This window comes from Pseudarthrobacter niigatensis (assembly GCF_030812615.1).
Lineage (GTDB): Bacteria > Actinomycetota > Actinomycetes > Actinomycetales > Micrococcaceae > Arthrobacter > Arthrobacter niigatensis.
In genome coordinates this window covers 114,002-169,321 of the sequence record NZ_JAUSTB010000001.1, presented here as the reverse complement: position 1 = coordinate 169,321, position 55,320 = coordinate 114,002, and the positions used below count along the sequence as shown (strand labels likewise).

Below are 55,320 nucleotides of genomic sequence, written 5' to 3'. Positions count from 1 at the left end.
ATCGCCTGGCACGGATACACGCCCGAACTGCTCGAGTACAACGTGGGCGACCCCTTCCCCGATGACGTGGACATCATCGTCGGCGGCGGCGGGCAGGACAGCGGGCAGCTGGTCATCCAGGACGACCTGCAGGCCCGGGCCGGCCGGCTGAAGGAACTGGCCGAGGACGGCACACCCATGCTGGTCATCTGCGGCCTGTACCAGCTTTTTGGCAGGTTCTTCAAGACACGCACCGGCGCCGTCATTCCGGGCATCAGCGTCCTGGACGTGGAAACGCGCGGCACGGAGGAGCGCCTGATCGGGAACGTCAAGGTCTCAACCACCGAATTCGGCGAGGTGCTCGGCTACGAAAACCACAGCGGGCAGACCACGCTGGGCAGCGGCGTGCGCCCGCTGGGAACCGTGGCCAAGGGGACGGGGAACAACAGCAACGACGGCCAGGAAGGGGCGCGGTACCGCAACATCGTCGCCAGCTACCTGCACGGTTCGCTGCTTCCCAAGAACCCGGCCATCGCCGACTTCCTCATCCGCACCGCCGCGGAGCGCAAATTCGGCAGCTTCTCCCCCGGCAGCCCTGACGACACCTATGCGGCCCTGGCGCGGGAGCACGCCGGCCGCCGGCCCCGCTAGGCTGCGACCACCGGGATCACCGCCACTGGAAGTACTCCCGGTGGATATTGGCCCGGCGGACACCCGCTGCCCGGAATGCCCTGCGGAACTGCCGCAGCATGGCATCGGGTCCTCCCATGAAGACGGACAGCATCCGTGGTTCCGTGTCCACCGCCGCAATGACCGCTTGCGGCGTCAGCCGCCCGTCCGTTTCGGTGTCAACCACATGGATGTGGAGCCTCGGGTGGTTCCTGGCGATGGCGAGGATCTCTTCGGCAAACGGCGAAGGGCCGGCCGACGTGACGAAGAAGTGCACCTCCTCAGGCAGGTCCCCGCCCGCAGCTTCCAGCGACCGGACCCAGCTGAGGAAGGGCGTGATCCCCACGCCGCCGGCGATCCAGACCTGGTGGGCAGTGCCCTTGTGCCGGTCAAAGCGGCCGTAGGGCCCGCCCACCACAGCAGGCATTCCCGCCTGGACAACGTCGGGAAGCCGCGAGGTGTGGTCGCCCAGCGCTTTCACCGTGATGCTGATACCACCTTCCGGTGCGGGACCCGAGATGGAAAAAGGGTGCCGCTGCCAGCCGTCCGCCGTTTCAAGGTAGACCATGGCGAACTGCCCGGGTTTGAACTCCAGCGGGCGGCCTAATGGCCGGAGCGCCACTTCCACCAGGTCCGCGGCAACCGGGCGGACACCGGCAACCTGGTAGTCATGATGGGGCAGGAACCGCCTCGCCAGCAGCTCCCGGTATACGTAGAACGCCAACCCGGTTCCGCCGATTGCCACGTAACTCCACCTCAGGCCCGGCGCCGCCTCGAACGCGCTGGCATCGAACAATCCGTGCAGGAAGCCGGCAGCAACGAACAGCCCTGTGAGGCGGTGGAAGCCGCGCCAGCGTTCATAGCCTCCCAGCAGCCGGACCACCAGGCGGACACCTTGTGCCTGCAGCGCCGCTACAACCAGGCGCCTTGCCGGGGCGGGGAGCATGGTCCGCCAACGCGGCAGCACCGCCCACACCACCAGGGCGGCCAGGCCGGAAATGGCCACCACCGCCAGCGTCTTTCCCACGCTTGTTGCCTCCGGGTTGGACGCGAGCTCTATGTGCGGCAGCAACAGGACAGTGGCCGTCATGGCCGCCCGGCGGTGCCAGATGGCAGCGTGGTCAATCCCGCCGAACACCGGCTCAACGTGTGGGAGGGTACTGACCAGGACCAGGGCGACGGAATACAGCAGTACGGATTCACCGCCGAAGAGCTGGCCCACATGCCTGGGCAGCGGCTCGGCCACCGGCCGCGCCAGGTACCAGAAAATGGCGTAAGCGGCCACGACGGCTGTTATTGCGCCCGGACCGATCCATCGGAGTGGGATACCCAGGAAGGCAGCTGCCGGCGTCGTTCCATGGTTGCCCATTGAGCTAGGTCCCTTCATCACTGCCAATCCCGTGCGCCTGCCTGCAGGACGCACAGAATGCGGTCCGGACCGGACCCCTAGCGGCCATTGTAGGTATGCCCGCTGGGAGCACACGCCCACGTGCATGTGATTGAGAAGCGCGTCCCGCTGTGAAAGGTTTAGCCCATGACCAACCCGCTCCTGGCTGCCAGTCCCCTGCCCTACGGCCTTCCCCCTTTCGAGGCCCTTAGCGCAGACATGTACGGCGCCGCCATTGAAGAAGGATTGGCAGCACACCTGGCCGAGATCCTGGCCATCACCGGCAACTCCCAGCCGGCAACCTTCGACAATACGGCCCTGGCCATGGAACGCTCCGGGCAGCTCCTCAACAGGGCAGCCGCAGCGTTTTTTACCCTGGTGTCAGCGGACGCCTCTGCGGAGATCCGGGAACTTGAGACCGGGCTTTCGCCGCGCTTCTCGGCCCACCAGGACGAGGTGTACCTCAATAGGGCGCTGTACGAGCGCTTCGCCGCCATCGATACTGTCAACCTGGAGGCTGAGTCGGCCCGGCTGGTGGAGGAGTACCTCAAGGAGTTCCGCCAATCCGGGATCCAGCTCGATGCACCGGGCCAGGAGCGGCTGCGGGCCATCAACGCGGACTTGGCCCGGCTGGGCACGGAGTTCGGCCAGCGGGTCAAGAAGGGGATGAAATCCGCGGCGCTGCTGGTGGAGGATGCCGCCGAACTCGCGGGCCTGCCGGCTGACGACGTCGCCAGTGCCGCTGAGGCAGCCCGCGCCGCCGGGCACGGGGGCAAGTACTTGGTCACGCTGATCCAGCCCGGCAACCAGCCTGCCCTGGCCTCGCTCGAGAACCGGGACGTCCGCCGTCGCCTGTTCGAGGCATCCGTGGGAAGGGGCAGTGGAGGCGGACACCTGGATGTCCTGGATCTCGCCAGGGACATGGCCGGGTTGCGGGCCGAAAAGGCCCAACTGCTGGGTTTCGCGAACTACGCCGAACTTGTGGCCGACCGACAGACGGCGCCGGATTTCGAGGCAGTGCAAACGATGCTGGGCCGGATGGCGCCGGCGGCTGTCCGCAATGCCGACGCCGAGGCCGCGGCCCTTGCGGACGTCGCAGGGCATCCACTGGAAGCCTGGGATTGGGCCTACTATTCGGCAAAGGTGCGGCGCGAAAAATACGACGTTAATGAACAGGCACTGCGTCCGTACTTCGAGCTGGACCGGGTCATCACGGATGGAGTGTTCTTTGCCGCCACCGCGCTGTACGGGATCACTTTCCACGAGCGGCCCGACCTCAAGGCCTACCACCCGGATGTCCGGATCTGGGAAGTCCGGGATGGTGACGGAACCGGGCTGGGGCTCTTCCTCGGCGACTACTACTCGCGTGAATCCAAGCGCGGCGGAGCGTGGATGAACTCGCTCGTGGACCAGTCGGGGCTGCTGGGCACCCGGCCCGTGGTGACCAATACGCTCAACATTTCCAAGCCGCCGGCAGGCGAACCGACACTCCTCACCCTGGATGAGCTGCGGACCCTGTTCCACGAGTTCGGCCACGCGCTGCACGGCCTGTTTTCCAACGTCACCTACCCCCGGTTCTCCGGCACCTCCGTGCCGCGGGACTTCGTGGAGTACCCCTCGCAGGTCAACGAAATGTGGATTATGTGGCCGGAGGTGCTGTCCAACTATGCCCGGCACCACGTCACCGGCGAACCGCTGCCGCAGGACGTGGTGGACCGGCTGGAGGAATCCCGGCTCTGGGGCGAAGGGTTTGCCACCACCGAGTACCTGGGCGCGGCCCTCCTGGACCTGGCGTGGCACACGCTGGAACCGGGCAACGTTCCGGATGATGCGCTGGAGTTTGAGGCGAAGGCCCTGGCTGCGGCGGGGATCTCGCACCCACTGATCCCGCCCCGCTACCGGACGGGCTACTTCCAGCACATCTTCTCCGGCGCCGGATACGCGGCGGGCTACTACTCCTACATCTGGAGCGAGGTGCTGGATGCCGAAACGGTCGACTGGTTCACGGAAAACGGCGGCCTGGCCAGAACCAACGGCGAACGCTTCCGGCAGGAGCTGCTCAGCCGTGGCAACAGCCGGGACCCGCTGGAATCCTTTCGGATCCTGAGGGGCCGCGAAGCGCGCCTGGACCCGCTGCTGAAGCGCCGCGGCCTGGAATAGCCACTACTGCTTAAAAGAACGACGCCGGTCCCCACCAAAAGAGGTGAGGAACCGGCGTCGTCATTACCTAGGCGAGGAGGGAATTACCAGCCGCGTTCTGCGAGGCGGTGGGGCTGGGGGATTTCGTCGACGTTGATGCCCACCATGGCTTCGCCGAGCCCGCGGGAGGCCTTGGCGATGACGTCGGGGTCGTCGAAGAAGGTAGTGGCCTTCACAACGGCGGCGGCGCGCTGGGCGGGGTTGCCGGACTTGAAGATGCCGGAGCCGACGAACACGCCGTCGGCGCCGAGCTGCATCATCATGGCAGCGTCAGCGGGGGTGGCGATGCCGCCGGCGGTGAACAGGACAACGGGCAGCTTGCCGGCCGCGGCGACTTCCTTGACCAGTTCGTACGGGGCCTGCAGTTCCTTGGCGGCGACGTACAGCTCGTCCTCGGGCAGGGAGGACAGCCGGGCGATCTCCGAGCGGATCTTGCGCATGTGGCCGGTGGCGTTGGAGACGTCGCCGGTGCCGGCTTCGCCCTTGGAGCGGATCATGGCCGCGCCCTCGTTGATGCGGCGCAGGGCCTCACCGAGGTTGGTGGCACCGCAGACGAAGGGAACCTTGAAGTTCCACTTGTCGATGTGGTTGACGTAGTCGGCCGGGGTCAGGACCTCGGACTCGTCGATGTAGTCGACACCGAGGGACTGCAGGACCTGGGCCTCGACGAAGTGGCCGATGCGGGCCTTGGCCATCACCGGGATGGACACGGCGTCAATGATCTGGTCGATCATGTCGGGATCGGACATGCGGGACACGCCGCCCTGGGCGCGGATATCGGCCGGAACACGCTCCAGCGCCATGACTGCCACGGCACCGGCGTCTTCGGCGATGCGGGCCTGCTCGACGTTGACGACGTCCATGATGACGCCGCCCTTGAGCATCTCGGCCATGCCACGCTTCACGCGGCTGCTGCCCGTGACGCTGTTCGCGGACGAACCGGCCTCGTTGCTTACATCAGGTGTAGACACAAAAACCCCTATGGGTAGACAGATGATCTTCGCCGGGCATGCGGCGGCAGCTGCCGGAAGTGCACGCACGGGTTGCCGGGTCGCTTGACCGGGCACTTATATACTAGTCCCCCGCCGCACGGCAGGCTTAATCATGCTTAATCAGCGGGCGTCGGCTCCGCCAGGGCCTGCCGGCGCACGGACAGTACGCGCTGTACCACGGTGACGAGGCTCGCTGCCGCCAGGAGGACCAGGGTAGCCAGGAGCACCACAGCCGGTAGCCCGAGTCCGGTCAGGCCGGTAACCACCAGCACCGAAACCAGGCGTTCGGCCCGTTCTGCGATGCCGACGTTGGCGGTGAACCCCAGCGACTCTGCCTTGGCACGGGCGTATGAGACAACCATGCCCAGCACCAGGCACAGCAGGGCGCAGACGGCGATGGCCCCATTGTTGCCACCGGTGAAGAACCAGACGGACACCCCGGCAAAGAGGGCGCCGTCGGCGATGCGGTCAAGGGTGGAGTCGAGGAAGTTTCCCCAGCGGCTCTTGACGTCCTGCATCCTGGCCATGATGCCGTCCAGGACATCGGAAAAGATGAAGGCGGTGATGAAGACTGTCCCCCAGAAAAGCTGGCCCAGCGGGTAGAAAACCAGGGCTCCGGCGGCAACTCCTGCGGTTCCGAGAATGGTTACTGTGTCCGGGGACACGCCGATCTTCAGGAGCCAGCGGGCCAGCGGGGTGAACAGCGCGGTGAAGAAACCGCGGGCATGCCTATTCAGCATCCGACTCCCCGGGCCAGGCATCAGCCACTTGCTGCCGGACCTCGTCAAGGGTCTGGGTAATGGCTTTGGTCTGGGCGATGATGGGGAAGAAGTTCCCGTCCCCGCCCCAGCGCGGCACAATGTGCTGGTGCAGGTGTGCGGAGATTCCCGCACCCCCAACCACGCCCTGGTTCATGCCAAGGTTGAAGCCGCCGGGATTGGAGACCTTTCGGAGGACCCGCATGGCAGTCTGGGTGAGTTCGCTGAACTCAGCTGTTTCCTCGACCGTGAGGTCCGTGTAATCCGGGATGTGCCGGTAGGGGCAAACCAGCAGGTGGCCCGGGTTATAGGGGAACAGGTTCAGCACCACGTAGCAGGTCCGGCCGCGGTAGACAATCAGCGCTTCCTCGTCAGTGCGGGCGGGGCCGACACAGAACGGGCAGTCGTCCTCATTCTTGAACTGGTGCTGGCCGCCCTTAATGTAGGCCATGCGGTGCGGAGTCCACAGGCGCTGGAAGGCGTCCGGGACACCGGCGAGGGCAAAGTCGTCGGTAACGCCGGCATCGCCCGGATATCCTGCGCTTGTGTTCTCCTGCACTGTGCTGCTTCCGTTCGGCTAGCTGGTCCGGTTGCGGACGGCTTCGGTGATCCGCTTGACCGCTTCCGCGACGGGCACACCGTTGTCCTGGCTTCCGTCGCGGAAGCGGAACGACACAGCGCCCGCCTCGGCGTCGTCCCCGCCGGCGATGAGAACGAACGGGATCTTGTCCTTGCTGGCGGTGCGGATCTTCTTGGGGAAGCGGTCCGAGGTGGTGTCCACCTCGGCACGGATACCCGCCGCCTTGAGCTGGCCTACGACGTCGAACATGTAGTCGTTGAACGCCTCCGCCACGGGGATGCCCACGACCTGGACCGGGGCCAACCACGCGGGGAAGGCCCCGGCGTAGTGCTCGGTGAGGACGCCCATGAAGCGTTCCACCGATCCGAAAAGTGCACGGTGGATCATCACCGGGCGCTGGCGGCTGCCATCGGCGGCCTGGTACTCGAGTTCGAAGCGCTCGGGCAGGTTGAAGTCCAGCTGGATGGTGGACATCTGCCAGGTGCGGCCCAGGGCATCCTTGGCCTGCACGGAAATCTTGGGACCGTAGAAGGCGGCTCCGCCCGGATCGGGCACCAGCTCCAGCCCGGACTCCTGGGCCACCTCGGCGAGGGTGGCGGTGGCTTCCTCCCAGGTGGCGTCGTCGCCGACGTACTTCTCGGGGTCCTTGGTGGACAGCTCCAGGTAGAAGTCGTTAAGCCCGTAGTCCTTGAGCAGGTCCAGGACGAAGGTAAGGGTCTTGGTGAGCTCGTCCTTCATCTGCCCGCGGGTGCAGTAGATGTGGGCGTCGTCCTGTGTCATGCCCCGGACACGGGTGAGGCCGTGCACCACACCGGACTTCTCGTACCGGTACACCGAACCGAATTCGAACAGCCGCAGCGGCAATTCGCGGTAGGACCGGCCGCGGGAACGGAAGATGAGGTTGTGCATGGGGCAGTTCATCGGCTTCAGGTAGTAGTCCTGGCCGGGCTTGCGGACGGTGCCGTCCTCGTTGAGTTCAGGGTCCACGTGCATCGGGGGGAACATGCCGTCCCTGTACCAGTCCAGGTGGCCCGAGACCTCGTACAGGTGTCCCTTGGTGATGTGCGGGGTGTAGACAAACTCGTAGCCGGCTTCGACGTGGCGCTGGCGCGAGTAATCCTCCATCTCCTTGCGGATGATCCCGCCCTTGGGGTGGAAAACGGGAAGGCCGGATCCCAGTTCGTCAGGGAAGGAAAACAGGTCCAGTTCGGAGCCGAGCTTGCGGTGGTCGCGGCGCTCGGCCTCGGCGATGCGCTCCTGGTACGCCTTCAGGGCGTCCTTGGTGGGCCACGCGGTCCCGTAGATGCGCTGGAGCTGCTGGTTCTTCTGGTTGCCCAGCCAGTAGGCCGACGACGAACGGGTCAGGGCAAAGGCGTTTGAGATGAGCTTGGTGTTGGGCAGGTGCGGGCCACGGCAGAGGTCGCACCACACCGTGGTGCCTTCCTTGCGCTCGACGTTGTCGTAGATGGTGATGTCCCCGGCGCCGACCTCGACGTTCACGCCCTCCCCGGCTTCGGCGGCCTCGTTCTTCTTGCCCAGGAGTTCGAGCTTGTAGGGCTCGTTCTTCATGGCTTCGCGGGCCTCTTCCTCGCTGACCACGCGGCGGACGAACTTCTGGTTCTGGTTGACGATTTTCAGCATCATCTTTTCGAGGGTCTTGAGATCCTCGGGGGTGAAAGGCTCGGCGACGTCGAAGTCGAAGTAGAAGCCGTCGGTGATGTAAGGGCCGATGCCGAGCTTGGCGTCGGGACGCAGCTGCTGCACTGCCTGCGCCATCACGTGGGCTGTGGAGTGGCGCAGGACGTTCAGGCCGTCGGGCGAATCAATGGTGACGCCCTCCACCTCGGCGCCTTCGGGCAGTTCCTGGTCAAGGTCCTTCAGCTCGCCGTTGACGCGGGCCACAACAACATCACGGCGCTCAAAGAAGAGTTCCGCACCGGTTGTCCCGGTAGTCACCTTGGTCTCTTCGCCATCGACGAGAAGGGTGATCTGCTGGGCATCTGACACGGGTGTCTCCTATTCAAAGTTAAGGCTTCATAGCTTGTGGCATACGGGGACCACAGCCAGCCACCGTCAATGCTATCGGTTCCGGTATGGGGCGACCAACGCGGCACACGGGGGCTGGGACAGAGCCCTCACCCGTTGAACCCGGTGATCGCCAGCGTCCTGGTGATGCCATCCAGCGGATGCGGCCCATCTTCGACGGCCTCATGGCCGGCCACAGGAGTGGGCTCTGTGGCGGATTCCGGGAAGGGCAGGCTCTCCGTACGGCTCAGGTCCCACGCCATGCTCGCGCTGATGCTGATGCCCCTGGGACCGGTCCTTCGGGTGGTTCCACGGATCAGCAGCAGGCGGGTACCAAACAAAAGCGGTCCGGCGCTTTCCTGTGCCTCGTGGAAGAACACCGAATCCACGCAGCCGGTGCCGTCGTCGATGCTGATGAACACCACCCGCCTTCCGCCGCGCATCGGCGGCGTCTGGGTGGCAACCCGAACCCCCGCCACCAGCACTTCGGTGCCGTTGCGAAAGCTGAGAAGCTTATCTGCCGTGGTGACCCCCAGCTTCTCCAGCAGGGGCCGGTGGCTGTCCATCAGGTGGGTACTGACATCCACCGCCATGAGATCAAGTTCCGCCCTGACATTTTCGACCAGGGTGGGGGCTGGAAGCCCAGGTTTGATATTCCGCAGTTCGATATCGCCCAGGGGAAGGGACAGCTGCCCATCCAGGACCTCAATGCCTTTCTTTCCTGTCTTTGCTGTCTGGAGCTGCTGCAGATGGTGCACCAGATCCGCGCGGTTGGCAGGGCCTCCGGCTTCCCGGTGCAGGGAATCAAAAGCCCCCAGTTGCGCAAGGCGCCTGATGCTGGGCTTGCTCAGCCGCGAGCGCGCCCGAAGGTCCGCCAGTGAGTCGTAAGGCTGGCCGGCGACGATCCGTTTCAGTTCTGCAGCAGACAGACCGTAGATTCCGTTCAGGCTGAGCCGGATTCCGAGCCGGCCGGCATCCGTGCCTGACGCGATCCGCTCCACGCGGTATTCTGCTTTGCTTCGGTTGATGTCCAGGGGAAGGATGGGAATACCCAGCCGGCGGGCTTCGGCCACCAGCAGCCGTTTGGGATACATGCCGGGGTCGTGCTCCCACAAGCCTGCGAGGAAAGCTTCGGGGTGGTGTGTCTTCAGCCAGGCGGACTGGTAGGTGGGGACGGCGAAGGCAGCACCGTGGGCCTTGCAAAAACCGAAACTGGCAAAAGACTTCAATGTCCCCCACACCTTGTCCACCACTTCAGGGGCATACCCCTTGGCTTTGGCATGGCGCCGGAAGTACTCTTCCACCCTGGCTTCACCGGCCTCGTTGCTCAACGCCCTGCGGAATTCATCGGCTTTGGCCAGCCCGCACCCGGTCATGACATCCAGGGTCTTCAGGATCTGCTCGTGGAAAACCGTGACCCCGTGCGTCTCCTGCAGCACTGGTTTGAGATCCGGGTGCGGGTAAACCTCGGGGGCGAACCCGTGCCGGTGTTCCAGGAAGGGCCGCACCATGTCCGATTTCATGGGCCCCGGGCGGAACAGGGAAATGTCGATGATGAGGTCGTTGAACTCCCGTGGTGCCATCTTGCCGATCAATTCACGCTGTCCGGGGGATTCGATCTGGAAGCAGCCAAGGGTGTGCGTGCTCCTGATCAGCTCATAGGTGGCTTCGTCGTCGAGGGGGACGGCGTTCAGGTCGATCCGGCCGTTGGCGGCAATGTAATCCGGCCCCGAACCAAAAGGTCCAATGGGGTGGTTCCCAGCCTCCACCACTTCTTCCTTTGAGGGGTGGATCCTGATGATTTCCCGGACGGCAAATGCCATGGCGCTTTGCATACGGACACCCAGGACATCGAGTTTGAGCATGCCCATGGGGTCCATGTCATGTTTGTCGAACTGGCTCATGGGCAGGCCAAGCCCGCTTGGCTGGACCGGTGTGCGGTCCAGCAGCGTGGCATCGCCCAGGATCACCCCACATGGGTGCATGGATATGTGGCGGGGCAGCCGGTCAAGGCGTTCGGTCAGGTCTACCAGCAGGTCAAGTTGCTGGTTTCCCTGCGCATCGGACTGCTCCACCCTTCCGGCAAATTCCCGCAGTTCGGGTTTTTCCTGCAGGGCTTCACGGAATTTCCGCGCTGAGAACCGCCACAGCTGCTTGGCAATCTCCCCCACCTCGCCATCGTCCATGCCCAGCGCCAGCCCGGCGTCGCGGACTGCACCACGGGCCCGGTATCCGTTCTGCATGCTCATGAGGGTTACGCGTTCGGAGCCGAAGCGCTCGAAGATCCTGTGGTAGACGTTGTGGCGCTCTGCACTTTCGACGTCGATGTCAATGTCCGGGAGGGTGGCGCGGTCGTTGGAGAGGAAGCGTTCAAAGATCAGGTCATGCTGGAGGGGGTTCACATGGCTGACGTCTATCAGGTAGTTGACCAGGCTTGATGCCCCCGATCCCCTGGCAGCCGCCCGGACTCCCATGTCCTGGATCATCCTGGAGACCTCCGCAACAGTGAGGAAATAGGAGGAGAAGCCCAGGTTCTGGATGATCCCCAGTTCATGGTCCAAACGGGCCATCATGTCCCGCTCCGCCGTACCGCCGATGCCCGGGAACCGCCTGCCGATTCCGGCATGGCAGCGCTGGAGGAGCTCCGTGTGGGGATCCTGGTTGATGCCGATGACGGCAGCTTCCGGCACCACTGGCTGTTTCCATCCCATATCAGTGGCGGGGTCGATCCGGCAGAGGTCGGCGAGCGCCTCGGTCTGCGCCATCAACTGCTTGAGGTCTGCGGCACCATAACCGGCGGCGGAGATGATTTCCTTACCAAGGCCCAGCATTTGATCCGCTGATTTCAGCCATCCCTGGCCCGTGGGTTGCAGGAGTGGCTCCCCTGCCAGTTCCGGGAGGGACTTCAAAGTCCGCGCGGAGTCAAGGACATCCGCGGTCGGTGCACCATCGGCTGCGCAATACCGGACGGCGTTGGTGAGGACTGCCGGAACATGGTGTTCCTCCGCGAGCCGTAGCATGCGCACAGCGTGCGCCGTGCTGAAAGGACTGCCCGGCGCACTGAGTTGGGAGACGATCTCCGCCACCACAGTTCCGGCGGGCATTGCGTCAAGCCATTGCTTGAACAGGGTCCTGGGACGCAGGTAGCGCCGGCCTCCCATGGCCCGGCCGACGTCCGAGTCCGGGCCGATCAGCACCGTCAGCACCGGTTTGAGGGTGTGGGGGTCGAGGGTTCGGGAGGCCAGCTCGGCACGGGTCACCGCGGCAGGTACCGCTCCCCCGGCTTTCCCGGAGGTCCTCGCGTGCGCATCGGAAACCAGCCGGCACAAGGCGCGGTACCCGGCACCGTTGTTCTGCCCCCTGGCCAGCACCACCACCCTGCCTGCTACCTGGGTGCGGTGATCGCCGTCGTCGTCAAATACCGCCAGGTCCACGCCTACGATGGGGTCGATCCCCGCCGCCATACAGGCTTTGAGGTGCTTGATGGTGCCGTACAGGCCGTCCCGGTCGGTGCAGGCGAGGGCCGTGGCGCCATCGGCAGCGGCAGCCATGGCCAGTTCCTCCGGCCAGGAAACTCCGTAATGGGCGCTGAATGCCGTGGAAACGTGCAGGTGGGTAAAGCTCATGGTGTTCCGGGTCAGGCAGTCTTGGGGTGAAGGGCGTCATGGATCCGCACCAGCCGCCACCGGTTGCTGCGGAGATGGCGGGAAAGGTCAAGGGTCAGGACTTCTGCCCCGGGCGGTTCCTGTGCCGCGGCGGAACGGGCGGCACCCCGGGCGGGCAGCACCTGGACCCGCCAGATTTCGTGGTCCACCACTCCGGGCCCGCTGCCCAGGGGAGCCCTGCTGTCCTCAGCCCACCACTGCCGGCGTTCGTACCAGCGGACGGGTTCTGCGCAGACGGTATAGGACACACCTGCCCATACCAAGGATTCCGGCTCACCTGTGGGGGCACACGCCACGTCAACAGATTCGCTGAACATGCCCATGCGCACCTCCCGGACCTAACCCATCACAACGTGATTCGAACATGTATTCGAATAAATTCAGTCTACGCCGGGTTCTCACCAAAACATAGGCGGGGGTGGACGGGGCGTGCGGCAGGGAGCAGGATGTTGGCATGAGTACCGATGACGCACTCCTGAAGCAGGCCAGCATCAAGACCCAGGACTCCACCCTGGTTGCCACGTTCGATATCGACGGCACCATTCCGGGCTCGGGCGCCTACGTGGTGGGTTTGATGGGAGCCTCGCCCGATTTTTCAGCGCAGCGCCGGCTGTGCATTGAGTTCATGAACGGGGAGGCCATAGCCTGCTACTCGTTCAACCGGGACCAGGGAATCGAGGAGGATTTCGACCTTTCCGGAGTGTCCCATTCCGAGAACAGCATCACCGGAAGCTTTCCCATGACGGCCTTGAATGGCCTCGGGAAGGGACATGTCCTGTCAGCCTTCAGCGAGGCGGACGGGCGGGAGTTCCAGCACGGGGTGCCGGTGGAGGAAGCGCTTTAGCCTTCCTCAGCTGTTTTCTTTGTGGATCCGCAGTTCAAGTTCAATGAATGCGGAGATCATGGCCCGGTAGGTTGCTTCAACGATGTCCGGGTCGATGTCCTTTTTCTCCGCAGCGGACCGCACATGTTCAATAATCCGCTCTACGCGGCCGGGGGCACGCACTTCCGCGTCATCGCCCTTCAGCGTGCCGGCGATCCTGATCAGCCGCTCGCGGCGGGCGATCAGGGTAACGATCTGGTCATCGACTTCGTCAACGGCCACCCGGACCGCAGCGAGCTGTTCCCTGTCGGCGCGGGCATCCCGGTCGTTTCCTTGAATTGTCGCCATCATCTGACACTATCGAAGCATGGAGCCCAGAGTCGACTTTATTTCCCTCGGTGTTCGCAGCGTCGAGGAGTCCCGTGCTTTCTACGTTGACGGCCTCGGCTGGCCGGTCCACCGCGAAGTCGCCGGGGAAGTGGTGTTCATCCAGGTGAACCACGGCCTGGTGCTTTCGCTCTGGGATGCCCGCCAGATGCAGGCCGAAGCTGTGACCGGCCGCCCGGACGGGATCCCCTGCATTACCCTGAGCCACAACCTGGGAAGCCCCGAAGAGGTGGACAGCGTCATGGAACAGGCCGCGGCCGCTGGTGCCGCCATTATTGCCGAGCCCGTCACCAAGGCCTGGGGCGGCTATACCGGGTACTTTGCCGATCCCGACGGTTTTCGCTGGGAAGTGGCATACAACCCCACCTGGACGGTGGACGACGCCGGTACGGTCACCGTTTGAGGGCAGTACACCCTGCGCCGGGCTGCTAGAACAGAGCTTCCACCGGGCGGATGAGTTCCGGGCCGTTGTTGCGGACGTTGCCCACGTCCTTGCCTACGGATTCCACGCGCCAGTCCGCAGCGGCGTCCTTAACCCCTGACCGCACCAAGTCAACCAGCGCGGCGGCATCATCCGCCTGCGGGTCCAGCCACGCTTCCATGGTGGACTTATCCATGGGCAGCGGCACTCTGTCGTGGAGTTCGGTCAGCTTCCCGAAAATGGTGGATTCCGCCCCGGGCGGAGGGGTGTCCGCCGTCAGGATCGAGGTGGACAGCAGCCAGCGGCCCGGCTCCCCCTCCGGTACGGACGGGTCCTTCCACCACTCATACAGGCCCGCGAAGGCCAAGCCACGGTCCCCACCGGGATGCACGTAGTACGGCTGCTTCGACTTCCCCGGGCCTTGCTTCCATTCGTAGTAGCCATCTGCCGGGACGGCACAGCGGCGGGACTGCACAGCCTTGCGGAAGGCAGGCTTCTCCAGCACCGATTCACTCCTGGCGTTGATCATGCGCGAGCCGATGCCCGGATCCTTGGCCCAGGACGGAACCAGGCCCCAGCGCGCCACACGCAGCTGGCGCACCTGGCGCGGCGCGGCACTGTCATCCACCAGCCGCTCCAGCACGATCGGGACGGCATCGGTGGGTGCAACATTCCACGACGGCGGGATGCTCACCTCGTCCTCGAGTTCGGCGTCGAACTCGGCCAGGAGGTCCCCCACGGCGCGTGCCATTACGTAGCGTCCACACATGGCACCAGCTTGCCACCGCGCGCCACAAACTGTCATCCGGGAACGGCAGCAGCCGCTCATCACCCGGGAATACCGGCCGCCGCGCTACGGTTGACAGTAAGGAAACCTTTTCAAGCGACACTTAGGAGATCCCTGTGGACTTCACTCCCGAATCCGGCACCATCACCATGTTTTCCACCACGTGGTGCGGCTACTGCAACCGGCTCAAGAAGCAGCTGGACGCCCAGGGAATCGGCTACACCGAAATCAACATCGAAGAGGTGGACGGCACTGCCGAACTCGTGGAGCAGCTGAACGGCGGCAACCGCACCGTCCCCACGGTCCTCTTCCCGGACGGCAGCGCGGCCACCAACCCGTCCGCCGCCGAGGTCAAGAGCCGCCTGGCCGCCTGACCGGCCGCGCACCAATTGATGCGGGTCATGCCCCCAGGCTGCTGAAGGAAGCAGTTTCCAGGGTGGCATGGCCCGCATACGTTTCCAGGAGGGCCTGCTCAACGGCGGCCACGTCCAAACCCGGCACCAGGTCATTGGCGGCGCCGGCGGTGGCAGGATCCCAGTCCAGGCCCAGCGCCGCGTAGCTGTCGGTAAGGACCTTGCGGATCGGGGCGGAGTCCTCCACCACGATCACCGAGCTGAAGAGCCATGCACCCGAGACCACCCGTTGGGCTGTGCCCACCAGTTTTATCCTGCGGGAACTGTCCATGGCATCGGTTCCGTGGACGCTGAACTCGCCGGGACAGTACTCGCCGGGGATCTCCCCCACCGCCGCCTGCACGCCTACGTTCTGCAGCGCCTCCGCAAACAGCCCTCCGAAGTACCCGAACCTGTCCTTGGATCCGGCGACGGCGTCCACGTCCGGCTCAATGTGGTCCACCACCAGGGTGCCCCGGTGGTAGGCGGCCGCGCGTCCGCCGGCCCTCCGGACCAGGGGTTCGAACCCATGATCGCGGCAGGCCTGGGCGGCGGCCCCGAATCCCGGCAGCCGGGTGTCCCGCTGCCCGAACGCCACCGTGGGCGCAGGCCGGTACAGCCGCAGGGTGGGCCCCAAACCGCCGCTTCGTGCCCTCGCCAGCAGCTCCAGCCCGAATTCGAGGTCACGGCCAGCGCCGAGCGACACATCCTGCCGCACCACGGTAAGCGCGCTGGATCCGGTACCGGTGTGGTGCATAGTGCGGGGCTCCCAGGCATTCAGCGTCGACAGCTACGGTGGCGACGGGTTCAACGCCTGCCAATAGGCAGGCCACCCCTAGGTTACGCCCGACGGCGGCGGCGGCCTTAACGCCCCCGGCGCCCCACCCACAGGGCGTGAAGCAGCGGAACGGCCGATGCGGTCATCAACACATTGCCCAGGGCAAGGTCGTCGGGCCGGACGACTGCCCCGGCGAGCAGCAGGGCTCCGAAGACCAGGGCGGACGCCGCGCGGCGCACGGCCCTGTCCAGCCGGGCAGCCTGACGTTCCAGGCGTGGTACGGCTACCTGCAGCGATCCCTCCTCCAGCCGTCCTGCCAGGGCGTCCAGCCGGCCGGGGAGGCGGAAGGCAACAGCGGCGGCGTCGATGGCCTGCCGGGCCGCGTCCTGCACCAGGTTGCCCCGCTCGCTCCGCAGCAGCCGGGCGGCGTACGGCTCCACCGAGTCCCAGAGGTTGAAACGCTCGTCCAACGCACTGCACACTCCGGAGGTGAGGGACATGGCCCGGATGATGAGCAGGAAGTTCTCCGGCAGCTGGAACGGCAACGAGCGGACCACGTCACCGAACTCCACCGCAAAGTCACGGAACTCGCGCGGGTCCACTTCCCGGAGTTCGGCGAAGCCCATGCCGCCAAAACGCGCAAAGAGCTGCGTCATGGCGCGCTCCAGTCCAACGCTGTCCGCGGACGGCATCAGGACGCCCACATCATTGATGGCCCCCACCAGGCCCTTCCCGTCCCGGGCTGCGGCCGCGATCAGCAGCTTCCGGAGCCCGCTGCGCGTGGAAGGGGTCACCTCTCCCATCATGCCGAAGTCGATGAACGTCAGCTTCCAGGGCAGTTCCCCTTCCCCTGGCGGGACCGGGGTGACAAAGATGTTCCCGGGATGCGGGTCGGCGTGGAAGAAGCCGTTGGTGAACAGCTGGTCGAACATGATGGACGCGAACACCGGCGCCACGGTTGCGGGATCGATCCCTGCGGCACGGAGGGACTGGACGTCCGTGATCTTGATGGCCGTGACGTCTTCCAGGGTAAGCACCCGGCGGGTGGTCCGCTCCCAGACCACGCCCGGAACCTCCACCCGGCCATCACCGGCGAAGTCCGCGGCAAAGCGCTCGGCATTGACGGCTTCGTGCAGGTAGTCGATTTCCAGCAGGCTGGTCTGGGCGAACTCCTCCACCAGCGCCGGCATGTCCGCCCGGCGGGAAACGAGCCGGATGTGGCTGAGCCAACCGGCAACCCTGCGCAGGGCGGCGAGGTCGACGTCGACGATCGCGCCGATGCCCGGCCGCTGCACCTTCAGGACCACGGCATCGAGGCCGGTGTCCCCGGCATCGAGGGTATCCAGGCGTGCCCGGTGCGCCTGGCCCAGGGAGGCAGCCGCGATGGGGGCGGGATCAACGGACGCGAAGACCCTCTCCAGCGGCGTCCCCAGTTCCTGGGCTGCAAGGGCGGAGATGGCCGGGAAGGCCACCGGGGGAACCTCGTCCTGCAGCCCCTCCAGCTCCTTAGTGATTTCCGGCGGCAGGACATCAAGCCGGGAGGACAGGAACTGGCCCACCTTGATCATGAGTCCCCCAAGTTCCACGGCCAGGTCGTGGAACCGCTGGGCGAAGCGCCGCATCCGCCGTGAACGGCTCCGCGCAGCCATCCAGCCGAGCCCCACCCGCGGCAGGAACAGCTCGAACCACCAGGTGGAGGCAAGGTTCCACGCTGCGAAGCGCAGGATCCTCCGGTAGCGCCCGCGGTGCTCCCGCAGGGGTGGCGGAGGGTTGGCCCCCGCCTGGACCGTGGACGCCACCCGGTTCAGTCCTGGGCGAGGATGGCGTACAGGCGGCGGCGGGCCTCATCCAGCACCGCAACGGCCTGGTGCACCTGGTCCTGGGATCCCGTACGGCCCACCTGCGCCGCGGCCTGGGCCAGTTCGATCCCGGCCTTGGGGAGGGAAGCAACGCCGCCGGACACGGGGCCGGCCGGATCCCAGGGCGCCGAGCCATGGTGGGCCGCCGCTTCCTCCCGGCCCGCTTCGGTCAGCGAATAGATTTTGCGGCCGTTCGATTCCTCGGCACTGATCGAACCTTCGTCCGCCAGCAGCTGCAGCGTCGGGTAGACCGAACCTGCGCTCGGCTTCCAGCTGCCGCCGCTGCGCTCCTCGATCTCCCGGATGATCTGGTAACCGTGCATGGGCTGCTCGGCGAGCAGTGCCAGGACCGCCGCCCGCACTTCGCCTTTTCCGGCCCGGGTACCGGCCCGCTTCTCAAACCGGGAACGCAGCTCCTCGACGGCCTGCCACATGCCGTCGAGGTTGTTCCCGCCAAATCCGCCTGCAGGGTGTGAAGCACGCATGATGAACTCCTTTGCCAATCGCGAACGATATACAACGATACTCAGCGATATATGGCCGCGCCATAGCCGGGAGGGGTCAGGATTTGCGCAGTGTCAGGATCTGTTCGGCCCGGCCGAACGGGCCCTGCAGGTCGTGGAGCACGGTGGATGTCAGCCCGATCCCGTCACTGCCGAAGGAAACGGCGTTGTCCAGTCCCAGCCATTCCCCCTGGGGGCGGCGGTACATGTGGATCTGCAGGTCCAGGTTGGGGAACGCGTAACTGCCCTTTCCCGGCGGAACCCGGGCGGCAATGCCGTTGGCTGTATCGACCAGGCCCGTGAGCCGGGCAAGGTCGCCGCTGTCGGCGGCGCTGGTCAGCGGGTGGTCGGTGCGGAGCCACACTTTGCCGGCTCCGGGGCGGTGTCCCTCGGCCACCCTCATTTCGAGGGAGCGGATGTAGCCACCGGGCCAGACGGCCGCGCCGTCGTACGGCTTGCATTCGTCCGGGCCGGGGATGGCGGCGTCCTCGACGGCCACAACGCCGGCGGTATCACTGGTCAGCATGCGCCACCCCGTGGCGCGGATGGCGGTGCGCCCGCCGGCCACCAGTTCCGCCTGGACCAGTTCGATGGTTTTGCCGGGACGCAGCGTGGTGGTGTCGATCCGGAACTCCCCGCCGGGAATCAGCCCGAGGATCTCGTAGCTGATGCGGGCCATCCGCATGTCGTCCCGCGGTTGGTGCCGTTCAAGCACGTCCGCCATGAGGCCCGATGCCGGGGCCATGTGCTGTTCGTGGGCGTTCCAGGCGCCCTGGGCGTGGATGGTGGACCGGAAGCGGGCGCCGCCCAGGTCCTGGTAGTAGAAATTGCCTTCGGCGAGTTCAGGCAGGTCTGCGGTCAAGGCTGGCCCCTTACGGAAATTCAGTGAATTGCCACTAACTCTATCTCCCGGGGACATGGCGCGGCACGGCGGCGCAGGCGGCGAAATGTTGGAGGGTGCAGGGAGCAATCGGACTAGAGTAAGGAACTGGTCCTGTCAGCAACCCTCAAAAGAGGTGTTTCATGCGCGTCATCAGCTACAACCTCCGCAAGCACAAGGCCAGCGGCGAGCTCCTCGCCCTGGCCCGGAACCATGACATCGATGCGCTGTGCCTCCAGGAAGTGGATGCCAGCGACCTCCCGGAAACCCTTGGGCCCCTGCACCTCGCGGATGCCACGAAAGGCAACCGGCTGGGGCTGGCCATCTACTACCGCACCAGCCGCTTCACCGCCCTGGACACGCAGTCCTTCGCGTTGAAGAAATCGATGCATGACAGGGTGCTGGCGCCGGCACACGAGCGGCTGATCGGCACCCGGGTGATGGACACCGAAACACAGCATGAACTGGTGATCGGCTCCTTTCATGCTGCCCCGTTGACGGCGTCGAACTCATTGCGGCGGAAGCAGATCCACGCCGCCCATGCGGAACTCCTGAGCATGGGAAGGGGCCTGATGACCCTGATGGTGGGCGACTTCAACTACCCGTTTTTCACCAAGAACCTGGACATGCACATGAAGAACTCCGGCTACGCCCTCTCCCTGAGCAACCGGCGGACCTACACCCGGTACAAGGTGTTCAAGGGCCATTTTGACTTCGCTACGTCGCTGGGCCTGGACATCGCCAGCGTGGAAACGCTGCCGCGCGGAAATTCCGACCACCTGCCCATCCTGGTCACCGCGGAGTACGGCGAGGGGTACTAGCCCCGGCTCCAGGCACGGGCCGCGCCGGCCTACCAGCGTCCGCCTGCCCAGGGTTCGTCGGCGTCCAGCCGCGCCAGCAGCTCCGGCCACGCCGCGGCGAAACCGGGGTGCAGGTCCAGTGCCCCCACCTCCGCCACCGGGATCCAGAGCAGCGCGATGCTTTCGGGGTCGCTGATCACCGGTTCAAAGGATTCCCGCACCCGCACCACCACCGTGGTGTAGGACCAGTAACCATGGTCCAGCACGGAAGTGAACAGCACCTCCACGCTCTCCGACGGGACGGCAGCTTCCTCGTAGGCCTCCCGGAGGGCACCGTCAACCGGCTCTTCGCCCTGGTGCAGGGCCCCGCCGGGCAGGCCCCAGGTTCCGCCGTTGTGGCTCCAAACCGCGCGGTGCTGCAGCAGGACTCCCCTGCCGGGATCCCAGGCCAGGACCCCGGCCGCTCCGAACCTGCCCCAGAACCGGCCGCGGTCCCCTTCCACCCAGGCATCGCCCGGGTCACGGGGGCCGGTCCGCGGCGGCGGAGTGGCGGACAGGCTGGAGGGCGGGAAATGATCCATTGCCCCAGTTTGACAGGTGAAGCGGCGGGACGTCAGGTGCCCTGCCCGTGGTCGACGGCGAAATCACCGCCGGGATACATGACTGTTTCGTGGCCGTCGTCGAAGCGGACGAGGTACGGCGGGTGCCCGCCCTCGCCACGCACCTCGAGGATCACACCGTGCCGGTCCGCGGATCCCACATTCCTGCCACGCACGACGATCCGGTCGCCTTGGGCTGCCTCCATGGCAATCACCTCCACGGCCCAAGGGTACGACCCGCAGGCGCACCGGAACAGGGCCGCATGGCAGGATTTCCGGTATGCCACTGAACCTCGTCCTGCTCGCTGACACCCATGTGCCAAAACGCGCCAAAGACCTGCCGGAACAGGTATGGGCCGCCGTCGAAAATGCCGACGTGGTGTTCCACGCGGGCGACTGGGTGGAGGCGGAGTTGCTCGACGAGTTCGAGCAACGGAGCAGGCGCCTCTTGGGTGTTTACGGCAACAATGACGGCCCCGACCTTCGCCGCCGGTTGCCCGGGCGCACCACCGCAGTCCTGGACGGGGTGCGTTTTGCGATGGTCCACGAGACCGGCCAGGCAAAGGGCCGCGAACTGCGGTGCGAGGCACTGTATCCGGACACGGACGTCCTGGTGTTCGGGCACAGCCACATTCCGTGGGATACGGTCTCGCCCGGGAGGCTCCGGCTGCTGAATCCCGGCTCGCCCACGGATCGGCGCCGCCAGCCGGCCTGCACTTACATGGAGGCCGTGGTGGACGGCGGCCGCCTGGCGGAGGTCAGGCTGGTGGAGGTCCAGCGCGGCTGACCGCGGCGCCGCTTGGCAGGGCGGGAGCTTTTGCCTAGGCTGGGAACCGTAAGCATGCTTAGCTTCTCGCGGCTGCCCTGCGCAGCATTGCTGCTTCATGATCCCGGGCGACGAACCAGCCCGTGTCCCGCACGAACAGGAGTACCACCATGACCGACCAGTACACCTTCCGTAATCCCGTGACTGCCTACGAAAAGATCTCCCCGCCCAAGCAGCACCAGCCGGAGCCGGGACTTGATGCGGAACTGGCGCCCAAGGCCGACCTCGGCGAAGAAACCTACCGGGGCACCGGCCGCCTCGACGGCCGCCGGGCCATCGTGACCGGCGCGGACTCAGGCATCGGGGCAGCAACGGCAATCGCCTTTGCCAGGGAGGGTGCCGACGTCGTCCTTTCCTACCTGCCGCAGGAAGAGGAGGACGCCGCGCGCATTGCCGGAATCATTGAGGCTGCCGGCCGCAAGGCCGTCAAGGTACCGGGGGACCTCAAGGACTCGGCCGCCTGCCGGGAACTGGTGGACACGGCGGTGGCCGTGCTGGGCGGGGTTGACATCCTGGTCAACAACGCCGGAAAGCAGGTTGCGCAGGAGGACCTGGAAGACATCAGCGATGAGCAATTCGACCACACCCTGAAAACCAACGTCTATGCCATGTTCTGGGTGACCAAGGCCGCGGTACCGCATATGCCGGCGGGCTCAACGATCATCAACACTACGTCCATCCAGGCCTACAACCCCTCGCCGACCCTTGTGGACTACGCCACCACGAAGGCCAGCATCAACAACTTCACCAAGGGCCTGGCCCAGCAGCTGGCCCCCAAGGGCATCCGGGTGAACGCCGTGGCGCCGGGCCCGATCTGGACCCCATTGCAGGTCAGCAGCGGCCAGCCCAAGGAGGAACTCCCGGAATTCGGCCAGTCCACTCCCCTGGGCCGGGCGGGCCAGCCTGCTGAACTTGCCCCCGCCTACGTGTTCCTTGCCTCGCCCGAATCCAGCTATGTGGTGGGCGAAACGCTCAACGTCAACGGCGGCAGTCCGACGCCGTAGCGACCCGGCCGCCTGGGCGGTGCGGCGCGTCCAGGCTGCCGCACCGCCTCCTCCGTGATCAGTCCGCCGCGTCCAGGCCGGCCAGGAGTTCGTCGGTAGCCGGGTCCGGTTCGCCATTGAAGAACTGGGCCAGGACGCTCTTGAACACTGTTTCTCCGGGCGCCGCCCGGAGGAACAGCGTCATGCAGGAGCGGAGCTTTTTGGCATCGACGCCACCGAAAATGTCTTCGGCGGACTGGTCGGCGTGGTTTGCCAGGACCAGTGAACACTCCAGGAGCCGTGGGCCCAGCAGCTCGTGGTCCAGGTACGCGCGAGCCTCAGCAAGGGACGAAATGGCGTACCTGCGGGATGTGGCGCTCTGTCCCAGCCCGGCAAGCTGGGGGAAGACAAACCACATCCAGTGGCCCGACTTCCGGCCCACCTGCAGCTCGCCCAGTGCCTGCTCATAGGTTCCGCCGGTGTTTTGGGCGGCAACAAAACGCTCAAGGTCAAACGGTTCATACATATGGATCTCCTCGGTACGTTTCACATGGACAAGTCTTTCTCAAGGGCGGCGGCTGCCGCCCGGAGCCCGGGGTCCGGGTCTTCCCGCCACCGCGCCAGGACAACGCCGGCCCGCTGCCGTTCACGCCCGCCCAGCCCCGCAAGCAGCGGGACCAGGACATCGGAGAGCAGGGGCGCCGCCAGGTCCCCTGCCCGGGCGGAACGGAGGAACCCTTCCAGCCGGGTCAGGTCGGAATGCCGGAGCAGCCGCACCCGCGACTGCAGCAGCACCACGGCGGCCAGGCGGCGCTCGAACACCGGCCGCGAACCGGGCCGCGGCTGTCCCCACAATGCGGAGGCCAGCATGACCGTGCCGTCATGGTCCAGGTCCTTGAATTTCCGCAGCGCGTCACGGACCGTCCCCCGGACGGCCCCCACCGACGATCCATACGAGGCCAGCTGCCCGCCCAGCCGGCTCCCGACGTCGTCGGCCCGGTACCAGGAGCCCTCATTCTGCAGCGTCCGGTCGACGAACTCCGCAGCCGCCGACACCACCTCCGAGGCCTCCGTCATCGCCCGCGGCCGGACGAGGCGTGCAGGATGCAGAACGGCGTCCATGGCCGGGCTTCCAGGCGGCCCTCGGCAATGGGCTCCCCGCACACCGCGCAGGTTCCGTAGGTTCCCGCGGCCAGTCGGTCAAGGGCCGCTTCGATCTGCCCAAGGCCGGCCGAGCTTTGTTTCAGGAGCGCTGAAGCCTGCGAGAGTTCGAAGGCAATGGTGGCACCTTCGGGATCGTGCTCGTCATCCACATTGGAGTCCTGGCGCGCCGAATTTGCGGACTCGATATCCGCCCGCAGCGCCGGCAGCAGTGCCACGCGCCGGGCCCGCTCCTCTTCGAGCAGCGCGCGGAACCGTTCGAAATCAGGCATGGGGACAGCCTAACGCGTCAATCAGTACCAGTTCAGGGCGGCGGAGTGGTTCCAGGCCGCGCACGGGGAACCATACCGGTCCTTGATGTAGCCAAGGCCCCAGTCGACCTGCGTGCGGTAGCTGGTGAGCCAGTCGCTGCCGGCACTGGCGTACTTGCCCGGCGGCAGCGCCTGGGCTATTCCATAGGCACCGGAGTAGGCGTTGGTGGCCGTGGTCAGCCAGCTGGACTCCTTGGTCCACAGCTGGGCAAGGCACAGGAACTGGTCCTGGCCCCACCCGTAGGCGGCCAGGCGCCCCGATGCATAGCTTTTCGCTCCGGCCGGATCGTTCACCGCACCGCCGGGAACGGAAGGAACGACGACGGCGGGCTGAGCCGGCGGGGCCGGCGCCTCCGGGGCGGCCGGCCCGGGATCGACAGCGGGAGGAGGGGCCGGAACGGGTTGGACACCGCCGGGCTGGACGGGACCTGCCGGGGCCGGGTTTGCCGCGGGCGCGGGTGCCTTCGGCTGCTGCGCCGCCGCGGCGGAGGCCCTGGCCTCGGCCTCCGCCTGCTGCCGGGCCTGCTCCTGCGCGGCGGCGCGCTTGGCCGCCTGGGCCGCCTCGTAGGCAGCCTGCGCCGCCTGGCCCTGGCGGTACTCACCCTCAAGGGCCGCCGTCGTGCCTTTCAGGGCTGCGAGCTGGGCTGTCAGCTCGCCGCCATGCCGCTGTTCCTCCGCCACCTGCCGGGCCAGCGAATCCTGGGCCGCGCGGGCGGACTCCAGCGTTGCCTTCGCCTCCGCGGCAAGCCGCTCCCGCTCGCTCCTGGCAACCTTCTCCTGGTCGGCAAGGGCGGCGGCTGCCTGTTCAGCGGCCGCCGCCTTGGTGACCAGGGCCGCAGTCTTGTCCCCCACGAGCTTGACCAGGTTGAGCCCCTGGACGCTGTTGGTTCCCAGGGCATCCAGCGCCACGAAGAACCCCGTGTTGGTTCCGCCGGTTTTGTAGGACTCGACAGCCAGGGCGCCGAGGTCTTTCCGGTAACGTGCCAACTCCTGGTTGGCGTGGGCGGACCGGGCGGAAAGGGTCTCGAGGCGGGAAGAAGCTGCCTGGAGCCCGGCGTCGGCGGCAGCGTACCCTGCCGCCGAGCGCACGGCGGCTTCCCCTGCCGCCTCAGACTCGGCTTCGAGGCGGGACAGCAGTCCGTTGATGATGGTGATCTCCCCCGCCTTCGAAGCTTCCGAGGACTGGGCCGCCTGCACGTCTGCCCACGAAGGATACCCGCCGGTTGGGGGCGGGTCGTCGGCAGTGGCCGGAAGGACAACGGTGGCGGCCAGGGCAACAGCCGCCAGGCCCCCCAGTACGGGGAACCTGGCGGTGGTCACGAACAGGGGCATAGTCCCGAAGCTTACCGGCGGATTGGAGGGGCACGCAGGAAGCCGTCTCCACATTGTTACTTGGACGGCAGCCACCGCCATCAGTCGAGGTCAGGCGGGAAGCAGGCTTATCGTCCACACGTTTGCGCAATTCGAGAGGGCAGCCTCGTATGTTACCTAAATGTGACAATCGCCGTGCCCATGGGTTAGGGTCGTCAGGTGTCCCTCTCAGACGGGACATTCCCGTCAGTATGCCGAGCCCTGCCGCTGACCATGGGATCCAACCGCTCCAGTTGGCAGGGACGGGGGAACCAAGTTTCCACGGCCACATGTGGCCTAGGGGTTAAGTCGGCAGCGCCTCCCTCCATCGCGGGGCCGCTCCCGGCCGGGTATCTCCAGCCCGAACCCGACAGCTCACCCCGCAGGCATGGGAGAGGCGATCAACCGTGTCAAAAAATTCCATTTCAGCCCGCCACCGCGCGACTCCGGCCCGCTCCATTGTGCTCGAGGGCCTCGCCGTAACAGCCAAGTCGCAGGCCCGCTCCCTGGGCCGCCCGGCGCTCGCTGTGGCAGCAGCGTCCGGCATTGCGTTCGGCGTGGGCGCTCCGGCCCACGCTGGCGTAACCGCACCGGACACTACTGAGCAGACCAGTGTGCAGGCCACCGCCGCAGCACCTGCTGCAGCCCCTGCCGCAGCAGCAGGGAACGTCCACACCGTGGTTTCCGGCGACACCCTCGGCGCCATCGCCGCGGCGTACGGCGTCAACCTCAATGACGTCCTGTCCGCCAACGGCCTGGGCCTGTCCTCGGTCATTTACCCGGGCGACCAGATCCAGATTCCCGGCGCCGGCTACACCGCAGCGCCGGCACCGGCCCCGGCTGCAGCACCCGTGCAGGCGGCAGCCGCCACCGCACCGGCCAACACCGGCATGAACATGTCCTACGCCTCGGCAACGCCTGTGGCTTCCACTACGGGCACCGGCACCGGCGCGGCGATCCTCGCCTCGGCCTACAGCCAGCTGGGTGTCCAGCAGGACTGCACCGCGATGGTTGAGAAGGCACTGCGCTCCGTCGGCAAGTCCGTAGGCGACCTGGCCCCCACCCAGTTCTTCCAGTACGGCACGGTGGTGGGCTCTCCCGCCCCCGGTGACCTGATCATCACCTCCGGCCACGTGGGCGTTTACGCAGGCAACGGCCAGGTTGTCAGCGGCGGCGTCAACGGCTTCGACACGCAGGTGCACTCCATCAGCTGGCTCGGCGGGTACTCCGCAGTGCGCGTAGCCTAGTCCCTGCCGGTCGGGCCCGCATGGCGGTGCCGACTGTGAAGGAGGGTGGCAGCCGGGAAACCGGCTGCCACCCTCCTGTCGTTAACGCACCCGCCGCGCCGCCGCGGTCAGGTCCCGCAGAACGTCATGTAGCTGCCGAAGTCCTCCGGCGGTCCCTGCATATAGCGTTCCAGGCCGGGCCGTTCAGTGAAGGGGTGGCTGACAGCTGCCAGCAGCTGCTGCAGCGGAGCCCGGTCCCCTCCGGTGGCTGCGGACAGCGCCTCCTCCACAAGGTGGTTCCGGGGAATGTACGCAGGATTCACGCTGTCCATCAGCTGAGCGTCCGGCTGGAGATCCTGCCACCGCACCACCCAGGAATCAAGGGCGGCAAGGTCAAGGACCATGCCGCGCACGGGGCGGCGGTCCCCTCGGGCGGCTTTACCCAGGTTGCGGAAGAACAGGGTGTAGTCCACGGGTCCGTCCTTCAGGATGTCGAGGACATCATCCACCAAGGCCCCGGCGGCGCCGCTTTCATCGACGCCGTCCAGACCCAGCTTGGCCGCCATCCCGCGGGTCCATGCCTTGCTGTACTGGCCCCGGAAACCGCCCAGGACCTCCACCGCCGGGGCCACGGCTTTCTCCTGGTCCTGGCCAATCAGCGGGAGCATGGCCTCGGCGAGCCGGGCCAGGTTCCATTCGGCCAGGACCGGCTGGTTGGCGTAGGCGTAGCGTCCACCGACGTCGATGGAGCTGTAGACGGCGGCTGGGTTGAAGGCGTCCATGAACGCGCAGGGCCCGTAGTCGATGGTCTCGCCCGAGATGGTCATGTTGTCCGTGTTCATGACCCCGTGCACGAAGCCAACGAGCATCCACCGGGCGACGAGCTCTGCCTGGGCGGAGACGACTGCCGCGAACAGCGCAAGGTAGGGGTTTGCGGCATCGGCCGCCTGCGGGTAGTGCCTGCCGATGGCGTGGTCCGCCAGCCGCTTCAGGAGGTCCATATTTTCGGTTGCGCGCGCGTACTGGAAGCTGCCAACGCGCAGGTGGCTGCCCGCAACCCGTGCCAGGACGGCGCCGGGCAGCATGTCATCGCGCCGAACCTGCCGCCCGGTGGCAACAACGGCGAGCGAACGGGTGGTGGGAATGTGCAGTGCGTGCATGGCCTCACTGACAATGTATTCACGCAGCATGGGCCCGACGACGGCGCGGCCATCCCCGGCGCGGGCGAATGGCGTCCGCCCCGAGCCTTTGAGGTGGACGTCCACGAGGCGGCCGCTCCGGTCAATGACCTCGCCCAGCAACAGCGCCCGTCCGTCACCGAGCAGGGGCGAGTACCCGCCGAACTGGTGTCCGGCATACGCCTGTGCCACAGGTGTGGCACCTGCTGGAACGTGGTTTCCCACCAAGAGCCGCACCCCCTCGGGGCTGCGCAGGTACTGCGGGTCAAGGCCCAGGTCCGCTGCCAGTTGGTCGTTCAGGACGAGGAGCTCCGGGCTGGGCGTTTCCTCGGCCCGCCAGGGCACGGCGAGTTCCGCCAGTTCCCGGGCGAATCGGCCATCGAACGTGACCGTGGATTCAGCTGCTGCCGTCATGGTTTAACCCTATCCCCGCAGTTGGACCGGCACCCTCCCGTGCCGGCTGCCGCCGCCGCGGAACGGGGATGCGGTCAAGGTCCTTGGCCGCGATCACGGTAACCCCCGGGGCCCGCGCCTGCGCTTGTCCTGCAAGCAGGGAGGCGTCGTCACCGTACCGTGCGGAGAAGTGGGTGAGCACCAGGGTGCGCGCCCGGGCGGACGCTGCCAGCTCTCCCGCTTGCCCCGCAGTGAGGTGGAGGTACTGCTGAGCCAGGGTACCGTCGTCGTCACTGAACGTTGACTCGGTGACCAGCAGGTCTGCCCCGTCCGCCAGCTCTTCTGCGCCGGGGCACGGCGCCGTATCCATGATGAAGGCGAAGCGCTGGCCCGGCCTCGGACTGCTCATCTCTTCCAGCCTGACTGCCCCCAGTGCGCCATCGCGCTGGAGCCGGCCCACGTCCGGGCCGGAAATGCCTGCCCCCTGGAGCCGCTCCGGCAACAGGGTTCGTCCGTCAGCTTCCCGGAGCAGGTAGCCGTAGGTCTCGATGCGGTGCTTCAGGGGCCGGACCTCCAGGCCTTCCGCCACGGGCCCGGGGCCCGAATGCGGATGGAGCCGAAGGTCGATGCCGGGTGAACTGACTGACACCAGCGCCCGGACCACCGGGTCGCCGGAGGCCGGGTAGTGCAAATGGACAGGGTGCGGCACGCGGTCCAGTGCCATTCGGGACAGCACCCCGGGGAGGCCGTAGCAGTGGTCTCCGTGCACGTGGGTGAGGCAGATCCTGGTGATGTGGCTGGCCGCCACACCCGCATGGATCATCTGGCGCTGGGTGCCCTCGCCGGGGTCGAAGAGCAGGCCCGCGCCGTCCCAGCGAAGAAAGCAACCGTTGTGGTTCCGGGTCCGGGTTGGGACCTGGGAAGCGGTGCCCAATACCACCAGTTCACGCACCGCGGGCGTCTGCCGTCCCTGGGTGCAGGCCCCGCGCGTATGCCGCCTGGCCGACGTGCTGGAGGCAGTCCCCCAGGATACTGACCAGCCGCACCCCGAGGGTCACCGGCGGGTCCCAGTGCCGGTCAACCACACGGTCCAGGTCGGAATCGACGAGGCCGTCGAGGACTCTGGCGGTCTGCCGGTGCACGGCATCGTAGTACTCCTGGAGCAGTTCCCGGGGCGCCGTGACGGCATCCACCTGCTGACTGGAGTGCCCATAACCTGTGTCACGCTCCCCGAGCGGAAGGCCAAAGCGGTCTACGAATCCTTCCGCCACCCAGACCTGTTCCAGGCCCGCGGCGGAGGCCACCTGCGCATCTTCAACCCGGCCCGTGTGCCAGATCAGCCAGGCAATTGAATTGCCCTGGCCGCCTGGGCGGTCCTGCAACTGCGCTGCCTCCATGCCGTCGAGTGCCTGCCGGACCAGGCCAGGGAGCCGGCCGAAGGCTTCCTGCAGCAGTTCCTTGGATTGCATGGTTCTCCTCCCCACTTCGGGCCGGGCCTGTTACCCGGCCGGGTTGCTAGCGTTCCAGGTCGTCAGGCTCGAACTCGCTCAGGGGCGAGCCGCCAAAGGTTTCCTCGTCGTCGCTGGCGTCGGCCTCAAGGCCGGTTGGGACTTCCCCAAAATCGACATCCGCGGCGGCTTCGCCGAGGGTGGGAGCGTCCGGCGGCACCTGCTCATCACCGGAGCGGTACCGCGCCTGGGCGCTTTCATCCCGCAGTGCCTGGTCGCTCAGGAAGTCTTCCTCCCCGCCCGTGCGGGCCTCGTCCTGCAGCAACGGGTCTTCCTGCCAGCGGTCCGGGTTGTTTTCGGCAGCGCCGGGGTAGTTGTCCGGCTCCCCCGCCACGGGGTCCAGTTCAAGGGACGACGCCGCGCCCGGGCTCCCATCCAGAAGGACGTCGTCTTCCTCCACAACTTCCAGTTCATCGTCGGGGACGTTTTGTTCAGCCATGGTGATGCCTTTCTGGTTGACTGTTGGGCAGACAATAGTAAGCATACTGACCACCAAATGCTGATGGAACCTCGGGTGCACACGGCAGGCAAGGAGAAGGCCATGGAACGGATTGTTCCCCCCAACGGGGACACGGCAGGCCCGTCCCGTCCGCAGTCCTTCACCGGCAGGATGTCGGTGCTGTGGACCGATGCCCTGGGCCGGGCAAGCATACGGGCCGTCCAGACGCTCGCCGTGCTGGCGCTCGCCTGGACGGTGGTGACGGCGGCTGTCCGGGTTCCGCTGGTCACCATCCCGGTCCTGGTGGCGCTGATCCTGGCCTCGGCGATGGCTCCCGCGGTCCGTTGGCTCGCGGCGCGCGGTTGGCCCCGCGCCCTGGCCGTCCTGTCGTCCTTCCTGCTGATCCTGGCCATTGCCGCAGGCGTGGTGGGCGGAATCATCGCCCTGGTCCGCCAGGAAGCCTCCGTGCTGGCGGCCCGGGCAGAAGCAGGAATCGGCCAGTTGCAGCAGTTCGTCACCACCGGCCCCGTCGCCCTGACAAACGACCAGATCGGGGCCGCCCGCGCCGAGTTCCAGAAGTTCCTGGCCGGCGGCACCCTGGGCGCCGACGCGCTGACCGGGTTGAGGACTGCGGGTGAGATTGCAGCAGGTACGGTCCTGACGGCCGTCATCCTGTTCTTCTTCCTCAAAGACGGGGAGAAGATCCGGGCCTTCCTGATCGGGTTCCTTCCCGGAAGGCGCCAAGGGAAGGCCCATCTCGCTGCCGACCGCAGCATCGTGGTGCTCGGCGGATATGTGCGGGGAACCCTTGTCATTGCTGCCATTGACGCCGTCATCGTCCTGATCGGGCTCCTGGTGCTGAGGGTTCCGCTGGCAGTCCCCCTGGCGGCGGTGGTTTTCCTGGGTGGCTTCATCCCCATTATTGGCGCAACCACCGCAGGCAGCCTGGCCGTGCTGGTCGCCCTGGTCGAAAATGGGCCTGTTCCCGCACTCATCGTCCTGGTGCTCCTGGTGGCTGCCAACCAGTTTGAGCACCACATCCTGCAGCCCCTCTTCATGGGCCGGGTACTGCGGATCCACGGATTGGTGATCATCCTGGCCCTGGCGGCAGGAGCCACCCTGGCAGGTGTCATCGGTGCCCTGCTGGCGGTCCCGCTCACCGCCGTCGGCTGGACCGTGTACAAGACCCTGGCGGAAGGCGATGCGCCCGGCCCGGAGCCCGTTGCCCCTGACGGATCCCGGCCTGCGGGGTCCTGACCCGCGCTTCGTGACCTTTGGCCCTACAACCCCGGGCGCACCGGGGACAGTCTTGACAGGCAGACCCGGATTACGAGGAGCAGGAAGTGCGGCCATGACATCCCAGAAACCCATCGCTGTGGGCACCAACGACTCAGCCCAGAGCCAGGCTGCCGTCCTGTGGGCAGCCCGCCGCGCCCACCGTGCGGGGCTGCCGCTGGTGGTCCTCCACGTGGTGGACGACCGCTGGGTTGCCGAGCCCTATCCATGGTTCGGGACGCTCCAGCAGGCGGGAGAGGAACTCCTCAAGACCGCCGTGGGACGCCTCGAAGGAGCCGTTCCCATCACCCCCGCAACTGAACTGCTCACCGGAAGCGTGGGCGGGTCACTGGCCAAGTACTCCAAGAAGACCTCGATGATGGTGATCGGTTCCGGCAGCGGGCACTTCGGCGGATCCCTGGCCGACCGCGCGCTCCAGGTCGCCACCGCCGCCAAGGTCCCTGTCGCCGTCGTCGGAACCCAGGACCTCGAGGGCAGGTCAGGGGTGGTGGTGGGCGTTGACGGATCGCCGGAGTCCACCCAGGCCGTGGCCTTCGCTGCCGCCGAGGCGGACCGGGAGGGAGACGAACTCACGGTGGTTTATGCGGTGAGCGTCCCCGACCCCATTGTCGACGCGGGCCTGACCCCGGCCACGCTCGCGGACCTCATTGTGGATGAGGACAGGGTGGTCCTTTCGGAAGCCGTCGCCGGGCTGAAGGAAGACTACCCCGACCTGACCGTGCACCAGCGGCTGGAAACCGACAGGGGCCCGGTGGACGCGCTTGTCGGCACGGCGGCCGGAGCCCGGCTCCTGGTCGTCGGCAGCCGGGGCCGCGGCGCCTTCAAGCGTCTGCTGCTCGGTTCCACGGCCCACGGTGTCCTCAAGCACCTGCCCTGCCCCACCATCATCACCCGGACGCAGGCCGCCAAGAACGCCATCTAGGCCGCAGCGCCGGCCGCCCCGCAACGCGGAAGGTCCAATGCCATGAAGAAGACCGCGGCCATCATCATGCTCATCCTCGGGATCCTGCTGACCCTCCCGGGCCTGGGCGCGCTGGCAGGCGGGGCCGTGGCGTCAGCCGTGGGAACCATCCAGGGAGATGGCTACCTCACGTCCGGCACGTCCCGTTTCTCCGTCAGTTCCTACGCCCTGACCTCCCCGCGCGCCGACGCCATCGGAGACGATGTTCCGGGCAGGCTGCCCTTCGACGTCGGCACCCTGCGGCTGCGCGTTGAACCGGTGGCCGCGGACAAACCGGTCTTCATCGGCATTGCCCCGCAGGCCGACGCCGAACAGTACCTCTCCGGGGTTCACCACTCGGAACTGCTCAACATCCGCCAACGGCCGTTCCGCGCCGAATACCGCGACGTACCGGGCGGCAACCCGGCTTCACCGCCCGCGGACCAGCGCATCTGGACCGCCTCCGCGTCAGGAACGGGAGCGCAGGAGCTCACCTGGAACATCACGCCCGGCACCTGGGAAGTGGTGGTAATGAACGCCGACGCCTCCGCCGGGATCGATGTGCAGGCGCAGGCCGGCTTCCGTTCCGACCTGATCCGGCCGGCCGCCACGGGACTGCTGGTGGGCGGCATCATCGCCCTGCTGATCGGTGTTCCCCTCCTTATTATTGGGGCCGCCGGGCTGGGCCGGCATACAGTTCCCCCAGCGCCATCCCCCGTAGGAACAGCCGCGGCCGGAGGGCTCCCCGGCTACCCGGCCCGGCTCTTCGGCGAGATTGATCCGGCCCTTACCCGGTGGATGTGGCTGGTCAAGTGGTTCCTTGCGATACCGCACTTCATCCTGCTCTTCTTCCTTTGGTTCGCATTCGCCATCACCACCATCGTGGCCGGATTCGCCATCCTGTTCACCGGCCGCTACCCGCGGGCACTCTTCGACTTCAACGTAGGCGTCCTGCGGTGGAACTGGCGTGTGGCCTTCTACGCTTACGCCGCCGTGGGGACTGACCTTTACCCGCCGTTCACGCTCAAACGGGCCAACTACCCCGCCGACTTCGACGTGGACTACCCACAACGGCTCTCGCGCGGACTGGTCCTGGTGAAGTGGTGGCTCCTGGCCCTCCCCCACCTGCTCCTGGTGGGCGCCTTCGCGGGGACCACGGGAGCTGTCTGGCGGTGGCAGGCCGACGACAACGTCTTCGGCAGCACCTACGAACGGGGTTCCGGCCTGTCCCTGCTCGGCCTGCTGGTGCTGGTCGCGGCAGTGATCCTGCTGTTCACCGGCCGGTACCAGCGCCCGCTATTCGATTTCATCCTCGGCATCGACCGCTGGATCTACCGTGTCCTGGTGTACACCGCGCTGATGCGGGACGAATATCCGCCCTTCCGGCTGGACCAGGGCGCCGCCGAACCCGGCTGGCCCGCCCCGCCCCTTCCCCCGGCCGTGCCGCCGCCCGCTGCGCCATGACCTTCGGCCCTAGCCCCAGCACGCATCCGCAGGCATGATGGGCGGGACAACGCGGGTCCGATGAGGGAGCAGACATGAGCATTGCCGGGGCACCAATAGCCAGGATCGTAGTGGGCGTCGACGGGTCGGAAGCGTCCGTGGAGGCACTTCGGCAGGCCCAGAGGATGGCCATGCCCCTCGGCGCCAAGGTCCAGGCCCTCGCCTGCTGGGAATACCCGCAAATGTACAGCGGCTACGTGATGATGGGCGTCGAGGGCTTCGAGGAGGGTGCCAGGAAGGTCCTCGACGACGCAGTGGAACAAGCCTTCGGAGGCGAGACACCGGCCAACGTCACGTCGACCCTGGTCCGCAGCCATCCCCGCGAAGCGCTGATCGACGCCAGCCGCGAGGCCGACATGGTCGTGGTGGGCCGGCGGGGGCACGGCGGGTTCGGCGGCCTGCTCCTGGGCTCGGTCAGCTCCGCCATCGTGGCGCACGCGCATTGCCCGGTGCTGGTAGTCCACACTCCGGAGACCGAACCCGGCGGCCCCAAAGGTTCCTGAACGGAACATCGGCGGCAAGGACGGCTGACTTCCAAGGCAGGTGATGGTGGTGCCGGCCGGTGAGGTACGACGACGGGCGGCCGCGATGGCGCTCGCCGCCGCCCTGGTGGCCCTCGCCATCATCCTGGCCCTGTTGCTTCCGGCACCCACGGCCGGACCGCCGTCGGCCGCTCCGTCCCCATCAGTGGCGCTTCCGCCGGCGCCGCCGGGATCACCCAGTCCGCCGGCTCCGGGCGGTTCCGCGCCGGCGCAGGAGCTGCAGGAAACCGACACCCCCGAGGCAGGCCAGGCTCCGGTCCTGCCACCCGTGACCGAGCCGCCGGTTCCAGCGCCACCGGTTCCCGAACCAGGGCCACCCGAAGCGCCGGACCAGCCTCCGGAACCGCCCCGGCCGGTGCAGCTTCCGGAGTCCCTCCGCGGCCAGGACCTGACGGTAATCCCCGGCGCCGGCCGCGTAGTGGCCCTCACCTTCGACGCGGGAGCCAACGCGGCAGGGCTGCCAAAAATCCTGTCCGCCCTTGCCGCCCGCGGCGTGCCCGGGACCTTCTTCCTGACCGGGAACTGGGCGGCGAACAACCCGCAGGCCGTGGCGCAGATCGCGGCCGCCGGGCACCGGGTGGCCAACCATTCAATGACCCATCCGGTGTTCACCGGGCTGGGCGATGACCAGATCGTCCAGCAGGTGCGCGGTGCAGAGCAGGCCATCCTGGCGGCCGGTGCCGACCCCAGGCCGCTGTTCCGCTTCCCCTACGGCGAACGCGACGCCCGCACCATCGCGGCGGTCAACGCACTGGGCTATGCGGCCGTGAGGTGGACCGTGGACACCCTGGGCTGGAAGGGGACCAGCGGCGGCGTGGACGTCCAAACGGTGGCAGACCGCGTCCAGGCGGGACTGCGGCCCGGCGAAATCGTCCTGATGCACATCGGGTCCAACCCCGACGACGGGACCACGCTCGATGCCGACGCCCTCCCCGCGGTCATCGACCGCGTCACGGCGGCGGGGTATGGTTTCGCCACGCTCGACGCCCTGCTGGGCCACTGACCCCGGGCCGGAACAGGACCAATGGCTCTCCCCCGCACCCCTGTGGGGCCAGATACTGGAACGGAAAGCGGGCGGCTGGCGTCCGCCTTCATGGGACCGGAGGTCGCGGAAGTGTACGGCTGGAACGATGGCATGGGCCTGTGGGGCTATGTCCTGATGAGCATCAGCATAGTGGTGGTCTGGGGTGCGATCATTACCGGCATCGTGCTGCTGGCCCGTTCCCTGCGGGCACCCTCCCCCTACGGCGCCCATCCACAGCCCCCTCGGACGGCCGAGGACGTACTGGCCGAGCGCTTCGCCCGCGGGGAGATCGACGCCGCGGAATACCAAAACAGGTTGGCCGTCCTGCGCGGCCACCCGGGTCCCTGAGACCGTCGTTCCCGCAGGCAAAAGGACAGTGGGCTGCAGCCATGCCACTCTCTGAATTCGAGAAACGCGAACTCGACCTGATCAGCAATGCCCTGGAGTCGGAAGACCCCAGGCTGGCTGCCCTGCTCAACAAGGATGCCTTTGCCGTTTCGCTGCGTACCCGCTTCCGGCGCGGACTGGCCCTGGTTGCCGCGGGCGCGGCCGTCCTGATCCTGGGGCTGGTGGTCCGGGTCCCGCTGCTGGGTATCGCGGGGTTCGCGGTCATGAACGGGGCAGCCTACTGGGCCATCAAGGACCTCCGCTGGTCCCTGCGCACCACCAACCGCCATGCCACCCAACTGGAAGGCAACAGCGAATAAGCGTCAGGGCGCGGCAGTGGAATGGGCCGCGCCGGCGTCAGCCTTGGCTCCGGCTTCCGGGGCGTGCACCACCAGCACCGGGCAGTAGGCATGGCTCACGCAGGCTGAACTGACCGAGCCGGGCACGAAGTTTCCGTGCCCCCGCCTCCCGACAATCAGCAGTGAGGCGTTTCGGCTCGCATCGATCAGTGCGGGGCCGGGCCTGCCGCGCACCAGGCGGGGGTGCACGAAGGACGGCACCTCACCGAAAGCGTCCGCCAGCGTCTGTTGGAGTACCTGGTCGGCGGCATACTTGAAGCCCTCGATCCCCACGGCGAGGTACACCCCGTAGCCCGCTGGAACGTCCCAGCATGCCCAGGCTTCCACCGGTGCTGAGAGGGGCTCCGCCATGGCCCGGGCCACCCGCAGCGCTGCGACGGATGCCTCGGATCCGTCCACTCCCACAATGATCCTGGGACGCTGGCCGGAGCCGGGCACCGCCGCCCCGTTCCCATGTTCTGCCACGTTGCCTCCTGTTTTCTCCCACCCCAGCGTGGACCGGAAGGGGTGCGGAGAACAGGGCCAAAGGTCATCACGGCGGAACGCTGCTGTGGTGCCGGCCGCAGCCGCGGCGGCGACCTGCGGGGCCGGCCGGACTTTGGTCCCTTCCCGCGCACCGCTGCGCAGGGAACAATGGGACCAGGCCCTTCCCGGGGGCCGCCCCGCGCAGGCGGGTTGAATCGTGGAGATTGTGGGAGCGTTCGGTGCAGATGCATGAGACTGGGGCTGATGAAGCGGCGGGATCTCCCGGGCAGGTCCGTGTGTTCATCCTTGATGACCACGAACTCGTCCGGCAGGGGCTGAAGGACCTGTTGGAGGGCGAAGGGTTCCTCGTGGTGGGCGAGAGCGGGTCCGCGGCAGAAGCCACGCGGCGCATCCCCGCGCTGCACCCGGACATCGCCATCCTCGACGGCCGGCTTCCGGACGGCACCGGGATCGAGGTCTGCCGGGATGTGCGCTCGCTTGATCCCCGCCTGCGCTGCCTGATCCTCACCAGCTACGACGACGAACAGGCCCTCCGGGGAGCGGTCCTGGCCGGCGCATCCGGGTACATCCTGAAGCAGATCAGGAGTGATGACCTCCTGGCCGGAATCCGGAGGGCTGCTGCCGGTGAGTCACTCTTCGATCCGGGAGTTGAGCAGCAGATCATTGCGGGCCTGTCCACGGCGCCTACCGACCCCCGGCTGGACGGCTTGAGCGCGCAGGAGAAGAAGGTCCTGGCCCTGATCGGCCAGGGGCTGACCAACCGCCAAATCGGCGATGACCTGTTCCTGGCCGAAAAAACCGTCAAGAACTACGTTTCGTCCATCCTGGCCAAACTGGGCTTCGAGCGCCGGACGCAGGCAGCAGTCTTCGTCACCAGGAGTTCCACGGACCCTGCCTGACGCCGCCGCCCGGGGCTACGCCAGCGGGACCGACCATTTCAGGCAGGTGCCCATGCCGGGTGCACTGTCAATGGTGCAACTGCCCTTCAGTTGGCCTGCGCGTTGGCGCATGTTCGCCAGGCCGCTTTCGTGGCCCGGTTCGGCGAAGCCCCGGCCGTTGTCGCTGATGAGGAGCTGCACATGGTCCCGGCCCACGGCCACCGACACCTGGATGTCTTCCGCCCCCGAGTGCCGCAGGGCATTGCTGAGTCCCTCCGACGCCACGGACAGCAGGTGGACGGCCACGTCTTCCCCCACCGAATCCACCGGCCCGTCCAGGGATACCTTGGGCGTCACCGCATAGCTGCGGGAGCTTTCCCTGACCACCCGCAGGATCCGGCCGGTCAACGGTTCGCGTTCCTCGTCAGCGGTCCTGAGCGAGTAGATGGTGTCCCGCAGCTTGCGGATGGTGTCATCGAGTTCGGTGGTCACGGCGGCAATCCGTTCGTGCGCTACCGGGTCAAGGGTGTAGCGGCGCAGGCTCTGGATGCTGAGTCCGGCTGCGAACAGGCGCTGGATCACCAGGTCATGCAGGTCCCGGGCAATCCGTTCCCGGTCGGTGAAAAGGAGGTTCTTTTCACGCAGTGCGTTCACGCGGGCCAGGTCCAGCGCCAGGCCGATGCGGCTTCCAAAAACGGCACTGGACTCCGCTTCCGCCTGCGTGAACACGGGGGCCCCGTGGGCGCGGGCCAGGAGGAGCACCCCGTTGTTGGCGGAACTGTGCCCCAGCGGGCACACCAGGACGGAGCCGAGCTTCTCCGCCACCCCGCCGTCGAAAACCTGCCGCGGGTCCCGCGCCACGAATGAGCCGCCGTCCTGGATGACGTTGGACACGGCACTGGAGGCCATCAGTTCCTGGCCCGACTGGAGGCCCTGGACACCAAGGCATGACCGGCATCTCAGGGCTCCGTCGCCGGCAGGAACGGCGATCACCGCAAGCACCGAGTCGGAGACCTTCAATGCGGTGCCGGCAACGAGGTCGAGGTTATCCGGGTCCCCCGGTTGGGAGGCCATGATCAGGCGGCTGCTCAGTTCCATGCCTGCCTCCAGCCATCGCTGCCGGCGGCTGCTGTTTTCAAAGAGGCGGGCATTCTGGATTGCCACGCCGGCCGCCGCCGCCAAGGCTACAGCGAGATCTTCATCCTCCGCGGTGAAGTCCTGGCCCCCCTGCTTCTCGGTCAGGTAGAGGTTTCCGAACACTTCGTCGCGGACGCGGACAGGGACGCCAAGGAAGGTCTTCATGGGCGGGTGGTTCGGCGGAAACCCGGAGGTGATGGGGTGCCGGCCCAGGTCGTGGAGGCGCAGGGGCTTCGGTACGCGGATGAGCAGGCCCAGGACGCCATGGCCGGTGGGCAGCTCGCCAATGGCACGGATACCTTGCTCATCGATGCCCACGGTTATGAAGTGGCTCAGCCTGCGGTCCTCGCCGATGACACCCAGCGCGCCGTACCCCGCCCCAACCAAGGCACAGGCCGAACGGACAAGGCGGTCCAAAACGGCCTCCAGGCTAAGGTCCTGGGCGAGCGCAACCACGGCCGCCAACAGTCCGTTGATCCGCTCCTGGTTGTCCGGCGGTTCGTCTCCCCGGACAGCGAAGTCCCGGAGCAGGTCCTCCACCGTGTCCCGCGTCGGGGAGCGCCACGGTTGCTCAGTGCCCACGTCCCACCTCCTGCGGAAGGAACCTGCGGCGCTGCGGATCCCTGGCGCGGTCTAAGTGTCCGAAACGGAAGTGCCGGCCTCCGCCCCCAATTCCGCCTTCACATGAGCATGAAGACGCTTCTCCTCCAATGGTAGGAGAGCAGGGCGAAAAATACCCTCAGTAGTCTTGGTATCGGCCCCCGGCCCGTTGGGCGGGACCTTCTTCCCTAGCCGCGGCGGCCCCACCGCCCTAGGCTACGCCCATGAACAGCGCAGCGACAGAACCGGAAATCAAGGAACTCGGCGTCCACGACTGCTGGCGGTACCTCCGATCCACGTCCCTTTGCAGGATCGCCTTCACCGACGGGGGCGGGGTGGAAAACTACCCCGTGAACTTTGTCCCCACTAACGGCACGCTGCTCATCCGTACCGGCGAAGGAACAAAGCTGGCCTCCCTTCCGGACCGGAAGGCGGTGGCCGTCGAAGCGGACGGAATGAACCAGTACGGCACCATCGCCTGGAGCGTCATCCTGAAGGGCCATGCCATGGTGGTGTCCGACGACGAGGAAATCAGGGATGCCATGGAGGCGGGCCTGTCCCCGTGGCAGCCGGGCCGGAAAAACGTCCTGGTCCGGATCACGCCGGAGGACATCAACGGCCGCCGGTTCGTCATCTCCGCCCCAACCCATTGGTGGCCGCCCCGGGAGCCCACCGCAGACTAGGCCATGCAGCCCCACCCCTCACCACTCACCGAACCAGCAAAGGATGGTCCCCATGGCACCTGCCAAGCCAATCGCCGTCGGCATCTCAGAAACTTCCGCGGCCAATGCTGCCCTAATGTGGGCAGCTGCCCGGGCCAACCGGCTCCACTGCCCGCTCGCCGTCGTGAACGTTGTTGACGACCGTTGGATGGCAGCAGAAGTCCTGCCCTACCTGGAAGTCCTGCGTGAATCCGGCCTTGGGCTGCTGAAGGAGGCCGGCGAAAAGGCCACCGCCGCCCAACCGGGCCTGGAGGTCTCGCTGCAGCTCCTCGAAGGCGGCGTGGGGGCTGCACTGGGTGATTATTCCAAGAATGCCTCCATGCTTGTCATCGGGACCAGCGGGCACAACCGCGGCGCCCTGACGGACCGGGCGCTCCAGGCGGCTGCAACGGCCGAGTGCCCCGTGGCCGTCATCGGCGACGGCCAGTCGGAGGGCCGCGGCATCCTGGTCGGCGTGGACGGGTCACGGGAGGCAACCCAGGCAGTAGCGTTTGCGGCCGCCGAAGCTGACGCGCTGGGCGAGGAGCTGACAATTCTCTACGCTTTCACCGGCCCCAACCGGTGGATCGCTGCAGGACTCCCGCAGAGCAGCTTCGCCACCCATGTGGTCGAGGAGGAACGGATCGTGCTGTCCGAAACAGAAGCCGGCCTCCGGCAGGACTATCCGGACCTCGCGGTACACACCGTCATGGAAACCGTGCTGGAACCGGCGGACGCCCTGCTGCGCGCTGCCGCCGGCGCCCGGCTGCTGGTCCTGGGAAGCCGCGGAAAAGGTGCCTTCGGGAGGTTCGTCCTGGGGTCCACGGCGCATGCCGTGCTCACCCAACCACCGTGCCCCACCGTGATCACCCGGATGCACAAGCAACACGACGGCTGACCGGGCCTGCCGCCTGGCCGCACGATGCCGATACCTGCGGACCCCAGTGCACCGCGCCCGGGAGTGGACATGCGCCGTTCCCGGGACGGGCTCTCCACCGCCGAAGTAGGTGAGCGGACCGCTGCCGGGCGCGTCAACAGTGTGCCGACGGCAACCAGCAGGAGTGCCGGCGAGATCATCCAGGCGAATGTGTTCACCCTCTTCAATGCGGTGGTGGGAGGGTGTTTCATCCTGCTGCTGGTTTTGGGCCAGTGGCGGGACGCGCTCTTCGGCCTGTCAGCAGTCAGCAACTCACTGATCGGCATTATCCAGGAGTACCGGGCCAAGCGGTCCCTCGACCAGCTGGCCATATTGCAGGCAGCCAGGAACATGGTGGTCCGGAACGGTGCCCGGGAAGTCATCTCCTCGGAAGATCTGGTTCCTGATGACCTCGTTTTGCTCAATGCCGGAGACCAGGTCACGGCAGACCTGTTGCTCATCGGCAACAGCCCGCTCGAAGTTGACGAGTCCCTGCTGACCGGCGAATCCGAGCCCGTCCCCAAACAGGACGGGGCCGTCCTGCTGTCCGGTTCACTGATCCTCGCGGGAAACGGGCAAGCCACCGTGCTCCGGGTTGGACCTGAAACGTCCGCTTACCGGCTGGCCGCCGAGGCACGGCGGTTCTCCCTGGTCACGTCGGAGATCCGCAGGAGCCTGGAGAAGGTCTTCACCGTCATCACCTGGCTGCTCCTGCCCGTTGCCTTGCTGCTCACTAATGCGCAGATGCAGGACCAGGGCGGTTGGGGCGGAGCGATGGGATCGGGACGGTGGGTACCGGCGGTCGTGGGAGCCGTCGCCGGCATCATGGCCATGATTCCCCTGGGGCTCCTCCTGATGACCAGCGTGGCGTTTGCCGTGGGCGGGCTTCGGCTTGCCCGCCAGAAAGTCCTGATCCAGGAACTCGCCGCCGTGGAAGTACTGGCACGGGTGGACGTCCTCTGCCTGGATAAAACGGGCACACTGTCCTCCGGCTCCATGGTCTTCGATGCCGTCCACCACACCGGGGACGTCTGCCCACCCGGGTGGCGGCGGGCGGTGGAATGGTTTGGCGCCAGCCCGGACGCGAGCAGTACCGCTGCGGCGATCGGGGCAGCCTTTCCTGCCGAGATTCCGCTCACGGAGCAGGATTCAGTCCCGTTCTCCTCCGCCCGGAAGTGGAGTTCGGTGACGTTCGCGCCGGAATCCGCCGCTCCCGGAACGTGGGTCCTCGGAGCCCCCGACTCGGTGCTCGGCTCCCCTGGCTGCGGCAAGGTGCACGGCATGGCGGTGGCCCTCGCATCCACCGGGCTGAGGACGCTGGCACTGGCACATCTCCCGGGACCGCTGCCGCCGGATGCCGCAGGGACTGACCTGCCGCCGGAGCTGGTGCCGGTCCTGCTGCTCACCTTCCGTGAGAGCATTCGTGCCGACGCCGCGGCAACGCTGGATTACTTCCGCCGGCAGGGGGTTACCGTCAAGATCATCTCCGGTGACGATCCCCGGACGGTGGCAGCGCTGGCCCGCGGGGTGGGCTTTGGAACCGGGACTGCCTACGACGCACGGACGCTTCCCGGCGATCCGCTCCTGCTGGAGGAAGTCGTCGAGTCCCAAGACCTCTTCGGAAGTGTGACGCCATCCCAGAAGCGGGACCTGGTCCAGGCCCTGAAGCGACGGGGACATACCGTGGCAATGACCGGGGACGGAGTGAACGACGTCCTGGCCCTCAAGGAGGCGGACCTGGGAATCGCCATGGACTCGGCGTCGCCTGCGACCAAGGCCGTGGCACGTATGGTCCTCCTCGACGGGCGTTTCGAAAGGCTGCCCGCTGTAGTGGACGAGGGACGCCGCGCCATCAGCAACATCGAACGCGTCTCCCTGGTCTTCCTGAGCAAGACCGTCTACGCAACGGTCATCTCCGTGGTCACCGGCATCCTGTTACTGGCCTTTCCGTTCCTGCCGCGCCAGCTTTCCGCCCTGGACGGCCTGACCATCGGCCTGCCGGCGTTCTTCCTGGCCCTGCAGCCAGGCGGCCAGCGCTACGCCGCCGGGTTCCTGCGGCGTTCCCTGACCTTCGCGGTCCCGGCAGGAACCTGCACGGCCCTGTGCGTCCTGGCGGTCAGCGCATATGGGCAGTTATGGGGCGGACACAGCCTTGCGTCCGCGCAGTCTGCGGCCACCATAACCCTGGGACTGGTGGCGGCGTGGATCCTGGTGATGGCATCGCGCCCCCTCAACTGGACCAAGGTGCTGATCCTCGCCGGGATGTACGCGGGACTGGTCCTGTTGTTCAGCCTCCCATTGACGCAGGACTTCTTCCGGGTGGAGTGGCCGCCCTCCGGACTCCTTGCCGTGTCCGTTGCGGTTGCGGTTGCCGGGTGCCTGGCCATCGAAATTGTTGGCCGTTTCACCCGCCGGCCGTCCACGCCTGCCCGCGGAACAGGGCTGGGACCTTTGGCTCTGGAACCGGATTCCCGGGAAGGGGATGGTGGAACTGCCGGGCAACGCGATGGACCGGCATCCACCTGAGCAGGAGACAACAATGAATGACCTGATGAAATGGTTCGACAACCGCCGCTCCCCCATGGACGTCATCGAACGCCTTTTTGAAGGCGATGTGGGGACGTCCGCCATCCGGGTTGAAGAGATGGTGGACGGCAATACGCTGGTGGTGCGCGCCGAACTGCCCGGCGTCGACCCGGAGAAGGACGTGGACGTGACGGTCACCGACGGCGTCCTGACGATCAAAGGCGAACGGCAGGAAAAGAAGGAACACAAGGACAAGGACAGCTACCGTTCCGAGTTCCGCTACGGTTCGTTTGTCCGGCGGATTCCCCTCCCAAGTGGAGTTCAGCAGGGCGACATAACGGCATCGTACAAGGATGGAGTCCTTGAAGTCCGGGCGCCAATGCCGGACCAGGGACAGGCAGCCGCGGCGTCGAAGATCCCCATCAGCCGGGGTTAGGAACAGCCAGGTTACGACGCCGGTGCCTGGCCCTGTGAGGGCCAGGCAGTTTATTGCCCCTTGGCCAGGGCTGCCTCCGCTGCCGCAATGACGGGCAGCGTCCTGACGTAGGTATCAGGATTCAGGGACACCGAGTCGATTCCCTCCCTGACCAGGAACTCCGCCAGGTCCGGATGGTTGCTGGGCCCCTGTCCGCAGATTCCGATTTTGATGCCGGCGGCGTGGGCCTTGCTGATCGCCTGGGCAATCATGGACATCACTGCCGGGTCCCGCTCATCGAACAATCCTGCAAGCTCCTCGGAGTCGCGGTCCACACCCAGCACCAGCTGGGTGAGATCGTTGGACCCGATGGAGAAGCCGTCAAAACGCTTGGCGAATTCCCCGGCCAGGACCACGTTGGACGGGATTTCGCACATCATGTAGAGCTGGAGCCCTTCCTGGCCGCGGACCAGCCCTTGCTCCTCCATCGCCTCGATGACCTGGTCCGCCTCGCGCACGGTGCGGCAGAACGGAACCATGACAATGACGTTGCCGAATCCAGCCCGTTCCCGCACGCGTTTGAGGGCCCTGCACTCCAGTGCGAACCCTTCACGGTAGTGGCTGCTGTAGTAGCGTGAGGCGCCGCGGAACCCCAGCATGGGATTTTCCTCCGCACGCTCGAAAGCACTGCCGCCAATGAGGTGGCTGTATTCGTTGCTCTTGAAGTCGCTGAGCCGGACGATCACCGGCTTTGGGGTGGAAGGGCGCCGCGATCTTGGCTATTCCGGTTGCCAGCACGTCGATAAAGTACTCCTGCGGATCCGGGTAGCCGCTGGTGAGCTGCCGTATCAGGGCCGCCTCTTCCGGATCCGACACCTTTTCGGGATGGACCAGTGCCATCGGGTGGATGCGGACCAGGTTGTTGATGATGAACTCCATGCGGGCCAGGCCCACGCCGGCGGCGGGTAAACGCCACCACTTGAAGGCTGCCGCCGGGCTCGCAATGTTGATCATCACGGCCGTGCGGGTGGCTGGCAGTGCGTGCATGTCCACGTCTTCCACGGAGAACTCCAACAGCCCCTCGTAGACGCGGCCCTCCTCGCCTTCCGCGCAGGACAAGGTGACCTCGACGCCGTCGGAAAGCACCTCGGTGGCGTTGCGGGACCCCACGACGGCGGGCACCCCCAATTCGCGGCTGACGATCGCTGCGTGGCTGGTTGGACCGCCGTGGTCGGTGATGATGCCCGCGGCCCGCTTCATGATGGGCACCCAGTCCGGGTCAGTCATCCGGGTGACCAGCACGGAGCCATCAACAAAGGACTCGATGTCCTTTGCATCCTGGACCACGCATGCCCGGCCTTTGGCGATGGAGTCACCGATTGCTGCCCCGGTGACGAGGACCCGGCCGGGCTTTGCCAGGTGGTACGTGCGGAAGCTGGACGTGCTCCGGCGCGCCTGCACCGTTTCCGGCCGGGCCTGCACCATGAAGAGTTCGCCGGTCACGCCGTCCTTGGCCCACTCCATATCCATCGCACGGCCGTAGTGGTCTTCTACGGCCACTGCCCACCGGGCCAGCAGGACCACTTCCGTGTCATTCAGCACCAGCGAGCGCTGCTCCCGCTCCGTAGTATCGACCATCCGGGTCCGGGCATCCCCGCCCTGGCTGTAGACCATCTTGCGTTCTTTGGCCCCGATCTCCCTCTCGATGACCGGGCTGAAGCGCTGGTCTGCGAGGAGCCCCTTGAAGACCTGGTACTTGTCCGGGTTGATGGTCCCCTGGACCACTGTCTCCCCCAGTCCCCAGGCCGCACTGATAACCACCACGCCGGGGAATCCGGATTCGGTATCGAGCGAGAACATCACGCCGGATGCGCCAACGTCCGAACGGACCATATGTTGCACGCCGACGGACAGGGCAACGTCCATGTGGCCGTACCCCTTCATTTCGCGGTAGCTGATGGCCCGGTCCGTAAACAGCGAGGCGTAGCAGCGCCGGCACGCGTCGAGGACCCCGCGCTCGCCGGCCACGTTAAGGAAGGTTTCCTGCTGCCCGGCAAAGCTGGCATCCGGCAGGTCTTCCGCTGTGGCGCTGCTGCGGACCGCAACGGAAACCGAGGGCTGCCCGGCCCGTTGGCAGAGGTTCCGGTAGTGCTCCTGGATGTCCGCGGCGATGCTTTCCGGGAAGGTTGCCTGCAGGAAGAGTTCGCGGATCGCGGCCCCCGCCTGGCGCAGCGTGAGGGTCCCGGCGCGCTGTTCCTCCATGTGCATCTTGATCCGGGGCTCCAGGTTATTGGCAGCAAGGAATGCCCGGTAGGCGGCCGCAGTGGTGGCGAACCCTTCGGGAACCCTGACTCCTGCGGATTGGAGGGCCCGGCTGAGCTCCCCGAGGGAGGCGTTCTTTCCTCCCACGGAGGGGATGTCCGCGATTCCGGTGTCCTCGATCCATACGACGTTCGCGACTGTAACGGAGGATTCTGCGGCGGCACTCATGGCTCGATTGTTGCCGGGGGCAGCAGGGGGCAGTCAGAGGCTTTGGTCCTTGGTGCGGCGCAGGCGCCCCCGGACGGATTTGTGGATCCAGTCCGCCAGCAGGACAGCGGGGGCTGCCAAGAGGGCGAGGAGGAGCCCTTCGGGGGGCGGCGGGGACTGGCCCAGCAGCGCAGCGAGCGACGGCAGGTACAGGCACGCCCCCAGGATGGCAGCTTCTGCGAGCACGGCCCAGACCAGGAGCCGGTTCGTTCCCCAGCCCAGTTTCCATGGGGGCACCGTTGCGCTCCGGCAGGCGAAGGCGTTGGCGAGTTGTCCCAGGACGACGGCGGTGAAGGCGGCCCCGGAAGCGGCCATCAGCAACGGCACCTGCGGGTCCCGTACCCGGGTCCAGCCGCCGCCTGCCAGGACAGCGGAGAACACGGCCATTTCGACTGCCGCTTCCACCGGGCCCAGGATGCAGAACACGCGGATGATCAGGCGCCGGTCCATGAGGTGCCGGCGTTCGGGCGGCCGGGTCAGCACGCGCCTCCCCGGCGGCTCGGCACCCAGGGCGAGCGCCGGCAGCAGGTCGGTGCCGATGTCCAGGGCGAGGATCTGGAGGACACCCAAGGCCAGCGGAAAGTGGCCGCCGGAGAGCGCCCAGATGACGAAAGGGGTCAGTTCGGCCACGTTGTCGGTGAGGTGGTAGGTGAGGAAACGGTGGATGTTGGCGTACGTTGCCCGGCCTTGTTCGATGGCGGCCACAATGGTGCCGAAGTGGTCATCGAGGAGGACCAGGTCCGCGGCTTCGCGCGCCACGTCGGTTCCGCTCAGGCCCATGGCCACCCCGATGTCGGCTTCACGCAGGGCCGGGCCGTCGTTGACGCCGTCGCCGGTCATGGCGACCACGTGCCCGCGGGACTGCAGGGCCCTGGCGACCCGAAGTTTTTGCTCGGGTGAGACCCTGCTGACCACCACTCCGTCACGGTCCAGGAGTGCTCCGAGCACCTGGTCGTCTTCCGGCAGTGCTGCGCCTTCCAGTACGTATTCCGGCGTTCCCGTCAAACCAATCTGCCGGGCGATCGCGGCGGCGGTGGCCGGATGGTCCCCGGTAATCATGGCCACCCTTAGACCTGCCTGCCGGGCTGTGCGGATCACGTCCCCAACGTCCGGCCGCGGCGGGTCCTGCAGCCCGATCAGGCCCAGCAGTTCCATGCCCGTTTCGAGCTCCGCTGCGGCCGCGGACTGCCATGTTCCAGGGGCGCCTCCTAGCCGCCGGCGGGCCACCGCAATGACGCGCAGGCCCCGGTTCGCCATCACGTCCAGCTGGTCCCTGACCGGGCCAGGAACGGACTCGCATACGGGAAGGACGGTTTCCGGGGCACCTTTACAGAAAAGGTCCTGCCCCACGATCGCTGACTCCCTGCGCCGGGCAGGATCGAACGGGAACCGCCGCGACGGCACGGGCCCGGACACTGTGCCCGTAAGCCTGCGTGCCAGGACGTCCATGGCCGCTTCCATCGGATCACCCTGGGCACGCCATTGTCCGTCGTGGAGCTCGGCACGGCCCTGGGAAGCGGTGCGGGCAGCGAGCGCGGCCTGGGCAGCTTTCTCGACGCCACGGCCTTCGATGTGCGCCTCAGGGGCGTAACCGTCCCCTGCCACGTGGATGGCGCCGTCGGCCGTGAAGACTTCGACGGCGTTCATCCGGTTCTGCGTCAGGGTCCCGGTTTTGTCCGTGCAAATAAAAGTGGTTGAGCCCAGGGTTTCCACTGCTTCGAGGTTGCGGACCAGTCCGTTGCGCGATGCCATGCGCTGGGCGCCCATGGCCAGGGACAGCGTGACGGTGGGCAGGAGTCCTTCCGGCACCAGCGCTACGGCAACGCCAATGGAGAACAGGAACGAATCGCGCCACTGGAATCCCACCAGCAGCGATGCCAGGAAGAAGACCGCCGCGATGCCCAATGCCATGCCCGCCGTAACCCGGACAATCCGCCGCAATTCCAGGGACAGGGGTGTTGGTGGCGGAACGGCAGCGCTGGTGAGGGCGGCGATCCCCGCGAGCCTGGTCTTGGCGCCTGTTGCGGCGACGGCGGCCTCCCCGTAACCGTTGACCAGGAAGGTGCCGCCCCAGGCCTGGTCCCCTGCGGTTTTGGGTACCGGGTCGCTTTCGCCCGTCAGCATCGATTCGTCCACCGCGCAGGCCTGGGCAGTCAAGAGGACCACATCTGCCGGTACGCGGTCGCCGGCAGACAGCAGCACCACATCTCCCACCACCAGTTCACTGGCGTGGACCTTTCGCACCTTTCCGTCCCGCCGGGCCAGTACGTCCGCCGGCAGCAGTCCCCGCAGTTTCGCGGCGGCGTGCTGGGCGCGTTCCTGCTGGATGTGGGCGAACACCCCGTTGACTATGACGACGACGATGATCGCCACTGCCAGTTGCGGCATGTCCGCGATGAAGGCCAGCGCGGCGGCGCACCACAGCATGAGGGCGAAGAAGTGCGTCATCTCGCCCCAGAGCTTCCGCCACTGGGATACGGGTTTCTCAGTGGGGAGCTGGTTGGGGCCTGCCTGTTTCAGGAGTTGCGCGGCCTCCGCTGAGCTCAGGCCCTCAGCGGTCCTCACACGGCGTCCGCCTCCTGCCCTACCAGGAGTACCGGGCAGTTGGAGTGGGCGGCGCAGGCCTTGCTGACCGAGCCCATGGCTGCCTTCAGCAGGCCGCCCTCGCCGTGCCGTCCCACCACCAGCATCTGCGCCCGCCGGCTCTCCTCCACCAGCACCTTTGCCGGTGGTCCAAACTTGATGGTGACGTCGATGTTTTCGGGCCGGTCGCCGGAGAAGGCCCGGCCCAGGGCGTCCTCGACCAGCCGGCCCGCCGCATCCTCAAGCCTGGCGGTGAATTGCCGGTCCGCCCCTTCGAGGCGTGACATCACCAGGTAGTCAGGCATCCCGACGCAGGAGATGACTTCGAGGCGGGTGCCTAGACGGGCTGCCAGCGTGCCCGCGTAGCGAAGCGCGGCGGAGGAGTATTCGGAACCGTCCACACCCACGATGACGGGCTTGGCCCCTGTTTCTGCGTTCATGGGAACCACGATCCCGGCCGGGCAATGCCGAGGGAAGGGCCAAAGGTCATGCCGGCGGCGCAGCCGGCTTCCGGTCAGCACCGTGGAGCGCGCGCAGCCCGTTCAGGATGGTGGCCAGGTCCACGAACTCCTGCAGGAGGGCACCGGCGACGGCGGGAATGTACCCCGTCATGGCTATTGCCATCAGGACCAGGCTGAGCCCTATCCCGGTCCAGATGCTCACCAAAGCCACCGAGACGGTCCGTTTGCCAATGGCCACGGCCTGCGCAACTTTCGAGACGTCGTCGAGCATGATGACAACGTCCGCCGATTCACTGGCCGCGGTGGCACCCTTGGCACCCATCGCGATCCCCACGTCCGCCGCTGCGAGGACAGGTGCATCATTGACGCCGTCCCCCACCATCAGCACCGGCCGTTCCATGATGGCGGCCACCGTGTTGACCTTGTCCTCGGGGAGGCAATCCGCCTGGACGCGGCCGATCCCCGCTTCCTCGGCAATATGGGCTGCCGTGGCCTGCGCGTCACCTGTCAGCAGCATGGTGTTCCGCACGCCCAGGCTGCGCAGGCGGGCCAAGGTGTCCACGGCATTGCGGCGCAGCGGGTCCTTCATGACCAGGGCACCGGCGTATCCGCCGTCCACGGCCACATGGACCGCCAGCTGCCCGCTGTGGACGGTGGCCTCCTGGAATCCGGTTGAGGAATTCCGCACCAGGCCGGCTTTGCCTACCACCACCCGCTGGCCGTCGCAGTCGGCTTCCACGCCGTGGGTTGCGTTTTCCGTGGCCTGCTGCACGGGAAGGAGTGTCAGGCCGGCGGCCGCGGCGGCTTCGATGACGGAGCCTGCCAGTACGTGCGAGGAGTACTGTTCGGCGGAGGCGGCCAGTTGCAGGATTCTCTGGCTGCCCAATGCCTCGCCCTGGCCCGGTGCCACCTGGATGCGGTCCAGGACCGGGCGCCCCGACGTGAGGGTTCCGGTCTTGTCGAAAACCGCTGTCTGGGCCTTCGCCAGCTGCTCGAGGGTGCGGGTGTTCTTGATGATGATGCCCTTGTGGGCGGCCTGGCTGGTACCGGCAAGGAAGGCCACCGGCGCCGCGATGAGGAGTGGGCAGGGTGTTGCCACCACCAGCACCTGGGCGAAGCGCAGGGGCTCGCCGGACAGGAGCCACGCGGTGCCAGCCATGGCCAGGGCCAGGATGGTGAAGGGAACGGCGTAGCGGTCAGCAAGCCGGACCACCGGCGCGCGGCTGTTGGACGCCTCTTCGACCAGCGCGATGATCCGGCTGTACTGGGAGTCCGCGGCGGTGGCTGACGTGCGCATGCGGATGGCGGCCACCCCGTTGACTGAGCCGCTGAGCAGGGTTTCCCCCATGGTGTGCTCCACCGGCAGGCTTTCCCCGGTCAATGATGACTCGTCGAGGCTGGCTGAGTCGGACAGGAGTTCGCCGTCCACGGGTACCAGTTCGGAGGGGCGGACCACCAGCACGTCCCCCTGGGCCACGTCGCCGATTGGGGTGTCCTCAAGGACCGCACCAGCTCCCTCGCGGTGGGCAAAACGCGGCGCCCGGTCCAGGAGGGACCGCAGTTCACGCGCGGCTCGTCCCTGGGCAAAGTCCTCCAGCGCCTCGCCGCCGGTAAGCATCAGGATGACCACCAGCGCAGCGAGGTATTCGCCCACCACCACCGTACTGACGATCGCCATCAGTGCCAGCAGGTCGATCCCCCAGCGTCCCTCCCGCAAGGACCGGACCATGCCGGCAGAACGTGCCACCACGATGACGGCAGCGTAGGCCGACGCGAGGACGCGGACCTGCAGTTCCAGGCCGAATTGGAGCAGCACCAGCACCGCTGCGAGCACCACGCAGGTCAGCGCGACGACGGGATACCGCCTCATGAAGCCCCAGGCCCTTTCGACGGGCGACCCAGCGGATCCCCCTGCGTCCAAGCTGCCCGGGCTCCCGCCGGTGGCCGCAGGCGGGGCGGCGGGCTTCCTCATCCAGGACACTTCGGCAGGTGCTTCTTACGGTCCTCACACATGAAGCCGAACCTACCCTGCCGTCGACAGCCGGGCTAGGGCATTTGGCCCCGGCAAGCTGGCATGACCTTTGGCCCTGCCCCAACATCCGGTCCGGGGCGAATGTTAAGGGGCCACCATCACCCCCCACTCCGGAGCCCACCATGAACGCCGTCGTCCTTTACGACACCGCCTATGGGAACACCCGCACAGTCGCCGAATCCATAGCGTCCGCGCTGGGACTGGGTGCCTCCGCCGTTCCGGTTGACGGTTTCGATCCAGCCACCCTCTGCCCGGGCGACCTGCTCGTCGTCGGGAGCCCCATCAATGGCTGGAAGCCTACTGCCCGCATTGCTGAATCCTTGGCCAACCTCGCCCGCCGCGGACTGAACGGTGTCCACGCCGCCGCATTCGATACGCGGGTGAGACTGTTCATCCACGGCGACGCCGCCAAGAAAATGACCAAATCCCTGGCGGAGGCCGGTGCCACCATCGTCTCCGGGCCCATGGCCTTCTATGTCAAGGGCAGCGAAGGTCCGCTCCTGGAACGTGAGGTGGAGCGGGCCGCAGCATGGGCGGCAGACCTGGCGGCCTCGTTGCAGGGCCATGCGTAGCCGGGGCCGAAGGCGTGAACCCGCTAACGGTGGAGCGGTTCTTCGACGGCGCACTGGACCACCCACGGCCTTTAGAGTCCTAAGGCCCTGTCGTGCCGGGGCATGGACCGCGAGGCTGGTGCCATGACTGAACCAGGCCCGCAGCCGCAAAAGATCCACATCACCGAACAGCCCGTGGCAGTGGTCCGCGAGCGGGTTCCCATGGACGCGCTCACCAGTTTCTTCGGCCGGGCCTTCGGTGCGGTGATGTCCGCGGTCCAGGTGCAGGGCGCCAGTCCGGCGGGTCCGCCGTTTGCGCGCTACCACGGAATGCCGGGCGAAACGGTGGATGTCGAAGCCGGGTTTCCTGTCGCCGGGAACTTCCACGGCACCGGCGAGGTGGCCAGCGCGGTACTCCCGGACGCAGATGCTTTCGAAGCCATCCACACCGGTCCCTACGACACGCTGGCTGCCACGTATGACGCCATCCGGCAGAGCATGGAAGCGGACGGAGCCACCCCGGCGGACTCCATGTGGGAGTACTACCTGACCGATCCTGAACAGCAGCCTGATCCAGCCACCTGGCAGACCAGGGTGGTCTGGCCACTCGCCTGAAGCTTCGGCAGGCCCGTCCCGAGGAGGGCACCATGGCCAGTCACCGCCCGGGCCCCCAGCCTGGGACTGCCGTTGCCGGCGCCGGGGACCAGCACGGCTGGGCGCTCCTCTACCTCGTGGCAGGGGCGTCGTCGATCCTTTTCGTGTTCCTGTTGATCGCCGCCCTGGTGCTCGACTTCATGGCGCCTCCCCCTGTGCACGGCGGGGCCGCGACACTTGGGTTCATCGCGTCGAACAAGGCCGGCTATGTTGCGGAGCAGATCCTGTGGATCCTGCCGAATGTCTTGCCAGTGCTGGTGTTCACGGCCCTTTTCGTGGCGTTGTCGACGGTGCGGAGAAGCCTGCCCCTGATAGCGCTGATCTTTGGTGCGCTGCCCTGGGCGCTGCTGCTTGCGGTACCGGTCAGCAGCCGGGGCTCCCTGAACCTGGTCTACCTCAGCGACCGCTTCATGGCTGCCGGGTCGGAGGACGAACAGCGGATTTACGCTACCGCGGCTGAAGCCATCATCGCCGAGAACAACACCCCGGCAATCGTTGGCGTGCTCTCCGCCCTCGGGATCCTGCTGATGGGCCTGGCGATGCTCAGGGCCGGACAGGCAATTTTCCCCCGCTCCCTGGCCTGGGTCGGCATCGCCACCGGGGCCCTGGGGGTGGTCAGTGAGGTCCTGCGCCACGCGGCCCCCAGCTTCTACTGGGGTTACGGAATTTTGCTGTGGGTATGGTTCGTCGCCACGGGCATTGCGCTGATCCGCCTGTCGCGCTCTGCTGCCCTGCGTCTCGGGGGCGCCTGACCTCCGGCGCCCCTGATCAAGGACCTTGGTCCCTAAAGCCGGTACGGGCCCTTTGAGATGGTGGTTGGGCCGGGAAGGTGCGCAACGCTGGAGTCGCGCCTTTTTTGGTGGCCGTGCCGGAAGCGGGCACGGCGTGCAGCCCCATCCACGGGGCATGATTTTGAGGAGGACACGGCTTATGGCAGGTACGTTCGAACTGTTTGTCGATGATGATTCACAGATTCGGTTCCGGCTTGTGATGCCCGATGGACACGTGCTGGCGGTTTCCGGACAATTCGCCGACAAGCAGGCGGCCGCCGCTGCCATCGAGGAGGTCCGCGAGTGCGCGGGCACGGGCCTGATCCAGGACGTGGTACCGCCGCGTCCCGGTGTTGTCCGCGCCTCCCCGCAGCACCCCCGCTATGCCGTGCACCGTGCGCCGCGGAGGCTCAATAACCTCGGGGCCGCCTGAGTCCGGCCGGCACGGAACCCGCATTTCGGGCAACGCATTCAGGTAGTGGGGCACGTCCAACGACGGGCCCCACTGCTTTGTCCGCGACGGCGTGCCTGCCCGCTGCGCTAGAAGCTTGAGGAACTGCCGGATCCGGAGAAGCTGCCGCCGCTGCTGCCGTATCCCGTGGTGCCACCACCACCCCTGGCTGAATTGACGCTGCTGACCCCCGTATTGAAGCCGGAGTTGAAGGTGGCCACGGAGAAGAACGTGTAGGACGGGTACACCGTGCCGAGGATGCTCGGTTCGTACGTCCGCTGCCTGCGGTGGTCCGTGCCGCCGTGGGCCGTTTCCATCTGTTCCCGCATCAGCCGTGCTTCGCGGTCTGTCCGGGCGAAGCCCTGGATCACGGTTCCGGCATGGTTCTCCAGCAGCTCCGAGAGCCGGGAACGGGCGCTGTACAGCCGGTCCAGGGCCTCCTCCGGCGTGATCCGCCGCTCGGCCAGTCCGGCCGTCCAGCGCTCAATGTCCCGCAGGCTTTCGTCACGGAAGGACCGGAGCGCCGTGGCAGTGGCCGAGTCCCCCTGCCCGTGGCGTTTGGCCAGGAGCTGCTCCAACCCGGCGAGGTCTTTGCGGAAGGGAGCAAGCTGCCGGTCCCAGGCCGTAGGCCAGGTATCGGCACGGTTCAGCAGGGCATTGCTGTCCGAGATGACGTCGTCCAGGGCGTCCAGCTCTGCGGCACTGTCGGCGAACCGGCGGGCCAGCTTGAGGTTCTTCCTGCTGCTCAACGCCCGCTTACCCAGTGCGTGCACCTGGTTGGACAGCTCCGTCGCTGCGGCATACTTGCTGAGGAACGTCCTGTGTTTCTCAAGGACCTGGCTTCCGTAGCGGGATGATTCCGGGATAGTGCCGGCATTCAGTTCCGTAACCTCCAGGTCCATGCTGACGTTGGAGTAGCTGCGGTCCCCGCGTTCAATCTGCTTTCGGCATCCGCTCCTGGTCACGGCACGCACAATCAGCCAAGCGGCTGCACCCAGGGCCGCGGTTCCGGCGAGAACCCAGGTCGTGACCAGGAACGCCGTCGAGCGGTACCAGGGCTGGTTGATGAGCTCTGCCCCGCGGCGGATTCCGGCAACTGTGCCGTCGGTCCACTGGGCGTCGCGGAACAGTTCCTTGGACGCATCCTGGATGTCGCTGCGCTGCTCGAGGGACACTTTCCGGTCCTCGCCCATGTACGTCCCCACGTGCCGGCCCACGGGGTCAAGGGCGAAAATGAACAGTCCGTCGGCCCATTTTTGGCCGTCCGGGCTGATCCACTCCGGGTGCGTGGACCGCGCGAATTTCAGGACTTGTTCGTTGAGGTTGTCCGCCGGGGTGCCGTTGTAGGTGAAGACAGCAACACGGGTGGGCTCATAGAACTGGATGCGTTCGACGGCGGGCACCAGCGTGTTCTGGTCAAGCACCCCTGCGGTGTCCGCCACGATGACGGCCACAGGCGCCACAGCGGTGCCGGGGGCCGCGGCGCCGACCAGCAGGGCGGCGAGGGCAAGCACCACCACGGCTATCCGGCGCATGATGCTGCCCATGTTCCTCCCCACTGTTTAGAATCAGGATGAAACCAGGGAGCAGGGCCGCCAAAGGGCCTAAGGTCCTGTGAAGATCGTGTTGGTCAGGAGCGCAGTGCCGTGGCGCAGGATGCAGGGTCCATTGTGGCCGGTTTTGACGGTTCGGAGGAGGCTGCGGCCGCCGTCCGCTGGGCG

At 66.8% G+C, this 55,320-nt stretch carries 55 protein-coding genes, 1 pseudogene and 1 riboswitch (2 of these 57 only partly in view); of the genes and pseudogenes, 26 read left to right on the top strand and 30 right to left on the bottom strand.

Annotated features, from left to right (window positions below):
* On the top strand, nt 1-630 hold the 3' portion of the coding sequence (locus tag J2T23_RS00845; RefSeq protein ID WP_307356395.1) for a type 1 glutamine amidotransferase. Its footprint begins 126 nt before the window's first position; 630 of the gene's 756 nt are visible here — the last part of the coding sequence; its start codon lies beyond the left edge, outside the window; it ends in the stop codon at nt 628-630.
* Between the two features lie 16 nt (nt 631-646).
* On the opposite strand, the gene J2T23_RS00840 is transcribed toward J2T23_RS00845, so the two are convergent.
* Nucleotides 647-2,017 carry a ferredoxin reductase family protein gene (locus J2T23_RS00840; protein WP_141181664.1) on the bottom strand — a complete coding sequence of 457 codons (1,371 nt, stop codon included), beginning with the start codon at nt 2,015-2,017 and terminating at the stop codon, nt 647-649.
* 165 nt (nt 2,018-2,182) lie between these two features.
* Here J2T23_RS00840 and J2T23_RS00835 point away from each other — a divergent pair, with 165 nt between their 5' ends.
* The gene (locus J2T23_RS00835; RefSeq protein ID WP_307356393.1) at nt 2,183-4,195 is read left to right on the top strand and encodes a M3 family metallopeptidase; all 2,013 of its coding nucleotides are present in this window, start codon (nt 2,183-2,185) and stop codon (nt 4,193-4,195) included.
* A gap of 83 nt (nt 4,196-4,278) precedes the next feature.
* On the opposite strand, the gene pdxS is transcribed toward J2T23_RS00835, so the two are convergent.
* From pdxS to J2T23_RS00805, 6 genes are all read right to left on the bottom strand, one after another.
* A complete protein-coding gene (gene pdxS, locus J2T23_RS00830) occupies nt 4,279-5,205 on the bottom strand; it encodes a pyridoxal 5'-phosphate synthase lyase subunit PdxS (RefSeq protein WP_141160317.1) in 927 nt (308 codons plus the stop codon).
* Between the two features lie 137 nt (nt 5,206-5,342).
* Complete coding sequence (gene pgsA / locus J2T23_RS00825; protein WP_141160316.1) at nt 5,343-5,966, bottom strand: phosphatidylinositol phosphate synthase; 624 nt, start codon at nt 5,964-5,966, stop codon at nt 5,343-5,345.
* Nucleotides 5,956-6,543 carry an HIT family protein gene (locus J2T23_RS00820; protein WP_307356390.1) on the bottom strand — a complete coding sequence of 196 codons (588 nt, stop codon included), beginning with the start codon at nt 6,541-6,543 and terminating at the stop codon, nt 5,956-5,958. Before J2T23_RS00820 ends, pgsA begins: the two co-directional genes overlap by 11 nt.
* An 18-nt stretch (nt 6,544-6,561) precedes the next feature.
* The gene (gene thrS / locus J2T23_RS00815) at nt 6,562-8,571 is read right to left on the bottom strand and encodes a threonine--tRNA ligase (protein ID WP_307356389.1); all 2,010 of its coding nucleotides are present in this window, start codon (nt 8,569-8,571) and stop codon (nt 6,562-6,564) included.
* Nucleotides 8,572-8,699: 128 nt separating this feature from the next.
* Complete coding sequence (locus J2T23_RS00810) at nt 8,700-12,215, bottom strand: DNA polymerase III subunit alpha (RefSeq protein ID WP_307356387.1); 3,516 nt, start codon at nt 12,213-12,215, stop codon at nt 8,700-8,702.
* 11 nt (nt 12,216-12,226) lie between these two features.
* Nucleotides 12,227-12,577, bottom strand: a complete 351-nt coding sequence (locus J2T23_RS00805) for a DUF6504 family protein (RefSeq protein ID WP_141160312.1) — start codon at nt 12,575-12,577, stop codon at nt 12,227-12,229.
* A gap of 131 nt (nt 12,578-12,708) precedes the next feature.
* Between J2T23_RS00805 and J2T23_RS00800 the strand changes: the two genes are divergently transcribed.
* On the top strand, nt 12,709-13,098 hold the full coding sequence (locus tag J2T23_RS00800) for a hypothetical protein (protein ID WP_141160311.1): 390 nt from the start codon (nt 12,709-12,711) through the stop codon (nt 13,096-13,098).
* A gap of 6 nt (nt 13,099-13,104) precedes the next feature.
* Here the strand turns inward: J2T23_RS00800 and J2T23_RS00795 are convergent, their stop codons facing one another.
* Nucleotides 13,105-13,425, bottom strand: a complete 321-nt coding sequence (locus J2T23_RS00795) for a chorismate mutase (RefSeq protein WP_168223142.1) — start codon at nt 13,423-13,425, stop codon at nt 13,105-13,107.
* A 19-nt stretch (nt 13,426-13,444) separates the two neighbouring features.
* Here J2T23_RS00795 and J2T23_RS00790 point away from each other — a divergent pair, with 19 nt between their 5' ends.
* Nucleotides 13,445-13,867: a VOC family protein gene (locus J2T23_RS00790; protein ID WP_141160309.1), complete on the top strand. Its 423-nt coding sequence runs from the start codon at nt 13,445-13,447 to the stop codon at nt 13,865-13,867.
* A gap of 25 nt (nt 13,868-13,892) precedes the next feature.
* Here the strand turns inward: J2T23_RS00790 and J2T23_RS00785 are convergent, their stop codons facing one another.
* A complete protein-coding gene (locus J2T23_RS00785) occupies nt 13,893-14,654 on the bottom strand; it encodes an SOS response-associated peptidase (protein ID WP_307356382.1) in 762 nt (253 codons plus the stop codon).
* Nucleotides 14,655-14,788: 134 nt separating this feature from the next.
* Between J2T23_RS00785 and J2T23_RS00780 the strand changes: the two genes are divergently transcribed.
* On the top strand, nt 14,789-15,046 hold the full coding sequence (locus J2T23_RS00780) for a mycoredoxin (RefSeq protein ID WP_043454512.1): 258 nt from the start codon (nt 14,789-14,791) through the stop codon (nt 15,044-15,046).
* A 25-nt stretch (nt 15,047-15,071) separates the two neighbouring features.
* On the opposite strand, the gene J2T23_RS00775 is transcribed toward J2T23_RS00780, so the two are convergent.
* The 4 genes from J2T23_RS00775 to J2T23_RS00760 form a co-directional block, all read right to left on the bottom strand.
* Entirely contained in the window at nt 15,072-15,821 is a 750-nt protein-coding gene (locus tag J2T23_RS00775; RefSeq protein ID WP_307356379.1) for a lipoate--protein ligase family protein, read from the bottom strand.
* 107 nt (nt 15,822-15,928) lie between these two features.
* Nucleotides 15,929-17,641 (bottom strand): ABC1 kinase family protein, encoded by a 1,713-nt coding sequence (locus tag J2T23_RS00770; RefSeq protein WP_307356377.1) that lies wholly within the window; start codon nt 17,639-17,641, stop codon nt 15,929-15,931.
* 5 nt (nt 17,642-17,646) lie between these two features.
* The gene (locus J2T23_RS00765) at nt 17,647-18,186 is read right to left on the bottom strand and encodes a PadR family transcriptional regulator (RefSeq protein ID WP_141181674.1); all 540 of its coding nucleotides are present in this window, start codon (nt 18,184-18,186) and stop codon (nt 17,647-17,649) included.
* Nucleotides 18,187-18,262: 76 nt separating this feature from the next.
* Nucleotides 18,263-19,066: a thioesterase family protein gene (locus J2T23_RS00760; protein WP_307356375.1), complete on the bottom strand. Its 804-nt coding sequence runs from the start codon at nt 19,064-19,066 to the stop codon at nt 18,263-18,265.
* A 161-nt stretch (nt 19,067-19,227) separates the two neighbouring features.
* On the opposite strand from J2T23_RS00760, the gene J2T23_RS00755 reads away from it, so the two are divergent.
* Nucleotides 19,228-19,905, top strand: coding sequence for an endonuclease/exonuclease/phosphatase family protein (locus J2T23_RS00755; protein ID WP_141160303.1), 678 nt, complete (start codon nt 19,228-19,230; stop codon nt 19,903-19,905).
* A 29-nt stretch (nt 19,906-19,934) separates the two neighbouring features.
* Here the strand turns inward: J2T23_RS00755 and J2T23_RS00750 are convergent, their stop codons facing one another.
* Both J2T23_RS00750 and J2T23_RS00745 read right to left on the bottom strand, forming a co-directional pair.
* Nucleotides 19,935-20,465 carry an NUDIX domain-containing protein gene (locus J2T23_RS00750; protein WP_141160302.1) on the bottom strand — a complete coding sequence of 177 codons (531 nt, stop codon included), beginning with the start codon at nt 20,463-20,465 and terminating at the stop codon, nt 19,935-19,937.
* A gap of 32 nt (nt 20,466-20,497) precedes the next feature.
* On the bottom strand, nt 20,498-20,689 hold the full coding sequence (locus tag J2T23_RS00745; RefSeq protein ID WP_141161570.1) for a DUF1918 domain-containing protein: 192 nt from the start codon (nt 20,687-20,689) through the stop codon (nt 20,498-20,500).
* 74 nt (nt 20,690-20,763) lie between these two features.
* Here J2T23_RS00745 and J2T23_RS00740 point away from each other — a divergent pair, with 74 nt between their 5' ends.
* Both J2T23_RS00740 and J2T23_RS00735 read left to right on the top strand, forming a co-directional pair.
* The gene (locus tag J2T23_RS00740; RefSeq protein WP_307356372.1) at nt 20,764-21,270 is read left to right on the top strand and encodes a metallophosphoesterase family protein; all 507 of its coding nucleotides are present in this window, start codon (nt 20,764-20,766) and stop codon (nt 21,268-21,270) included.
* 149 nt (nt 21,271-21,419) lie between these two features.
* The gene (locus tag J2T23_RS00735; protein WP_141160300.1) at nt 21,420-22,313 is read left to right on the top strand and encodes a glucose 1-dehydrogenase; all 894 of its coding nucleotides are present in this window, start codon (nt 21,420-21,422) and stop codon (nt 22,311-22,313) included.
* 58 nt (nt 22,314-22,371) lie between these two features.
* On the opposite strand, the gene J2T23_RS00730 is transcribed toward J2T23_RS00735, so the two are convergent.
* The 4 genes from J2T23_RS00730 to J2T23_RS00715 are packed head-to-tail and all read right to left on the bottom strand — an operon-like array spanning nt 22,372 to nt 25,096.
* The gene (locus J2T23_RS00730; protein WP_307356370.1) at nt 22,372-22,818 is read right to left on the bottom strand and encodes a DUF1810 domain-containing protein; all 447 of its coding nucleotides are present in this window, start codon (nt 22,816-22,818) and stop codon (nt 22,372-22,374) included.
* A gap of 20 nt (nt 22,819-22,838) precedes the next feature.
* Complete coding sequence (locus J2T23_RS00725) at nt 22,839-23,369, bottom strand: DNA alkylation repair protein (RefSeq protein ID WP_307357108.1); 531 nt, start codon at nt 23,367-23,369, stop codon at nt 22,839-22,841.
* Entirely contained in the window at nt 23,366-23,725 is a 360-nt protein-coding gene (locus J2T23_RS00720) for a TraR/DksA family transcriptional regulator (RefSeq protein ID WP_307356368.1), read from the bottom strand. Before J2T23_RS00720 ends, J2T23_RS00725 begins: the two co-directional genes overlap by 4 nt.
* A gap of 21 nt (nt 23,726-23,746) precedes the next feature.
* Nucleotides 23,747-25,096, bottom strand: coding sequence for an aggregation-promoting factor C-terminal-like domain-containing protein (locus J2T23_RS00715; RefSeq protein WP_307356367.1), 1,350 nt, complete (start codon nt 25,094-25,096; stop codon nt 23,747-23,749).
* 251 nt (nt 25,097-25,347) lie between these two features.
* Nucleotides 25,348-25,518: riboswitch (cyclic di-AMP (ydaO/yuaA leader) on the top strand.
* A 3-nt stretch (nt 25,519-25,521) separates the two neighbouring features.
* Here J2T23_RS00715 and J2T23_RS00710 point away from each other — a divergent pair.
* Complete coding sequence (locus tag J2T23_RS00710) at nt 25,522-26,361, top strand: LysM peptidoglycan-binding domain-containing protein (protein ID WP_141160296.1); 840 nt, start codon at nt 25,522-25,524, stop codon at nt 26,359-26,361.
* A gap of 107 nt (nt 26,362-26,468) precedes the next feature.
* On the opposite strand, the gene J2T23_RS00705 is transcribed toward J2T23_RS00710, so the two are convergent.
* The 4 genes from J2T23_RS00705 to J2T23_RS00690 are packed head-to-tail and all read right to left on the bottom strand — an operon-like array spanning nt 26,469 to nt 29,858.
* A complete protein-coding gene (locus J2T23_RS00705; RefSeq protein ID WP_307356365.1) occupies nt 26,469-27,932 on the bottom strand; it encodes a protein adenylyltransferase SelO in 1,464 nt (487 codons plus the stop codon).
* Nucleotides 27,916-28,863, bottom strand: a complete 948-nt coding sequence (locus J2T23_RS00700) for a ribonuclease Z (protein ID WP_307356363.1) — start codon at nt 28,861-28,863, stop codon at nt 27,916-27,918. The genes J2T23_RS00705 and J2T23_RS00700 overlap by 17 nt, the downstream gene beginning before the upstream one ends.
* Nucleotides 28,856-29,380 carry a mycothiol transferase gene (locus J2T23_RS00695; RefSeq protein ID WP_307356362.1) on the bottom strand — a complete coding sequence of 175 codons (525 nt, stop codon included), beginning with the start codon at nt 29,378-29,380 and terminating at the stop codon, nt 28,856-28,858. Before J2T23_RS00695 ends, J2T23_RS00700 begins: the two co-directional genes overlap by 8 nt.
* A 46-nt stretch (nt 29,381-29,426) precedes the next feature.
* The gene (locus J2T23_RS00690) at nt 29,427-29,858 is read right to left on the bottom strand and encodes a hypothetical protein (protein ID WP_307356360.1); all 432 of its coding nucleotides are present in this window, start codon (nt 29,856-29,858) and stop codon (nt 29,427-29,429) included.
* 102 nt (nt 29,859-29,960) lie between these two features.
* Here J2T23_RS00690 and J2T23_RS00685 point away from each other — a divergent pair, with 102 nt between their 5' ends.
* From J2T23_RS00685 to J2T23_RS00655, 7 genes are all read left to right on the top strand, one after another.
* The gene (locus J2T23_RS00685; protein ID WP_307356359.1) at nt 29,961-31,115 is read left to right on the top strand and encodes an AI-2E family transporter; all 1,155 of its coding nucleotides are present in this window, start codon (nt 29,961-29,963) and stop codon (nt 31,113-31,115) included.
* 94 nt (nt 31,116-31,209) lie between these two features.
* Nucleotides 31,210-32,076, top strand: a complete 867-nt coding sequence (locus J2T23_RS00680; protein WP_307356354.1) for a universal stress protein — start codon at nt 31,210-31,212, stop codon at nt 32,074-32,076.
* Between the two features lie 42 nt (nt 32,077-32,118).
* A complete protein-coding gene (locus J2T23_RS00675; protein ID WP_307356351.1) occupies nt 32,119-33,558 on the top strand; it encodes a DUF4389 domain-containing protein in 1,440 nt (479 codons plus the stop codon).
* Between the two features lie 74 nt (nt 33,559-33,632).
* Nucleotides 33,633-34,100 carry a universal stress protein gene (locus J2T23_RS00670; RefSeq protein WP_307356348.1) on the top strand — a complete coding sequence of 156 codons (468 nt, stop codon included), beginning with the start codon at nt 33,633-33,635 and terminating at the stop codon, nt 34,098-34,100.
* Between the two features lie 43 nt (nt 34,101-34,143).
* Nucleotides 34,144-35,142 (top strand): polysaccharide deacetylase family protein, encoded by a 999-nt coding sequence (locus tag J2T23_RS00665; RefSeq protein WP_307356346.1) that lies wholly within the window; start codon nt 34,144-34,146, stop codon nt 35,140-35,142.
* Nucleotides 35,143-35,163: 21 nt separating this feature from the next.
* A complete protein-coding gene (locus J2T23_RS00660) occupies nt 35,164-35,511 on the top strand; it encodes an SHOCT domain-containing protein (RefSeq protein ID WP_307356343.1) in 348 nt (115 codons plus the stop codon).
* 41 nt (nt 35,512-35,552) lie between these two features.
* Entirely contained in the window at nt 35,553-35,870 is a 318-nt protein-coding gene (locus J2T23_RS00655; RefSeq protein WP_141160287.1) for a DUF3040 domain-containing protein, read from the top strand.
* Between the two features lie 3 nt (nt 35,871-35,873).
* Here J2T23_RS00655 and J2T23_RS00650 read toward each other — a convergent pair whose 3' ends face one another.
* Nucleotides 35,874-36,374, bottom strand: coding sequence for a universal stress protein (locus J2T23_RS00650; protein WP_246839673.1), 501 nt, complete (start codon nt 36,372-36,374; stop codon nt 35,874-35,876).
* Between the two features lie 245 nt (nt 36,375-36,619).
* Between J2T23_RS00650 and J2T23_RS00645 the strand changes: the two genes are divergently transcribed.
* Entirely contained in the window at nt 36,620-37,294 is a 675-nt protein-coding gene (locus J2T23_RS00645; RefSeq protein WP_168223144.1) for a response regulator, read from the top strand.
* A gap of 15 nt (nt 37,295-37,309) precedes the next feature.
* On the opposite strand, the gene J2T23_RS00640 is transcribed toward J2T23_RS00645, so the two are convergent.
* Entirely contained in the window at nt 37,310-38,992 is a 1,683-nt protein-coding gene (locus J2T23_RS00640; protein ID WP_307356340.1) for a GAF domain-containing sensor histidine kinase, read from the bottom strand.
* A 242-nt stretch (nt 38,993-39,234) separates the two neighbouring features.
* Here J2T23_RS00640 and J2T23_RS00635 point away from each other — a divergent pair, with 242 nt between their 5' ends.
* The 4 genes from J2T23_RS00635 (at nt 39,235) to J2T23_RS00620 (ending at nt 43,589) form a co-directional block, all read left to right on the top strand.
* Nucleotides 39,235-39,693, top strand: coding sequence for a pyridoxamine 5'-phosphate oxidase family protein (locus tag J2T23_RS00635; RefSeq protein ID WP_307356338.1), 459 nt, complete (start codon nt 39,235-39,237; stop codon nt 39,691-39,693).
* Nucleotides 39,694-39,745: 52 nt separating this feature from the next.
* Entirely contained in the window at nt 39,746-40,609 is an 864-nt protein-coding gene (locus J2T23_RS00630) for a universal stress protein (protein ID WP_141160285.1), read from the top strand.
* 69 nt (nt 40,610-40,678) lie between these two features.
* The gene (locus J2T23_RS00625) at nt 40,679-43,153 is read left to right on the top strand and encodes an HAD-IC family P-type ATPase (RefSeq protein ID WP_141160284.1); all 2,475 of its coding nucleotides are present in this window, start codon (nt 40,679-40,681) and stop codon (nt 43,151-43,153) included.
* 13 nt (nt 43,154-43,166) lie between these two features.
* Nucleotides 43,167-43,589, top strand: a complete 423-nt coding sequence (locus J2T23_RS00620; protein WP_141160283.1) for an Hsp20/alpha crystallin family protein — start codon at nt 43,167-43,169, stop codon at nt 43,587-43,589.
* Between the two features lie 50 nt (nt 43,590-43,639).
* On the opposite strand, the pseudogene ppsA reads toward J2T23_RS00620, so the two are convergent.
* The 4 genes and pseudogenes from ppsA to J2T23_RS00600 all read right to left on the bottom strand — a co-directional run bounded on the left by ppsA (nt 43,640) and on the right by J2T23_RS00600 (nt 51,011).
* Nucleotides 43,640-46,058: pseudogene (ppsA, locus tag J2T23_RS00615) on the bottom strand (phosphoenolpyruvate synthase).
* Nucleotides 46,059-46,091: 33 nt separating this feature from the next.
* Entirely contained in the window at nt 46,092-48,662 is a 2,571-nt protein-coding gene (locus J2T23_RS00610) for a cation-translocating P-type ATPase (RefSeq protein ID WP_307356334.1), read from the bottom strand.
* Entirely contained in the window at nt 48,659-49,120 is a 462-nt protein-coding gene (locus tag J2T23_RS00605; RefSeq protein WP_141160280.1) for a universal stress protein, read from the bottom strand. The genes J2T23_RS00610 and J2T23_RS00605 overlap by 4 nt, the downstream gene beginning before the upstream one ends.
* A gap of 46 nt (nt 49,121-49,166) precedes the next feature.
* The gene (locus J2T23_RS00600; protein ID WP_370871439.1) at nt 49,167-51,011 is read right to left on the bottom strand and encodes a heavy metal translocating P-type ATPase; all 1,845 of its coding nucleotides are present in this window, start codon (nt 51,009-51,011) and stop codon (nt 49,167-49,169) included.
* Between the two features lie 284 nt (nt 51,012-51,295).
* Here J2T23_RS00600 and J2T23_RS00595 point away from each other — a divergent pair, with 284 nt between their 5' ends.
* The 4 genes from J2T23_RS00595 (at nt 51,296) to J2T23_RS00580 (ending at nt 53,581) form a co-directional block, all read left to right on the top strand.
* On the top strand, nt 51,296-51,745 hold the full coding sequence (locus tag J2T23_RS00595) for a flavodoxin family protein (protein WP_307356330.1): 450 nt from the start codon (nt 51,296-51,298) through the stop codon (nt 51,743-51,745).
* A 123-nt stretch (nt 51,746-51,868) separates the two neighbouring features.
* Nucleotides 51,869-52,339 carry a GyrI-like domain-containing protein gene (locus J2T23_RS00590; protein ID WP_141160277.1) on the top strand — a complete coding sequence of 157 codons (471 nt, stop codon included), beginning with the start codon at nt 51,869-51,871 and terminating at the stop codon, nt 52,337-52,339.
* Between the two features lie 32 nt (nt 52,340-52,371).
* The gene (locus J2T23_RS00585) at nt 52,372-53,130 is read left to right on the top strand and encodes a DUF4386 family protein (protein WP_307356328.1); all 759 of its coding nucleotides are present in this window, start codon (nt 52,372-52,374) and stop codon (nt 53,128-53,130) included.
* A 178-nt stretch (nt 53,131-53,308) separates the two neighbouring features.
* The gene (locus J2T23_RS00580) at nt 53,309-53,581 is read left to right on the top strand and encodes a YegP family protein (RefSeq protein WP_141160275.1); all 273 of its coding nucleotides are present in this window, start codon (nt 53,309-53,311) and stop codon (nt 53,579-53,581) included.
* Nucleotides 53,582-53,688: 107 nt separating this feature from the next.
* Here J2T23_RS00580 and J2T23_RS00575 read toward each other — a convergent pair whose 3' ends face one another.
* Nucleotides 53,689-55,146, bottom strand: coding sequence for a DUF5129 domain-containing protein (locus J2T23_RS00575; RefSeq protein WP_307356326.1), 1,458 nt, complete (start codon nt 55,144-55,146; stop codon nt 53,689-53,691).
* Between the two features lie 99 nt (nt 55,147-55,245).
* On the opposite strand from J2T23_RS00575, the gene J2T23_RS00570 reads away from it, so the two are divergent.
* A protein-coding gene (locus J2T23_RS00570) for a universal stress protein (RefSeq protein ID WP_307356324.1) crosses the window boundary here: on the top strand, nt 55,246-55,320 show its 5' end (the start). The gene runs 777 nt beyond the window's last position; only the first 75 of its 852 coding nucleotides appear in the window; its start codon is at nt 55,246-55,248; its stop codon lies beyond the right edge, outside the window.

Excerpts from the sequence above, each read along its gene's own strand:
- J2T23_RS00775 (WP_307356379.1), bottom strand. The coding sequence starts at position 15,821 with ATGCACCACACCGGTACCGGATCCAGCGCGCTTACCGTGGTGCGGCAG.
- J2T23_RS00735 (WP_141160300.1), top strand. The coding sequence starts at position 21,420 with ATGACCGACCAGTACACCTTCCGTAATCCCGTGACTGCCTACGAAAAG.
- J2T23_RS00600 (WP_370871439.1), bottom strand. The coding sequence starts at position 51,011 with ATGAGGCGGTATCCCGTCGTCGCGCTGACCTGCGTGGTGCTCGCAGCG.
- J2T23_RS00680 (WP_307356354.1), top strand. The coding sequence starts at position 31,210 with ATGACATCCCAGAAACCCATCGCTGTGGGCACCAACGACTCAGCCCAG.
- J2T23_RS00665 (WP_307356346.1), top strand. The coding sequence starts at position 34,144 with ATGGTGGTGCCGGCCGGTGAGGTACGACGACGGGCGGCCGCGATGGCG.
- J2T23_RS00585 (WP_307356328.1), top strand. The coding sequence starts at position 52,372 with ATGGCCAGTCACCGCCCGGGCCCCCAGCCTGGGACTGCCGTTGCCGGC.
- J2T23_RS00725 (WP_307357108.1), bottom strand. The coding sequence starts at position 23,369 with ATGACGGAGGCCTCGGAGGTGGTGTCGGCGGCTGCGGAGTTCGTCGAC.
- J2T23_RS00840 (WP_141181664.1), bottom strand. The coding sequence starts at position 2,017 with ATGGGCAACCATGGAACGACGCCGGCAGCTGCCTTCCTGGGTATCCCA.
- J2T23_RS00685 (WP_307356359.1), top strand. The coding sequence starts at position 29,961 with ATGGAACGGATTGTTCCCCCCAACGGGGACACGGCAGGCCCGTCCCGT.
- J2T23_RS00755 (WP_141160303.1), top strand. The coding sequence starts at position 19,228 with ATGCGCGTCATCAGCTACAACCTCCGCAAGCACAAGGCCAGCGGCGAG.
- J2T23_RS00675 (WP_307356351.1), top strand. The coding sequence starts at position 32,119 with ATGAAGAAGACCGCGGCCATCATCATGCTCATCCTCGGGATCCTGCTG.
- J2T23_RS00620 (WP_141160283.1), top strand. The coding sequence starts at position 43,167 with ATGAATGACCTGATGAAATGGTTCGACAACCGCCGCTCCCCCATGGAC.
- J2T23_RS00720 (WP_307356368.1), bottom strand. The coding sequence starts at position 23,725 with ATGCCTGATTTCGAACGGTTCCGCGCGCTGCTCGAAGAGGAGCGGGCC.
- J2T23_RS00810 (WP_307356387.1), bottom strand. The coding sequence starts at position 12,215 with ATGAGCTTTACCCACCTGCACGTTTCCACGGCATTCAGCGCCCATTAC.
- pgsA (WP_141160316.1), bottom strand. The coding sequence starts at position 5,966 with ATGCTGAATAGGCATGCCCGCGGTTTCTTCACCGCGCTGTTCACCCCG.
- J2T23_RS00605 (WP_141160280.1), bottom strand. The coding sequence starts at position 49,120 with ATGAACGCAGAAACAGGGGCCAAGCCCGTCATCGTGGGTGTGGACGGT.
- J2T23_RS00575 (WP_307356326.1), bottom strand. The coding sequence starts at position 55,146 with ATGGGCAGCATCATGCGCCGGATAGCCGTGGTGGTGCTTGCCCTCGCC.
- J2T23_RS00630 (WP_141160285.1), top strand. The coding sequence starts at position 39,746 with ATGGCACCTGCCAAGCCAATCGCCGTCGGCATCTCAGAAACTTCCGCG.
- J2T23_RS00580 (WP_141160275.1), top strand. The coding sequence starts at position 53,309 with ATGGCAGGTACGTTCGAACTGTTTGTCGATGATGATTCACAGATTCGG.
- J2T23_RS00785 (WP_307356382.1), bottom strand. The coding sequence starts at position 14,654 with ATGTGTGGACGCTACGTAATGGCACGCGCCGTGGGGGACCTCCTGGCC.
- J2T23_RS00715 (WP_307356367.1), bottom strand. The coding sequence starts at position 25,096 with ATGCCCCTGTTCGTGACCACCGCCAGGTTCCCCGTACTGGGGGGCCTG.
- J2T23_RS00795 (WP_168223142.1), bottom strand. The coding sequence starts at position 13,425 with ATGGCGACAATTCAAGGAAACGACCGGGATGCCCGCGCCGACAGGGAA.
- J2T23_RS00635 (WP_307356338.1), top strand. The coding sequence starts at position 39,235 with ATGAACAGCGCAGCGACAGAACCGGAAATCAAGGAACTCGGCGTCCAC.
- J2T23_RS00745 (WP_141161570.1), bottom strand. The coding sequence starts at position 20,689 with ATGGAGGCAGCCCAAGGCGACCGGATCGTCGTGCGTGGCAGGAATGTG.
- J2T23_RS00800 (WP_141160311.1), top strand. The coding sequence starts at position 12,709 with ATGAGTACCGATGACGCACTCCTGAAGCAGGCCAGCATCAAGACCCAG.
- J2T23_RS00690 (WP_307356360.1), bottom strand. The coding sequence starts at position 29,858 with ATGGCTGAACAAAACGTCCCCGACGATGAACTGGAAGTTGTGGAGGAA.
- J2T23_RS00750 (WP_141160302.1), bottom strand. The coding sequence starts at position 20,465 with ATGGATCATTTCCCGCCCTCCAGCCTGTCCGCCACTCCGCCGCCGCGG.
- J2T23_RS00835 (WP_307356393.1), top strand. The coding sequence starts at position 2,183 with ATGACCAACCCGCTCCTGGCTGCCAGTCCCCTGCCCTACGGCCTTCCC.
- J2T23_RS00595 (WP_307356330.1), top strand. The coding sequence starts at position 51,296 with ATGAACGCCGTCGTCCTTTACGACACCGCCTATGGGAACACCCGCACA.
- J2T23_RS00790 (WP_141160309.1), top strand. The coding sequence starts at position 13,445 with ATGGAGCCCAGAGTCGACTTTATTTCCCTCGGTGTTCGCAGCGTCGAG.
- J2T23_RS00670 (WP_307356348.1), top strand. The coding sequence starts at position 33,633 with ATGAGCATTGCCGGGGCACCAATAGCCAGGATCGTAGTGGGCGTCGAC.
- J2T23_RS00655 (WP_141160287.1), top strand. The coding sequence starts at position 35,553 with ATGCCACTCTCTGAATTCGAGAAACGCGAACTCGACCTGATCAGCAAT.
- J2T23_RS00805 (WP_141160312.1), bottom strand. The coding sequence starts at position 12,577 with ATGGGCATGTTCAGCGAATCTGTTGACGTGGCGTGTGCCCCCACAGGT.
- J2T23_RS00625 (WP_141160284.1), top strand. The coding sequence starts at position 40,679 with ATGCGCCGTTCCCGGGACGGGCTCTCCACCGCCGAAGTAGGTGAGCGG.
- J2T23_RS00765 (WP_141181674.1), bottom strand. The coding sequence starts at position 18,186 with ATGCGTGCTTCACACCCTGCAGGCGGATTTGGCGGGAACAACCTCGAC.
- J2T23_RS00705 (WP_307356365.1), bottom strand. The coding sequence starts at position 27,932 with ATGACGGCAGCAGCTGAATCCACGGTCACGTTCGATGGCCGATTCGCC.
- J2T23_RS00730 (WP_307356370.1), bottom strand. The coding sequence starts at position 22,818 with ATGTATGAACCGTTTGACCTTGAGCGTTTTGTTGCCGCCCAAAACACC.
- J2T23_RS00660 (WP_307356343.1), top strand. The coding sequence starts at position 35,164 with ATGGCTCTCCCCCGCACCCCTGTGGGGCCAGATACTGGAACGGAAAGC.
- J2T23_RS00645 (WP_168223144.1), top strand. The coding sequence starts at position 36,620 with ATGCATGAGACTGGGGCTGATGAAGCGGCGGGATCTCCCGGGCAGGTC.
- J2T23_RS00695 (WP_307356362.1), bottom strand. The coding sequence starts at position 29,380 with ATGCAATCCAAGGAACTGCTGCAGGAAGCCTTCGGCCGGCTCCCTGGC.
- J2T23_RS00740 (WP_307356372.1), top strand. The coding sequence starts at position 20,764 with ATGCCACTGAACCTCGTCCTGCTCGCTGACACCCATGTGCCAAAACGC.
- J2T23_RS00590 (WP_141160277.1), top strand. The coding sequence starts at position 51,869 with ATGACTGAACCAGGCCCGCAGCCGCAAAAGATCCACATCACCGAACAG.